Here is a 57,671-nt window from a genome sequence, read left to right on the forward strand (position 1 = left end):
GCATGGAAGGGGGTTCCTGACTGTTGTTATAGGAGCAGAACTATAGCGCGGTTTCCGGTCCTGGACCGCGTCGCCGTTATCGCAGGCAGGGCCTGCTCCCACAGGTTCTACCCCATCATGGTTGTCAGTCCGCCCGATCCTGTGCCGGGGCCCAGGCCCGGTGCAGGTTGAGCGCGGTGTTGATGATCCCCAGGTGGCTGAACGCCTGGGGAAAGTTGCCCAGCATCCGCTGGCTGTGCGGGTCGTATTGTTCGGCCAGCAGACCGACATCGTTGCACAGCCCGCTCAGGCGCTCGAACAGCACCTTGGCGTCGTCCATCCGGCCCAGCAGCACGTACACATCCGCCAGCCAGAATGAACAGACCAGGAACGTCCCCTCCTCACCGCTCAGGCCATCGTCGGCACTTTCGCTGGTGTCATAGCGCAGCAACAGGCCATCACGCAGCAGGCGCTGCTCGATCTGGGCCACCGTGGCCAATACCCGCGCATCATCGGCCGGAAGAAAACCGGTCAGGGCTATCTGCAACAGGCTGGCGTCCATGTGCGTCGACCCATAGGACTGCACAAAACACCCCAGTTCGGGGTCCACCGCATGTTCGCAGACTTGCCGATGGATCTGATCGGCGACCGCGCGGCAGTGCTCGCCGGTGCGCTGCCCTTCCTCGCTGTCGTCGGCCACCTGGGCCCAGCGGTCGAAAGCCACCCAGGCCATGACCTTGGAGTGGGTAAAGTGCTGCGGCTCGCCCCGGATTTCCCAGAGCCCGGCGTCCGGCTCGTGCCAGACCTTCTCCAGGTAGGGCTTGAGCAACGCCGAGATGGCCGCGCCGCGTTCGTGATGGGGCATGCCGCCCTTGCTGGCCTGAGTCATGGCGTCGACCACCTCGCCATAGACGTCGATCTGCAACTGCCCGGCGGCCAGGTTGCCGATGCGCACCGGGCTGGAACCTTCGTAACCACTGAGCCACGGCAATTCATACTCGGGCAGGCGGCGCTCGCCGGCCAGGCCATACATGATCTGGATCTGCTCCGGGTTGCCGGCCACCGAGCGCAGCAGCCAGTCGCGCCAGGCGCTGGCCTCTTCGTAGTAACCCAGGTTCATGAACGCCAGCAAGGTCATGGTGGCGTCGCGCAGCCAGCAATAGCGATAGTCCCAGTTGCGCTCGCCGCCGATGCGCTCGGGCAGCGAAGTGGTGACCGCCGCGACGATCCCTCCGGTGGGCCGGTAGGTCATGGCTTTGAGGGTGATCAGCGAGCGCTTGACCAGATCCGACCAGGGCCCCACGTCCGGGCAGCGCGACGCAAAGTCGCGCCAGAAACGCTCGGTCTCGCTCAAGGCCTGCTCGCCGTCGAAGCCGTCGCGCACCGGCAGATGGGATGGCTGGTGGGCCAGGGTGAAGACATGCCGTTCGCTGGCGCGCACGGTGAAATGACTGACCGTACTCTGGGCCACTGCGTGCAGGGTGGAAGAACTGCGCAGCACCAGCATTTCCGGGCCGGCCACAGCGGTCAGGGTGCGGGGTACCTTCTTTTCTACCCAAGGCACGCTGCTGCCGTAATCGAAGCGGATGGCCAGGTCCATTTCGAACAGCACCTCGCCGCTCAGACCTTCGACGATGCGCAACACCGAGCTCTCTTCGCCCATCGGCATGCAGTCGATCAGGCGCGCACTGCCATTGGCGGTATGAAAGGTGGTTTCCAGGATCAGGGTGTCGTCACGGTATTGCCGACTCTGGCTGACGATGGCTTCGCGCGGGGCGATCAGCCAGCGGCCATTGTCCTGACTGCCCAGCAAGGCGGCGAAGCAGGCGGCGGAGTCGAAACGAGGGAAGCACAACCAGTCCAGCGATCCATCGCGGGCGACCAGCGCGGCAGTCTTGCAATTGCCGAGCAACGCATAGTCTTCTATCAGAGCGGGCATGATGACAACCTTGTGCGATACAGCGTTCAGGAATGCGGACGCCCCCGGGGCAGAATCATCTTGACGATGGCGTCGGCGATGCCCTCGTCGGCGTTGCTGCCGGTCACGGCACTGGCGTGGCGTTTGACCTCGTCGCTGCTCTGGCCCATGGCCACCGAAAATCCGGCGCGCAGAAACATCGCCACATCGTTGCCGCCATCGCCCATCGCGGCCGTTTCCTCCAGGGCAATGCCCAGATGCTCAGCCAGGCTGGCGAGGGCGTCGCCTTTATTGGCAGCCAGGTCGGTAACATCGAGGTAGTAATCCTGCGAGCGCGACGCCAAGGCCTGGCCCTCGATCTGCGACAACAGCTTTTTCTCCAACTCGATCAACAGATCGAAATCGGCACTGGTGGCGACGATCTTGTCAACGCGGTCCAGATAAGGCTCGAAGTTGGGCACCACGACTTCGTCGTAGCCCAGCACATCGCGCTCTTTTTGCATGTAAGCGGCAGTCCGATCAAGCACCAGCCATTGGTCGTCGGCGAACAGCCAGACCGCGACCGGGTATTGGGCAAACAGGGCCAGCGCCGTCTCGGCGGGCTGGCGGGCCAGCGGGCTGACCTTGATATAACGCCCATCGGGGGCCATCAAGGTGCCGCCGTTGAACGCGGCTACCGGCACATCGATACCAATGGCAGCGATCTGTTTGCGCATGGCCAGCGGCGGACGTGCGCTGGCCAGACTCAAGGCAATGCCTGCCTCGCGCAACTGCGCCAGTGCCGCCTGGGTTCTGGCCCCCAGGCTATGGTCGGGGAGCAGCAAGGTGCCATCGATGTCGCTGAGGACCAGACGCACGGGATGCTGCCCCCCCGCACTCATCCGAGTGGCTGCCAGCTGCGGCCGTCGCGAGCCAGCAACTCGTCGGCTTCCTCCGGTCCTTCTTCACCCGCCGCGTAGGTGGCCACGGAGCCACCCTCCTTCCAGGCATCAAGGAAAGGTTGCACCGCACGCCAGCCGTTTTCGATGTTGTCTGCGCGCTGGAACAGGGTCTGGTCGCCGGTCATGCAGTCGTACAGCAAGGTTTCGTAACCGGTCGACGGCGTCATTTGGAAGAAGTCTTTGTAGGCAAAGCCCAGCTCGACGTTTTCCATGATCAATGCCGGCCCTGGCCGTTTGGCCTGCAGATCGAACCACATGCCTTCGTTCGGCTGGATACCGATCTTCAGGTAGTTGGGCTTGAGGCGGTCGATCTCGGTGTCACGGAACTGCGCGTAAGGCGCCTGCTTGAAGCAGATGGCAATCTCCGTGTCACGGTGGCTCAGGCGCTTGCCTGTGCGCAGGTAGAACGGCACACCCACCCAGCGCCAGTTGTCGATGAGCACCTTGAGCGCAACGTAAGTCTCGGTCTTGCTCTCGGGGTCGACCTTGGGCTCCTCGCGGTAGCCCGGCTTGCCGCCCTCGCCCGAGGTGTACTGGGCGCGGACCGAGTTCTTCAGCGCATCGGCCTTGGAGTAAGGACGAATCGCCCCCACCACCTTGGCCTTTTCGCCGCGTACCGCATCGGCACCGAAGGCCGCCGGCGGTTCCATGGCAACCATGGCCAGCAGCTGAAACAGGTGATTAGGCACCATGTCCCGCAGGGCGCCGGTGCTGTCATAGAAGCTGCCCCGGGTCTCTACGCCCACCGTTTCGGCCGCGGTGATCTGCACGTGGTCGATGTAGTGGTTGTTCCAGAACGCCTCGAAGATACCGTTGGAAAACCGGCTGATGAGGATGTTCTGCACGGTCTCCTTGCCCAGGTAATGATCGATACGGTAGATCTGCGTTTCTTTCATCACCCCCAGCAAGCAGGCGTTGAGCGCCTGCGCGGTGGCGAGGTCCGAGCCGAACGGCTTTTCGATCACCACCCGGCGAAACGCTTCGGGGGTTTCCTTGAGCAGGCCGGCCTCGCCCAGGCGCTCGGTCACTTCACTGAAAAAGCGCGGCGAAGTGGCCAGGTAGAACATGGCGTTGCCCGTACCGGTCTTGGCGATGCGCTCTTCCACGGCCTTGTAGGTCGCCGGGTCGGTGAAGTCGCCAGTGATGTAGCTGATCCGCTTGGTCAGCTTCTCCCACAGCGCCGGGTCGATGATCTGGTCTTCGTCTTCGCTGCCCTTGATCTTCGCCTGTTCAATGATGAAGTTCTTGAGCTTGGCGGCGAAGTCGGCATCACTGACTTCGTTGTGGTCGACACCGACGATGTGCAAGCCGTTGTCCACCAGACCGTCACGGCGCAGGTTGTACAGCGCCGGCATCAGCAGCCGCTTGACCAGGTCGCCGTGGGCGCCGAACAGGAACAGCGTGGTCGCGGGTGCCGCGTCGACCTTGGATTTGCCCCGGATCATTTTGGAACCTCGATATGGCCACCGAAGCCAAAGCGCATGGCCGACAGCATCTTGTCACCGTAGGTGCTTTCTTGACGCGAGCGAAAGCGCGCGAACAGGGCACTGGACAACACCGGAACCGGCACTGCCTGTTCCACTGCGGCGTCGATGGTCCAGCGACCTTCACCGCTGTCGGACACGGAGCCGGAGTACTTGGCCAAGGCCGGGTCACTGGCCAGCGCATCGGCGGTCAGGTCCAGCAGCCAGGACGAGACCACACTGCCGCGGCGCCAGACTTCGGCAATGTCGGCCATGTTCAGGTCAAAACGCTCTTTCTCCGGCAGCTCGGTGGAGTTCTTGCTTTGGAGAATGTCGAAGCCTTCGGCGTAGGCCTGCATCAAGCCGTATTCGATGCCGTTGTGGATCATCTTGACGAAGTGCCCGGCACCGGGCGGCCCGGCGTGGATGTAACCACGCTCGGCGCGGTCGTCTTCGGACTTGCGATCACGGGTACGGGGAATGTCACCCATGCCCGGTGCCAGGCAATCGAACAGCGGGTCAAGGCGATCAACCACCTCTTTCTCACCGCCGATCATCATGCAGTAGCCGCGCTGCAGGCCCCAGACGCCGCCGGAGGTGCCTACGTCGACGTAGTGCAGTTGCTTGGCCTTGAGCGTTTCAGCGCGGCGAATGTCGTCTTTGTAGAAGGTGTTGCCGCCGTCGATGATCACGTCGTCGGCGTCGAGCAGGGTGCTCAACTGCTGGATGGTTTCCTCGGTCGGTGCGCCTGCCGGCAACATGACCCAGACGGCGCGAGGCGCTTGAAGCTTGGCGACCAGGTCGGCCAGGTCACTGGCGCCGGTAGCGCCTTCTCCGGCCAGGCCCTTGACCGAGTCCTGACTGCGGTCATAGACCACGGTCGTGTGGCCGCCCTGCATCAGTCTTCTGGCGATGTTGCCGCCCATACGGCCCAATCCAATGATTCCCAGTTGCATGCCGGTGCTCCAATGTGCAAATAAAGGTGAGTGACACCTTGGTGGTCGAACCATCATCCCAGCGTTAGTCCAAGGCCCTGGCGCATAAGTTTCAGGATCTGGGGGATGACGGGATATTTCATGTTGAGCGCGGGGCAGACCGCCATTCGTCGGTCAACCTTAGTCCAGCTTTGCCCGGCCCGAAAGAAACAGCCGTGCGCGCCGATAGATTCTTCATGAGCCAGCCGCATTGAGCGGCCCGCTTTTCCTGACCATAACAACAGCAATCGAGGTGTATGATGGGTACTGTCATTCAGGCAAAAATCTCGCAAACACAGTATGTTACCGTTCGTCGCGATGAACTGCGACAAATCAAGGAAGAACGTGCGCAGTTGCAGGAGAAGGTGGCCGAACTGACAGCGTTGCTGAGCCAGGTTCAGCATTGATTTATCCAGCAACGTTATCTGAAGGAAGTGTTACCGAGGGCGCCCTAGACTGTTGCCGCCGCTTCGCCACATCCCGTGGCGAGCATGAGCGACGAGCCATCATGAAACTTCTGACACTTCCCCTGACCCTGATCGCCCTGGGCTTCGGTTCTGCTGCCATGGCCGACGCCAAGGCCGCCGCCCAATGCGTGACAGCCACCGACGCGCAGATCTCGGCCCTGTTCGAGCGCTGGAACGACTCACTGAAAACCGGCGATGCCGCCAAGGTTGTTGCCAATTACGCAAGCACCTCGGTGCTGCTGCCGACCGTCTCCAACCAGGTGCGCCTGAGTGCGGCCGAAAAAGCTGATTACTTCACCCACTTCCTGGCCAACCAGCCGGTAGGCCGCATCGACAGCCGGACCATCCTGCTGGGATGCAACAATGCGGTGGACGCCGGGCTCTATACGTTTACTTATGGTGCAAGCGGCAAGTCCGTTCAGGCCCGCTACAGCTACTCCTACGGCTGGGATGGCGAACAATGGCTGATCACCAGCCACCATTCGTCGGCCATGCCCGAGGGCTGATCCGCCGCCCGTGACTGACGAAAAATTTCACAGGGCCATTATCCGCCTCGAAAGCAGTCGATAATGGCCCTGTTCATCGATGGGCAAACCTTTCCTCACGCCCTCCCCGAGGGCCCCACCGCGTTATAAGCCAGAGCCCTTTGCACGGCTTTCGGCACCTCGGCAAAACCTCTCCTACACTGAAAATCGCGGCCTGGCACCGTTCGAGAAATTCATCACAAAAAAGTCGAACTTTCCAGAAATGTGACAGGTCAGCTTAAGGGTAGGCCAATGCACTCGGCATGTTTCTCGCAAAGGAATTGCCGGGCAAGGTTTGCCCACCCCACCTAAGTCAAACCACCACGTGACTCTTATGGTCGCGGTGTGCAGCGCTTGTGCGCCTGACAGCGGAAAGGATGAGAACCGCAAAGAGCCAGCCTATTTCACGGGAGATAACAATGATCAGTGCCGCTGTCGAGACGCATGGAGAGAGTTTTAATCGGCAGGCCAACGAGCCTGTGATCGCGGTGGTTGCGTCGACGGGCAAGGTACTTCAGGCCGAGACCCGGCCGAACCCCAACCGCAAGAAAGTCCTGTTCGTGACCTCGGAAATTGCCGACCTGGTGAAGACCGGCGGGCTGGGCGACGTGTCCGCCGCACTGCCTCGGGCCATGGGTCCGCTGCACGATGTGCGGGTCCTGATCCCGGGCTACCCGCAAGTGGTCAACAGCGAGAATCCGATCCATGTCGTGGGCGAGCTGGGTGGCCATGCCGCACTGCCCCCCTGCAAGATCGGTCGAATGGACATGCCTGACGGTCTGGTAATCTACGTACTGTTGTGCCCCGAGCTCTATGAGCGCGACGGCACGCCTTACGGCGCCAACAATGGCCGCGACTGGCCGGACAACCATATCCGCTTCGCCCGCCTGAGCATGGCGGCCGCAGAAATTGCCGGTGGCCAGGGTATGGTCCACTGGAAACCCGACCTGGTTCACGCCCATGATTGGCCCGCGGGCCTGACCCCGGCCTACATGCAATGGCGCGGCCTGTCGACGCCGACCCTGTTCACCATTCACAACCTCGCCTACCAGGGCGTGGTCAGCCGTGCCTGCTGCCCCGAACTGGGCATCCCCGACCACGCTTTGAATCAAGACGGGCTGGAGTTCTACGGCAAGCTATCGTTCCTCAAGGCCGGCATGGCCTATTCCAGCCATATCACCACCGTCAGCGCCACCTACGCCGAAGAGATCACCACGCCGGAATTCGGCTGCGGCCTGGACGGTTTTCTCAGCAGCAAGGCTCAAAACGGCCAGCTGAGCGGCATTCCCAACGGCATCGACGAAAGCTGGGAGTCGGCCACCGACCCGCACCTGGTCTGCCCTTTCAGCCTCAACGACTGGGAAGGCAAGGCCGTAAACGCCGATGCCATCCGCGAATTGTTCGGCCTCCAAGCCTCCACCGGGCCGCTGTTTGCCGTCGTCTCGCGGCTGGTGTTCCAGAAAGGCCTGGACCTGACCATCGGCGTGACCGAATTCATTGTCGAGCAAGGCGGCCAGATCATCATCATTGGCCGTGGCGAGCCGGAAGAAGAACAGGCCATGCGCGAGTTGGCGCTGCGCTACCCGGGCCAGGTCGGCGTCCGCATCGGATTTAACGAAACCGACGCACGCCGCATGTTCGCCGGCAGCGATTTCCTGTTGATGCCGTCGCGCTATGAACCCTGCGGTCTGAGCCAGATGTACGCGCAACGCTTCGGCTCGCTGCCGGTGGCGCGCAAGACTGGCGGTCTGGCCGATACCATCGAAGACGGCGTGACCGGCTTTCTGTTCGAGGAATCCTCCATCGAGAGCTACGAAGAAGCCCTGCGCCGAGCCTTCTACGTGTTTGAAAAACCCGAGCTACTCAATGCCATGCGTTGCCGGGCGATGACCCAACCCTTCAACTGGAGCCAGGCTGTGGAACCGTATGCCGAGCTGTATGAAGACCTGGTGCGTCGCGCGGTGAGCACCACTGAAAAACACTGAATAGAAGAGGTTTCATCGATGCCGGCACGGACAACTGAAACCTGGTCTCACGGTGCGGTCATGTTGGACAAGGAGCACACACGGTTCGCCCTGTGGGCTCCGGATGCAAAACAGGTCACCCTCCTGCTTTATCCACTGCAAGCAGGGCAACAGGACACGGCGCCGCTCTCGGTGCCGATGCTCGCGCAGGAACACGGCTGGTTCGTCGTCGAGACGGCCAGCCGCGCCGGCAGTACCTACCGCTACGCCATCGACAACGACCTTGAGGTCCCGGACCCCGCATCCCGCGCTCAGGAGAGCGATGTCCACTCCCCCAGCAGGGTGGTCGACCCCCAGGCCTACACCTGGCAACACCCGCATTGGCAGGGCCGCCCCTGGCATGAGGCGGTCATCTATGAACTGCACATCGGCACGTTGGGGGGGTATGAGGCCGTGGAGCGGCACCTGGCCCGTCTGGCGGGGCTGGGCATCACCGCCATCGAGCTGATGCCGATCGCCGAATTTCCCGGCGCGCGCAACTGGGGTTATGACGGCGTGCTGCCCTATGCACCCGAGGCCTCCTACGGCACCCCCGAGCAGCTCAAACACTTGATCGACACGGCCCACGGCCACGGCTTGATGGTGATTCTGGACGTGGTCTACAACCACTTCGGCCCGGACGGGAATTACCTGGGCGCCTACGCCAAGGAATTCTTCCGCGACGACAAGCACACCCCGTGGGGCGTGGCCATCGACTTTCGCCGTCCCGAAGTGCGCAGTTACTTCATCGATAACGCGCTGATGTGGATCAATGAATACCGCTTCGACGGCCTGCGCTTCGACGCAGTACACGCCATCGAGTCGCCAGACTTTCTGGGCGAAATGGCCAAGCGCATTCGCGGCTCGGTGGCTGAAGGCCGGCATGTCTACCTGACCCTGGAGAACGAACACAACCAGGCCAGCCTGATGCAGCAAGGCTATGACGCCCAGTGGAACGACGATGGCCACAACGCCTTGCACGTGCTGCTGACCGGCGAAACGGAGGCCTATTATGAAGACTACGCGCAAGACACCACCGGCAAACTGGCCCGGTGCCTGAGCGAGGGCTTCGTCTATCAGGGCCATGTCAACCGCCATGGCGAGCAACGTGGCGAACCCAGTGGACACCTGCCGCCCACCGCCTTCGTGCTGTTCCTGCAGAACCATGACCAGATCGGCAACCGCGCCTTTGGCGAACGTCTCAGCCAGCTGTGCTCTGAACCGGCCTTGCGCGCCGCCACCACCCTGCTGTTGCTGTCACCGATGATTCCCATGGTGTTCATGGGCGATGAATGGGCCAGCGACGAGCCGTTCCTGTTCTTTACCGACCACCACGGCGAACTGGCCGAAGCGGTGCGCAAAGGCCGACGGGAAGAGTTCAAGGCGTTTGCCGCGTTTCAGGACGCCACGCAGCGCGCGCAGATCCCGGACCCGAACCACAGCGACACCTTCCACGCCTCGCGCCCGCACTTCGAGGAGCTGGACTTCCAGCAGGATGGCCCCTGGGTGCAGCTCTATCGCCAACTGCTGGCTTTGCGCCGCGACGAAATCGTCCCGCGCCTGCCCGGCAGCATGGCTGAGGGCTGCACGGTGCTGGCGGAGGGCGTGGTCAGTGCGCGCTGGCGCATGGGCGACGGCAGCCTGCTGCGCATTGACCTGAACCTGAGCAGCGACGCCGTGCTCGTGGACCCAGTGGCCGCCGAACATCTGCTATTCGACAGCCGCCCCGCCGCACAGGCCACTCCCACGGATGGATCACTGGGCGCGTTGACCGCCCAGGTCAGCATGACGCCCGGCCACGGAGATCGAACATGAGTCAAACAGCCCTGCACGCATTGGCGCAACTGGCCGGTATCGCGGTCGATTGGACGGATGCCAACGGCCGCCACCAGCGGGTCACTGATGACGTCTTGCGCAAGGTGCTGGCCGGGCTCGGCCACGCGGCCGACAGCGAGCAAGACATCAGTGCCAGCCTCGACGAGCTGACCCAACTGCGCGAAGGCCATCGCCTGCCGCCCTTGCTGACCGCCGATTATGGCCAGTCAGTGGCGCTGGACCGTTACTTCAAACCCGGTACCCCTTGCCAGGTCCACCTGGAAGACGGCTCTACCCTGGACCTGCGGTTGGACGATCACGCCGGCTTGCCGGGCATGATCCCGGTGGGTTATCAGGACGTGCGCGCCGACGGCCGCCACTTCACGCTCGCCGTGGCGCCCAAGCGCTGCTACAGCGTCGCCGATGCCGTGGGCAACGATCCGGCCCGGGCCTGGGGCCTGAGCGCGCAACTCTATAGCCTGCGCCGCGAAGGCGATGGCGGCTTCGGTGACACCCAGGCCCTCGAATCCCTGGTGCGCAGCGCCGGCGAACGAGGCGCCGATGCGCTGGCCATCAGCCCGATGCACGCCATGTGCACCGCTGACAACACGCGCTACAGCCCCTATTCGCCCTCCAGCCGGCTTTTCCTCAATAGCCTGTACGCAGCCCCTGGCAGCATTCTCGGCGAGCGTGCCGTGCGCGCCGCCATCGACGCTGCCGGCTTGGGCCAGACGCTGCAGCACCTGGAAGCGTTGCCGCTGATCGACTGGCCTGCCGCGGCCACCGCCAAACAGCAGTTGCTGCGCAGCCTGTATGACGGCTTTGTCAGCGGCGAGCATCCGCTCAATAACGACTTCAGCAGCTTTCGCCACGCCGGCGGCGAAGCATTGGAAAACCACTGCCGTTTCGAAGCCCTGCAGGCCGAACGCGCTCGCACCGGCGAGAGCCTGGACTGGCGTCAGTGGCCGACCGAATGGCACGACCCGAGAAGTCCGACCATCGCCCGCTTCGCCCGTGAGCACGCTGAGGAGGTGGGCTTTCACGCCTTCTGCCAATGGCTGGTGGACCGCTGCCTGACCCGTGCCCAGGCCGCGGCCCGCAGCGCCGGCATGCGCATCGGTCTGGTGGCGGACCTGGCCGTGGGCGCCGACGGTGCCGGCAGCCAGGCCTGGAGCTTCCAGGATGAGCTGCTCAGCGAACTGACCGTGGGCGCACCGCCTGACATTCTCAACCGCTCAGGCCAGGGCTGGGGCATCTCCGCCTTCTCACCCGAGGGCCTGATCCGCAACGGCTTTCGTGCCTTCATCGAGATGCTCCGGGCTAACTTCGCGCATGCCGGCGGCTTGCGCATCGACCACGTCATGGGCCTGCAACGCCTGTGGGTGATTCCAGTGGGCGTGCCCCCCAGCGATGGCGCCTACCTGCACTACCCTATCGACGACATGTTGCGCTTGCTGACCCTCGAATCCCATCGCCACCAGGCCATCGTGCTTGGCGAAGACCTGGGCACGGTGCCGGACGGCCTGCGGGAAAAACTCGCCGCGCGGCACATGTTGGGCATGCGCGTGCTGCTGTTCGAACAAACCCATACGGGCCACTTCAAACCGATCCTGGACTGGCCCGACGACGCCTTGGCCACCAGCACCACCCATGACTTGCCTACCCTTAACGGTTGGTGGCGCGCCCGGGATATCGACTGGAACCACAAACTGGAACTGATCAATCACGATACCGAGCAGCAATGGCGCGTCACCCGCGAACAGGAGCGTCGCGGCCTCAGGCACCTGCTGGCCAACGACCCGCAGAACTTTCGCAGTGAGGGGGACGAGATCGAGCAGATGATCGACGCCAGCGTACGCTTCCTCGGCCACACGCGCGCGCCCTTGGTGCTGTTGCCTTTGGACGACGCACTGGGCATCGAGGAGCAGGCCAACCTGCCCGGCACCATCGACAGCCATCCCAACTGGCGCCGCCGCTACAGCGCGCCTGTCACCACCCTGCTGGACGACACCGACGCTGCCCGCCGCCTGGAGCTGCTGGCATGCGCCCGACAACAAGCCCAAGAGCGTGATCGATGACAGCAATGACAGCCACCCTGCGGCTGCAGTTTCACAAGGATTTCACCCTGGATGACGCGGTGCCGCTGGTGCCCTATTTCAAGCAGCTCGGCATCAGCCATCTGTACGCCTCGCCGCTGCTCAAGGCCCGCCCCGGCTCCATGCACGGCTACGACGTGGTCGACCCCACCACTATCAACCCGGAACTGGGCGGTGAAACCGCCCTGCGCCGGTTGGTGGCCGCGCTGCGTCAGCACGGCATGGGGCTGATCCTGGACATCGTCTCCAACCATATGGCGGTCGGCGGCGCCCATAACCCCTGGTGGCTGGACCTGCTGGAATGGGGCCGGCGCAGCCCGTACGCCGAGTTCTTCGACATCCAGTGGCACTCCCCCGATCCATTGCTCGAGGGCCAACTGCTGCTGCCGTTCCTGGGCACCGACTACGGCATCGCCTTGCAGGAAGGCACGCTGCCGCTGCGCTTCGATGGCGAGACCGGCGCGTTTTTCGTCGAACATTACGAACACCGATTCCCCCTCTGCCCGCTGGACTACCCGGCGCTGCTGAGCGCGGCCGAGGAGCCTGGGCTCGAGGCCTTGGCCAAGGCGTTCAGCGAGTTGCGCGACCAGCGCGACGCCTGGGCCCAGGCCAAGCCGTTGCGCGCGGAGCTGGCCAGACAGGTGCTCGAACAGGACCTGCAAGCGGCTATCGAACGGATCATCGCCCACTACGACTCATCGACCGAGAGCGGCTTCAATCGCCTGCACAAATTGCTGGAACGTCAGCACTACCGCCTGGCCAGCTGGCGCACCGCGGCCGACGACATCAACTGGCGACGCTTCTTCGATGTCAATGAACTGGGCGGCCTGCGGGTCGAACGAGCGGCGGTATTCGAAGCCACTCACGGCAAGATCTTCCAACTGGTGGCTGAAGGGCTGGTGGACGGCCTGCGCATCGACCACATCGACGGCCTGGCCGACCCACGGGGCTATTGCCGCAAGCTGCGCCGCCGCGTCAACGCTCTACTGGCCCAGCGGCCAGCGGAGGCGGCGCTGACGCGGCTGCCGATCTACGTCGAAAAGATCCTCGGCAGCGGCGAGCGCCTGCACCGAGACTGGGGCGTGGATGGCACCACCGGCTACGAGTTCATGAACCAGGTTTCGCTGCTGCAACACGACCCGGCCGGCTCCGCACCGCTGGGCTTGCTCTGGAGCGAACTGAGCGGACGCACCGCCGACTTTGGCGAGGAGGCCCTGACGGCCCGCCACCTGGTACTCAATGGCTCGCTGGCCGGCGACTTCGAGTCGGTGGCCCAGGCTTTGCTGCTGGTGGCCCGTGGTGACCTGATGAGCCGCGACCTGACCCTGGGGGCGATTCGCCGGGCGCTGCAAGCGTTGATCGTCCACTACCCGGTCTACCGCACCTACATTGGCCCATGCGGACGACCGGCCGAGGATGAAGGCTTCTTCCAGCAGGCCATGGAAGGTGCCCGCGCCACACTTGGCGAAGCGGACTGGCCGGCACTGGATTACCTGCAACGCTGGTTCGGCGATCAGACCTGGCGCCAGACCCCACCGGGTCGCACCCGCAAGTTGCTGCGCTATGCCTGCGTGCGCTTCCAGCAACTGACCTCGCCATCGGCAGCCAAAGCGGTAGAAGACACCGCGTTCTATCGTTCTGCCGTACTGCTTTCGCGCAATGACGTAGGTTTTGAAACCGAACGTTTCAGCGGCTCGCCCGAGGCCTTCAACGAGGCCTGCGAAGAGCGCTTGCGCACCTTCCCCGACAATTTGCTGGCCACCGCGACCCATGACCACAAACGCGGCGAAGATACCCGCGCACGCCTGGCGGTGCTGAGTGAACGCGGTGCGTGGTATGCCGACCAGGTGCGCCATTGGCACAACCTCGCGCAACCGTTGCAGCAGCCTTTCGGTGACGGTATCGCGCCCTCCGGCGGTGACGAACTGATGCTCTACCAGACGCTGCTGGGCAGTTGGCCGCTGGGGCTGGCCGCCGATGACCGCAGTGGTCTTGAGGCATACGCCGAGCGGCTCTACCAATGGCAGCAGAAGGCCCTGCGCGAGGCCAAGCTGGTCAGCAGCTGGAGCGCGCCCAACGAAGGCTATGAGGCGATCTGCAAAGGCTTTCTGGAGCAACTGCTGCTACAGGACAGCGGGCTGCCATTGCGCCAATCCATCGCCCAGGCCGTGGCCGCCATTGCCCCGGCCGGCGCCCTCAACAGCCTGGTCCAGACGCTGTTGCGCATGACCGTTCCGGGCATTCCAGACCTGTATCAGGGCGATGAGTTCTGGGACTTCAGCCTGGTCGACCCGGACAACCGCCGTCCCGTCGATTACCCCGCTCGGGCCCAGGCCCTTCAGGCTGACCTGTCGTGCGAACAACTACTGATCGACTGGCAGGCCGGTGCAATCAAGCAGGCACTGGTGACACGTGTTCTACACTGTCGCGAGCAGCATGCGCAGTTGTTTGCCAGGGGCAGCTATTTACCGCTGACGGTGTCCGGAGCACAGGCCGACAAGGTATTGGCTTTTGCCAGAAGGTGGGAGGACCAACTGGCGATCGTCATCGTGCCGCGCTTGGCCAGCAGTCTGTTGGCCGACGGCCACACGCCGCTGATAGTGGCGCAACAGTGGGGGGACACCCACGTCCAGTTGCCAGAGGGCGTCACGCCGGAGAAGAGAAGGCCTGCCAGTGGACAGCTGTACAACTTGAAGGGACTTTTTTCGCAATGTGCAGTCACACCAGAGAGAACATTGCGACTGGACAGTGCGTTGAGGGAGTTTCCTGTCAATCTTTTTGTCATTAGTGAGCTGTGATCAGGAGCGTGGAAATGAGTACCGAAGACAAACGTATTCGCGAATTCGCCTATCAGATCTGGGAGTCCGAAGGGCAGCCCGAAGGTCAGGGCGATCGCCATTGGGAGATGGCCCGCAAACTGGCCGAGGCCGAGGCGCTGGCACCGACCAAACCGAGCAAGGCCAAGGCGCCGGCTAAAGCCATAGCCAAGCCCGCCGCCGAAGCCAAGCCGGCGGCGCCCAAAGCGCCAGCCAAGGCCAAGCCTGCCGCTGCAGCCAGTGCGGCCAAGCCGGCGCCGGCCAAAGCCAAGCCTGTGGCCAAATCGACCGCTGTAAAAGCTGACAGCACACCTGCCGCCACAGCACCTGCCGCTCCAACGGCGGCGAAGAAACCGACCGCAGCGAAAAAGCCCGCCGCCGCGAAAAAGCCGCCAGCGAGCTGAGGCACATTTTCACCGCGGCTGGCAGTCAGCCGCGGTTGCCTCCTGCCACCTCCCTCAACGAGGCCCGCTCTGATCGATCCTCTGTCCCCAGGCCAGCAAGCTCTGCGTGCGCGCGATTCACAGCCAGGTTTTTCGCGGCCTGGGTCCCACGCTCAAGCCGAGCATCCTCGAAAAGGACTGATAATGAGTCGACCAAAGAAACCCGTGCAACGTCCTGCCAGCGAGCCGTCGCGTATCCGTGAGGGGCTGCCCTTTCCGCTCGGCGCCAGCTGGGACGGCCTGGGGGTCAACTTCGCCTTGTTTTCGGCCAACGCCACCAAAGTCGAGTTGTGCATCTTCGACGCCGCCGGTGAAACCGAACTCGAGCGCATCGAACTGCCCGAATACACCGACGAGATCTATCACGGCTACTTGCCCGACGCCCACCCCGGGCTGATCTACGGCTACCGTGTGTATGGCCCTTACGACCCGGAAAACGGCCATCGTTTCAACCACCACAAGTTGCTGATCGACCCCTACGCCAAACAGTTGGTGGGCGGCTTGAAATGGTCGGAGTCATTGTTCGGCTACACCATCGGTCACCCCGACGGCGACCTTAGTTTCGATGAGCGCGACAGCGCCCCCTATGTCCCCAAATGCAAGGTGATCGACCCCGCCTACACCTGGGGCCGGGACGAGCGCGTCAATGTGCCGTGGGACAAGACCATTCTCTACGAGACCCACGTACGTGGTTTCACCATGCGCCACCCGGCCGTGCCCGAGGCCGTACGCGGGACCTTCGCCGGGCTGGCCGTGCCGGAGGTGCTTGACCACATCAAGCGCCTGGGGGTGACCTCGGTCGAGTTGCTGCCCATCCACGGTTTCGTCAACGATCAGCACTTGCTGCAAAAAGGCCTGAACAATTACTGGGGCTACAACAGCATCGCCTTCTTCGCACCGCACGCCCGCTACCTGGCCAGCGGCAAGGTCGCCGAATTCAAGGAAATGGTCGCGCACCTGCATGACGCGGGTCTTGAGGTGATTCTCGACGTGGTCTACAACCACACTGCCGAGGGCAACGAGCAGGGCCCGACCCTGTCCATGCGCGGCATCGACAACGCCTCCTACTACCGCCTGATGCCCGAGAACAAGCGCTTTTACATCAACGACTCGGGCACCGGCAACACCCTGGACCTGAGCCACCCCTGCGTCCTGCAAATGGTCACCGACTCACTGCGCTATTGGGCCACCGAGATGCACGTGGACGGCTTTCGCTTCGACCTGGCGACCATCTTGGGGCGTTATCACGATGGCTTCTCGGAGCGGCACAGCTTCCTCGTGGCGTGCCGCCAAGACCCGGTGCTGCGCTCGGTGAAACTCATCGCCGAGCCCTGGGACTGCGGCCCCGGCGGGTATCAGGTGGGCCGCTTCGCGCCGGGCTGGGCGGAATGGAACGACCGCTTTCGCGACACCGTCCGGGCGTTCTGGAAAGGCGACGACGGGCAGCTGGCGGATTTTGCCGGGCGCATGACCGGCTCCGGGGAAATGTTCGACCAGCGCGGACGGCGGCCCTATTCATCAGTCAACTTCGTCACCGCCCATGACGGATTCACCTTGCGCGACCTGGTGTCCTACAACCACAAGCACAACGAAGAAAACGACGAGAATAATCAGGACGGCACCAACAACAATGTGTCGTGGAACCATGGCGTGGAAGGCCCCACTGGCGATCCGCAGATCAACGCTCTGCGCTTGCGTCAGATGCGCAATTTCTTCGCCACCCTGCTGTTCTCCCAGGGCACGCCCATGATGGTGGCCGGCGATGAGTTCGCCCGCACCCAGAACGGCAACAACAACGCTTATTGTCAGGACAGCGAGATCGGCTGGGTCAACTGGGCGCTGGATGCCGAAGGTGAAAGCCTGCTCAAGTTCGTCCAGCGCCTGGTCAAACTGCGCATGGCCTACCCGATCTTGCGGCGCAACCGCTTTCTGGTGGGCGAGTACAACGAGGCCATCGGTGTCAAGGACGTGACCTGGCTGGCGCCGGACGCCAACGAGATGACCACCGAGCAGTGGGAGGAAAGCCATGGCCGCTGCCTGGGCATGTTGCTGGACGGCCGCGCGCAGCCCAGCGGGATCCTGCGCCCGGGAGCCGACGCCACCCTGCTGCTGATCGTCAACGCCCACCATGACGTGGTCAACTTCACCTTGCCGGAGGTCCCCGAGGGCCAATACTGGAATTGCCTGGTAGACACCAATCGGCCGGGCTTCAAGGGCAACGAGCATCTGGCCTTCGGCAGCCACTTCATGGTCACCGGGCGTTCCCTGCTGTTGATGGAGCTGATCAGGGACGAAGACTCATGATCGACCGGCTGGCTCCTTGGCTGCGGGCCTCGACCGGCGACTATGGCGATGTCGTGGCGCTGGGCGAATGCCTGAGCGACCTGCGCCGCGACGGCCTCGACCAACTGCCCCTGCCGGGTGGCGGCCAGACCCTGGCGCGGTTTCGCGCACTGGCCGAGGTCGGCGGGCATGATCTGGCCCTGTGCAAATTGTATGAGGGCCACACCGATGCCTTGGCCATCCTGGCCGAACTTGAGCACGCGCCAGTTGCAGTGGATGCCACGTGGGGCACCTGGTGCGCGGGCGGTCCGCGGCTGGAAGCCCGGCAGGTGAACGGCGGCCTGCAACTGCATGGCCGCAAGGCCTGGTGCTCCGGCGCCGCCGTACTCTCCCATGCGCTGCTGACAGCCACCGATGTCGAGGGTCGGCAACAATTGGTGGCGGTGGCTTTGCGCCAGCCGGGCGTCGAGGTGACGGATCAAGGCTGGCAGGCCGTGGGCATGGCCCGCACCCGCAGCGTCGAGGTGGTCTTCGACGGTGCACACGCCCAAGCCGTCGGCGGGCCCGAACAATACCTCACGCGGCCGGGGTTCTGGCAGGGCGGCGTGGGCATAGCCGCCTGCTGGTTCGGCGCCGCTCGCCGTCTGGGGCAGGTCTTGCAGGAGCACTGCCAGCAACGCGAAGAACCCCACGCCCTCGCCCATCTGGGCGCTGTCGACACGGCGCTGTATGGCGCCGGCTGCGTGTTGCGCGAGGCGGCCGAGCAGATCGACCTTGAGCCTGGCGCCGACTGCCAACTGCTCGCCCGTCGGGTGCGGGCCGTGGTCGAACACGCCGTGGAACAGGTGATTCACCACACCGGCCGCGCCTTGGGCGCCGGCCCCTACTGTCAAAACCTTCCCTTTGCTCGGTTGATCGCTGACCTGCCGGTGTTCGTCCGGCAGAGCCACGCCGAGCGTGACCTGGCCGCGCTCGGGCAACTGCTGCGCGTGTCCCCGACAAGGACGTGGTCCCTATGAGATCCAATCCGATCGTTGGCAGCGGCACTTCGCTGCAAGCCTGGAATACCTCGGTGCATCTGGCCGACCTGCGCGACATCGACGCCGCCGAGCTGGTCGCCGACGACCAGCGCGCTGTGATCATTGCCCCGCATCCGGATGACGAAGTGCTGGGCTGCGGCGGCCTGCTGCAGCAATTGGCCGAACTGGGCCGGCCGATCCTGATCATCTCGGTGACTGACGGCAGCGCCAGCCACCCGGGCTCTCAGCGCTGGTCGGCGCAGCGCCTGAGCGCGGTGCGTCCTCAAGAAAGTGCCCAGGCCCTGCATCGTCTGGGCCTGCCGCTGCACAGCCTGCAATGGCTGAGGGGCGGTTTTTCCGACAGTGGCGTAGCCAGGGAAGAACCCAGGCTGCTGGCGTTTCTCAAGCGTTATCTGCGACCGAACGATGTGGTGTTCAGCACATGGCGCGAAGACGGTCACAGCGATCATGAGGCTGTCGGCCGTGCCAGCCATCAGGCCGCAGAGGCCTGCGGCTGCCAGTTCCACGAGCTGCCGATCTGGACTTGGCACTGGGCCAGCCCCGAGGACAGCCTGATCCCTTGGCATCGTGCGCGCCGGCTGGTGCTCGGCGCTGCGCAAATCGCGCGCAAGCGCCATGCTGCCCATGCCTTTGCCAGCCAGCTACAGGGCGACCCCGACATCGGCCTGGCGCCGGTATTGGCGCCCTATGTGCTTGACCGGCTGCTGCGGCCTTTCGAGGTGGTGTTCCTGTGAGTGTCGAAGACAGTTATTTCGAAGCGCTGTACCAGCTCAGCGACGACCCCTGGGCCATGCGCGAGCGCTGGTACGAACAGCGCAAGCGGGCCCTGCTGCTGGCCTGCCTGCCGCGCCGACGCTACCGCTCGGTGTTCGAACCCGGTTGTGCCACCGGTGAAACCAGCGCCGCCCTGGCCGAGCGTTGCGACGCCTTGCTGTGTAGCGACACAGCGGCCCCTGCCGTGGCGCTCAGTCGCCAGCGCCTGCATGGCCTGGCCCATGTCCAGGTGATTCAGAGCCGCCAGCCCGAGCAGTGGCCCGAAGGAACCTTCGACCTGATCGTGCTCAATGAAATCGGCTACTACCTCGACAGTGAAGCCTTGGACCGTGTGACGGTGCTGGCCCTTCAATCCTTGAGCGAAGAGGGACAACTGCTGGCCTGCCATTGGCGCCAGCCGATCACCGGCTGCGAATTCACCGGCGATCAGATTCACGGCCGTTTGCAGGCGCGTATGGGATTGACCGAGCTGCTGAATCATCAAGAGGCCGATTTCGTGATGACCCTGTGGAGCCGCGATCCGCGCTCGGTGGCCGCTCACGAAGGCCTGTCATGACGAACTCCTGCGACTGGGGCCAGTCGGAATAGACAAGGACCTGGATCAAAGAGCGCCGCCGTGAACCCTGACATCAAGCTCGACAGCCTGCCCCTCCACGCCCCGCCTGTGCATTGCCTGCGCGTGCTGACCGTGAACACCCACAAGGGTTTCACCACCTTCAACCGGCGTTTCATCCTGCCCGAGCTGCGCGAGGCGGTGCGCAGCACCTCGGCCGACCTGGTGTTTTTGCAGGAAGTGCTGGGCGGTCACGAGGGTCATGCTTCGCGCTTCAGCAACTGGCCGCAGATGTCCCAGTACGAGTTTCTTGCCGACACCATGTGGAGCGATTTCGCCTATGGGCGCAACGCGGTCTACCCCGACGGTCATCACGGCAACGCGCTGCTGTCCAAATACCCGATCCTGCGCTACCGCAACCTCGACGTGTCGATCACCGGACCAGAACGACGAGGCTTGCTGCATTGCGTTCTGCAGGTGCCGGGGCACCATGAGGTGCATGCGATCTGCGTGCACTTGTCGCTGCTGGAAAACCACCGTCAGCAGCAGCTGGTGCTCCTGCGTCAGTTACTGGATTCATTGCCGGCGGATGAGCCGGTGATCATTGCCGGGGATTTCAACGATTGGAAACTGCAGGGCAATGCCACCCTCGGACGAAGCACTGATCTGCATGAAGCCTTCGAGCGCCACCATGGCAAACTGGCCAAGACCTATCCGGCGAAGTTTCCGTTATTGAGGCTGGATCGAATCTACCTGCGCAACGCCACCAGTCATGAGCCGCGCATTCTGGGGAACAAGCCGTGGACCCACCTCTCGGACCACCTGCCGCTGGCGGTCGAGGTGCACTTGTAGGGAAAACCACCGCCCGATCACTTGACCGGACGGCAGCCAATGCTTACTGCGGCTTGAAGATCAACACCCCCAACGGCGGCAGGTTCAAGCTCAACGACAACGGCTGGCCATGCGCTGCGACGTGTTCGGTCTCCACGGCCCCACCGTTACCGAAATTAGAGCCGGCATACAGGTCCGCGTCGCTGTTGAGCACCTCGGTCCAGCGTTCAGCGAAGGGCACGCCAACGCGATAGCCCTCCCTCGGCACCGGGGTGAAGTTGCCCACCACCAGCAAGGGCTCGCCTTCACGGCTCCAGCGCAGCCAGGCATAGACGCTGTTGGTGGCGTCATCGCCGATCAGCCACTGGAAGCCTTGGGGCTGGCAATCTTGATCGTGCAGCGCCGGTTCGCTGCGGTACAGGCGGTTGAGGTCGCCCACCAGTTTCTGAACCCCCAAGTGTTCGGAGTACTGGGTGAGATACCAGTCCAGTTGATGGTCATGGTTCCACTCGCGCCACTGGCCGAATTCGCAGCCCATGAACAGCAGTTTCTTGCCCGGATGGGTCCACATGAAGGTCAGGTAGGCCCGCAGATTAGCGAACTTTTGCCAGCGATCCCCCGGCATCTTGTCGATCAGCGAGTGTTTGCCGTGCACCACTTCGTCGTGGGAAATGGGCAGCACAAAATGCTCGGAAAACGCGTACATCAGGCCGAAGCTCAGCTCATTGTGGTGATGAGCACGGTGAATCGGGTCGTTCTGGATGTAGTGCAAAGTGTCATGCATCCAGCCCATGTTCCACTTGTAGTTGAAGCCCAGGCCGCCCTGCTGGGTGGGCTGACTGACCCCTGGCCACGCGGTGGATTCTTCGGCGATCACCAGCGCGCCGGGGGCCTCGACCGCGACCACGTCATTGAGGTGACGCAGGAACTCGATGGCCTCGATGTTTTCCCGGCCGCCATATTTGTTCGGCACCCACTCGCCGGCCTTGCGCGAGTAATCGCGGTAGAGCATCGAGGCCACGGCGTCCACCCGCAGGCCGTCGACGTGGTAGTACTTGAGCCAGTGCACCGCCGAAGCAATCATGAAGCCGTGCACTTCGGTACGGCCCAGGTTGTAGATCAGCGTGTCCCAGTCCTGGTGAAAGCCTTCCAGCGGGTTGTCGTACTCGTATAGCGCAGTGCCGTCGAAACGGGCCAGCCCATGAGTGTCGGTAGGAAAGTGCGCCGGGACCCAGTCCAGGATCACGCCAATGCCCGCTTTGTGGCAGGCGTTGATGAACTCGGCAAAGTCCTCGGGGGTGCCATAGCGGGCCGAGGGCGCGAATTGCGAAAGCGGCTGATAACCCCAGGAGCCGCCAAACGGGTGTTCCATGATCGGCATCAACTCGATGTGAGTGAAACCGGTTTGCTGAATGTACGGAATGAGGCGCTCGGCCAGTTCGTGCCAGTTGTAGGAGCGCACCACCTCGCCCGCTTCGTCCAGCTCGCACATCCAGGAGCCGGCGTGCAGCTCGTAGATCGACAGCGGCGCATGCACGCTGTGGCGCTCGGCGCGGCTGTCCAGCCACTCCTGATCTTCCCAGTTGAAGTGCAGGGGCTTGGCCACCCGCGAGCCGGTGGCCGGCGGCAACTCAGTCTGCAGGGCCACAGGGTCGGCCTTGAGTGGCAGTATCCCGTGTTGGCCCAATACTTCGTACTTGTAGGCCTCGCCCGGTTGCAGGCGCGGCACGAAAATCTCCCAGACGCCGCTGGGATGACGCAGGCGCATCGGGTGACGGCGGCCGTCCCACGCATTGAAGTCACCCACCACGGACACCCGTCGGGCATTCGGTGCCCACACGGCAAAGCGTACGCCGTCCACGCCGTCAATCTGAACGAACTGGGCGCCCAACGCATGGCCCAGGTCGCGATGATTGCCCTCGGCAAACAAATACAGGTCCATTTCCCCCAGCAGCGCGCCATAGCTATAGGGGTCTTCGCTCACCTGCTCACCCCCGGCCCACTGCACTTTAAGCAGGTATGGCTGGCGGCCTGCGAAGTGGCCAGTGAAGAGCCCCGGTGTGGCGCTCTGCTCCAGTGGGCCAAGCGTATCGCCCGAGTCCCGGGCCAGCACCTGGACACTCAGGGCATTGGGCAGATAAGCACGGATGTACTGGCCCTCGGCGCCGTCCGGATGGGGGCCGAGGATCGAAAACGGGTCTTGATGCTCGGCACGAATCAGCGCTTCTATATCGGCCGGGGAAGGCAAAGTGCCGCCCTGACCCAATCCTTGTTCTTGGTGCGCACTCATGACAATTCTCCCCTTGTGCTCAGCAGCCCGAACAAGCCATGCAAAGGCACGGCCAGCCAGCTCGGGCGATTCTCGGCTTCGTAAGCAATTTCGTAAGCAGCCTTTTCAAGGCTGAACAATTCCAGTGCAGCGCGCTCGCCGTCGGTGTCCTGCCAGACGTGGGGCAGGCTCTGAGTGGCCAGGCTGTAGGCGTCGATAAACGCCTGCCGTGCCTCACGCAGGTAGCGGTCACCGACCCGTTGACGGGCCTCGGCGGCGTGTTCGGAAACATCCACGCTCTGGGCGTTGCGCACCGCCATGGCGGCCGCGTAATCAAACGAACGCAGCACGCCGCTGACGTCCTTGAACGGGCTGTACATCGCCCTGCGTTCTTCCAGCGGCCGCGCCGGCTCGCCTTCAAAGTCGATCAGGTAAGCATCGCCCTGCACCACCAGGATCTGGCCCAGGTGCAGGTCACCATGGACACGCATGATCAACCCACCGACGGCACGCTGGCTCAGTGTATCGACGTGCTTGAGCAAGGCCTTGCGCTGGCCCAGCAGCTTGTCCACCAGGCCTTGGGCCTCGGCGTCCAGATCCGGGCGGCGTTGTTCAAGCAACTGCAGGGCACGCTCCAGCTGGGCGCCGACACTCTTGCTCCACAATTGCCCATCTTTCTTGCCGCTGGCGCGAGAGCGGAAAGCCGGGTCTTCGGTCGGCGCTCCCAGTACCACATGCATTTCACCCAGACGCTGGCCCAGCAACCCGGCAAAATCGGCCAGCTCGCCCAAGGCGTTGTAGTGTTGTTCCTGCTCGGAATGGGCGGTTTCCATCTCGTCGCGAATCGCTCGCTCCAGGTTGTTCTGGGTCCACTCCCAGGCATCACCCTGGTTGGCCAGAAAGCCCTGGGCAATCATCAGCAAGCTGGGGGTGCCGTCCGCGGCGACGCGGCTGACCGAGCCCAGCAGCGGGGAAATATTGGCGTAGCCGGCCTCGGTGAGGAAGGCGCCCATTTCGAGCTCCGGGTGGACACCTGCGTTGACCCGGCGGATCATTTTCAAAACCATCGCGCCGCCGATCACCACCGAGCTGTTGGACTGCTCGGCCGACAGGTAGCGAATGGCCGACTCATCGTTCAAGGCCAGCTTGCCCAGCTGCGCGGTCGGGATAAACCGCAGTTCATCCTCACCGGCCGGCAGCCGCAGATCGCTCTGAATCCCGGCCAGCACCGCGTGAATAAAGGTTTCCAGGACAAAAGCGTCAGTGATCAGGCCGACCTGGCGGCCGCGCCGTACTCTGGACAAGGCCAGCTGCTGCGGCAACGCGCTGCTGAACTGATCCTCGCCCAGCAGACCGAACGGGAACTGGTACCGGCTCGATTGGCCGTCGCCCCCCGTGACTTCGATTTCGCTGAGCAACACGGGACTGGTGGACTTGCCGAAGCGCACGCCGTAGGCAATCCGTACCTTGGCCACACCCGCGTCCTTGCCGCCGAACCAGCGGCGCTTGGGCAGGTACTGCGGCAACGCCGTCCCTTCCAAGGTGGTGCGGGACGGGTCGTCGAGGAGTTCTTCCATGCGTTTTTTCAGAACGAGGGTGGTGAAGTCCGGCAGACTTTGTGCCGGTTCCACGTGCCAGCTGGGCATCTGAGCCTCCGGAGCGAGCAGGAACCAATAGAAACCATAAGGCGGCAAGGTCAGCAGGAAATTCAGCTGCCCTATGGGCGGGAACGCGTTGCCACCGAGCATTTCCACCGGGACCATGCCGGCAAATTGCGACAGCTCGAGCTCGGCGGCCTGGGCGGCCCGGGACACATTGGCGACGCACAGGATGATTTCGGTCTTGCCGTCCGGCCCGGTGTACTCGCGGGTATAAGCCAGGATCCGGCGATTGGCCGGGGTGAGCATGTTCAAGGTACCGCGGCCGAAGGCCTTTTGCTGCTTGCGCACCGCGAGCATGCGCCGGTGCCAGTTGAGCAGCGAATGGGGGTCGCCGGCCTGGGTTTCGGCGTTGACCGACAGGTAGCCGTACAGCGGGTCCTGGATCGGGGGCAGCACCAGACTGGCCGGGTCGGCGCGGGAAAAACCGCCGTTACGGTCGATGGACCACTGCATGGGCGTGCGCACACCATCGCGATCGCCCAGGTAGATGTTGTCGCCCATGCCGATTTCGTCGCCGTAATAAATGGTTGGCGTGCCGGGCATTGACAGCAGCAGGCTGTTGAGCAGTTCGATACGCCGGCGGTCGCGCTCCAGCAGCGGCGCCAGGCGGCGGCGAATCCCCAGGTTGATGCGCGCCCGACGGTCGGCGGCGTAGTAGTTCCAGAGGTAATCGCGCTCGCGGTCGGTGACCATTTCCAGGGTCAGCTCATCGTGATTGCGCAGAAAGATCGCCCATTGGCAGTTGGCCGGGATTTCCGGGGTCTGGCGCAGGATGTCGGTAATGGGGAAGCGGTCTTCCTGGGCCAGCGCCATGTACATGCGCGGCATCAAGGGAAAGTGGAAAGCCATGTGGCATTCGTCGCCGTCCTTGCCGTGCACGTCGCCAAAATACAGCTGGGTGTCTTCCGGCCACTGGTTGGCCTCCGCCAACAACATGCGGTCCGGGTAGTTGGCGTCGATTTCCGCGCGAATCTGCTTGAGCACCTGATGGGTCTCGGGCAGGTTCTCATTGTTGGTGCCGTCACGCTCGATCAGGTACGGGATGGCGTCCAGCCGCAAACCATCGATGCCCATGTCCAGCCAGTAGCGCATGACCCCCAGCACCGCCTTCATCACCTGCGGGTTGTCGAAATTGAGGTCCGGCTGGTGGGAGTAGAAGCGGTGCCAGAAATACTGGCCGGCCACCGGGTCCCAGGTCCAATTGGACTTTTCCGTGTCGAGGAAGATGATCCGGGTACCGTCATATTTTTGGTCGCTGTCGGACCACACATAGAAATCCCGTGCCCGCGAGCCCGGCTTGGCCCGGCGCGCGCGCTGAAACCACGGGTGCTGGTCAGACGTGTGGTTGATCACCAGCTCGGTGATCACCCGCAAGCCTCGGGCATGGGCTTCGGCGATGAAGCGGCGGACATCGGCCATGGTGCCGTAGTCGCGGTGCACGGCCTTGTATTCAGAGATGTCATAACCATCATCGCGCCGTGGCGAAGGGTAGAACGGCAGCAACCAGATGGTGTTGACCCCCAGGTCGGCAATGTAGTCAAGCTTGCCGATCAGGCCGGGGAAATCGCCAATCCCGTCGTTGTTGGAGTCTGCATAGGATTTGACGTGAACCTGATAGATCACCGCATCCTTGTACCAGAGCGGGTCACTGATGAACTCGGCAGACCGGGGTTTCTTGGCCATTATTCTTCTCTGTCAGTGAGGACGGTTCATTGGGCCTTGCTGAAGCGCCAGATACCGAATGGCGTGCGGGACGGATCAATACGCATGAACTGAGTCTTGCCGTACCAGTTCCAGCGGTGGCCGGTCATCAGGTCCTCGCCGGCGGTGGTGGCGTTGTCATCCAGGCCCAACTCCCACAGCGGCAACTCGAAGTTGGCCTCCTGCACGTTGTAGGGGTCGAGGCTGACCGCCACCAGAATAAAGTTTTCCTTGTCGGCGGTACGTTTGCCGAAGTAGAGGATGTTGTCGTTGAACGCCTGGTAAAAGGCAATGCCCAAGTGGGTCTGGAGGGCCGGGTTCTGCCGGCGGATCCGGTTGAGCTGGGCTATTTCGGCAATGATGTTGCCCGCCTGGGTGTAGTCCCGGGGACGGATCTCGTATTTCTCGGAGTCCAGGTACTCTTCCTTGCCGGGTATGGCGGCGGACTCGCACAGTTCGAAGCCCGAATACATGCCCCACAGGCCCGAGCCCATGGTCGCCAGCGCCGCACGGATGAGAAAACCGGGGCGACCGGATTCATGCAGAAACGGCGGGTTGATGTCCGGCGTATTGACGAAGAAATTTGGCCGGTAGCACCAGGCCAGCGGCGGCGTGCTCAGTTCACCCAGGTAGGTGGCCAGCTCCGCCTTGGAGTTGCGCCAGGTGAAATAGGTATAGCTCTGTGAATAGCCGACCTTGCCCAGACGCGCCATCATCGCCGGTTTGGTGAAAGCCTCGGCAAGGAACATTACCGAGGAATCCTTGCTGCGCACGTCCTCGATCAACCATTGCCAGAACGGCAATGGTTTGGTGTGAGGGTTATCCACGCGAAAGACTTTCACCCCTTCGGCCACCCAGCCCATGATCACGTCGCGCAATTCCAGCCAGAGACCGGGCACCGCATCGGCGGCATAGAAGTCGACGTTGACGATGTCCTGATACTTCTTCGGCGGGTTTTCCGCGTAGCGAATGGTGCCGTCGGGCCGCCACGAGAACCAGCCCGGGTGTTCTTTCAACCAAGGGTGGTCCTGGGAGCACTGGATGGCAAAGTCCAGCGCGATCTCCAGGCCATGGTCGGCCGCCGCTGCCACCAGCCGGCGAAAATCCTCACGGCTGCCCAGCTGCGGGTGAATGGCCTCGTGGCCACCGTCCGGGCTGCCGATGGCATAGGGGCTGCCGACGTCATCGGGGCCGGCGGTCAGCGAATTGTTAGGGCCCTTGCGGTGCGCGCGGCCGATGGGATGGATCGGCGGAAAATACAACACGTCGAAGCCCATATCGCGGATCATCGGCAGGCGGTTGTGCACATCGTTGAAGGTGCCGTGGCGGGCCTTGTCATCGGTGATGGAGCGAGGAAATAGCTCGTACCAGCTGGCGAATTGCGCCAAGGGCCGTTCCACATCCAGCGGGAACTCGGCGCTGCGGCTGAGGAAGGCGCGATGATCGGCCCGGGCCATGGTGGCGGCGGTGTCGCTGTCCAACAGCAGCTCGACCTGGCCCTCGGTGTCCAGTTCGGCAAGGCGGCCATGGAGGTAAAGCAGTTTGTCCTTGAGCTCGCCCTCGCTGCGCTCGGCGCTCTTGTGCAAGTGCTGGCGGCCTTCTTCAAGTTCCAGGGTGGTGGACACCCCGGCCCCGAATTTCTTTTCCAACTCGTAGCAATAGCTGGCGAACTGATCGATCCACGCCTCGATGATGAAGATATGCCGCCCGACGTTGTCGACATACAGTTCGCCCTGCCAGCTGTCGTTGCCCAGGTCGCGCATGTTGGCGCTCTGCCACTCGCCTCCGTTGCTCTCACGCCAGCGCAGGACGACAGCCATCTTGTCGTGTCCGTCGGCGTAGACCTTGCTGTCCACCGTCAGGCGCTGGCCGACTACCGCCTTGACCGCAAACACACCGCCCTCGATCACCGGGGTGGTGGATTCGATCACGATGCGGGGCAGCAGCAGCGCCTGAGACAGGCTCAGCGGCCAGCTCGGCGCGGCGTGTGGATCGGGGCTCTGATCGGCATTTGCAGGTGCGTCGGCAGTCATCGAGCATTGCTCCTTGCGCCCAGTGGGACGCGCATGTTCGGGGTCCAATTAGCCTTTGGGGCCACTAGCTTCGAAGCCCGGCACGGCGGGAAAGTTCATACGGATTTGGGGTTGGACGGCGGGGGGCGGATGCGGGTGGGATCTATCGTGACTTCTGTGGGTCCACTATTGGACAGGCCTGCTGAAAGGGCCTGTCAATCGCCTTTCTGCCTGCCTTGCGAGGACAGCCACATGACATTGCCGATTCCTCCCGAACCCGAAGACCCGAACATCGACGATCCGGAGCTGCCACCCCCCGAGATCGACCCTACCGAAGTCCCTCCGGTGCCCGTGAGGCCGCCCGAAGGCGACCCGGCGCCGGACGTTCCGGCGCGCCAACTGTAAAGCCGTGCACGCGGAGCATAGACGCCCGATGGCGTGTCTGCTCCGTATTTTTCCCTTCCCGCTGCATCTGTTCTGAACCGGTCTCAGGTGGCATAGTGCAACCCTTTGCGTGAGCCCTCGATGCCATGAAACGCTACGAGAAATTCGCCGATGCCATCGCCGAGCTGATCCGCACGGGCGTGCTGATGGCGGACGCTCGCGTGCCGTCGGTGCGCCACGCCAGCCAGCATTATGGCGTCAGCCCGTCCACGGTCTTTCAGGCCTACTACCTGCTGGAGCGTCAGGGCCTGATCCACGCCCGGCCGCGCTCGGGCTATTTCGTCAATCCACTGGCCAGCCGCCCGTTCACCGATCCCCCGGTGGTGGCCGCCCCCGCCGAATCGACCCCGGTGGACGTCAGCGAGCTGGTGTTTTCCATTCTCGACTCGATGAAAAACCCGCAGACCGTGGCCTTCGGCTCGGCCTTTCCACACCCCACGTTGTTCCCCTTGCAGCGCCTTGCCCGTTCGCTGGCCAGCACCAGCCGCGACATGGACCCGACCCTCACCGTAACCGACCTGTCCCCGGGCAACCCGGCGTTACGCCGGCAGGTTGCCCTGCGTTACCGGTTGGCCGGGCTGGACATGCCCATGGAGGAACTGTTGATCACCAACGGCGCCCTCGAAGCGTTGAACCTGTGCTTGCAAGCCGTCACCGAGCCGGGCGATCTGGTGGCGATCGAGGCGCCGGCCTTTTACGCCTGCCTGCAAGTGCTCGAGCGCTTGAAGCTCAAGGCCGTGGAGATCCCGGTGCACCCGCGAGACGGCATCGATCTGCAGGTGCTGGCCGAACAGCTGCAGCGCCTGCCGATCAAGGCGTGCTGGAGCATGACCAACTTTCAGAACCCCCTCGGAGCGAGCCAGTCCGAGGCGCACAAACAGGCGCTGGTGGCCTTGTTGCATCAGCACCAGGTGCCGTTGATCGAGGACGACGTCTATGCGGAACTCTATTACGGACCTCACGCACCGAAACCGGCCAAGGCCTTCGACCGCCACGGTCTGGTGATGCATTGCGGTTCGTTCGCCAAGAGCCTGGCACCGGGCTACCGGGTCGGCTGGGTGGCCGCCGGCCGCTACGCGCAGAAGGTCGAGAGGCTGAAACTGATGACCTCCCTGTGCGCGTCGATGCCCGCCCAGGCCGCCATCGCCGATTATCTGGAGCATGGCAGCTACGATAGGCACCTGCGCAAACTGCGCCAGGCGCTGGCGCAGCAGCAACGTTCCATGCTGGCCGCCGTGGCGAAGTACTTTCCAGCGTCTACGCGGGTCAGTCGGCCCAACGGTGGTTATTTCCTCTGGCTGCAACTGCCGGATGCGGTCGATTCTTTGGTGCTGTTTCGCCTGGCCATGGAATTGGGAATCAGCATTGCCCCAGGGCCGATCTTCTCGCCGACGCGGCGCTTTGCCCAATGCGTGCGCCTCAATTACGGCAAGCCTTGGGATCAAGTCTCAGAGCGCGCCATGGCGACCCTCGGGCGTTTGATCGATCAATTCGGTGCATGATTTCCATCAACCACGGTGATAGCAGTTTCACTCACATGAACGCTTAAGCGGCTATGCTGGTCTGCTGGTTTCGTCTTCCGATTTATCCATCCAAGCAAGGTGACAACACCCATGGCCAAGACTTACAGCTACGCTGCCAAGGATCCCAAGGATTCGCTCAAGCCTTTTACCTTCGAGCGCCGCGCGCCGAATGCCGACGACATCCAGATCGACATCCTGTACTGCGGCGTTTGCCACTCCGACCTGCATACCGCGCGCAACGAATGGGCCAACACCCTGTACCCCTCGGTACCTGGGCACGAGATTGTCGGCCGCGTCACCGCCGTCGGCTCTGCCGTGACGACGTTCAAAGTCGGTGACCTGGCCGGGGTCGGTTGCATGGTCGACAGCTGCCAGCACTGCGCCTCCTGCGCCGAAGGCGAAGAGCAATACTGCGAAAACGGCTTCACCGGCACCTATAACGGCCCGGTGTTCGGCGGCGAAAACACCTACGGTGGCTACTCCGACAACATCGTGGTGAAGGAGAAGTTTGCCTTGCACATCTCCCACGACGAGAAGCAACTGGCCGCGGTCGCGCCGCTATTGTGCGCCGGCATCACTACTTACTCGCCGCTGCATCATTGGAAGGTCGGCCCTGGCACCAAGGTCGGCGTGGTCGGCCTCGGCGGCCTGGGTCACATGGCCGTGAAGATCGCGCACGCGATGGGTGCCGACGTGACCTTGTTCACCACCTCGCCCGGCAAGCGTGAAGACGGTCTGCGCCTGGGCGCCAATCAGGTGGTGGTGTCCAAAAACGAAGACGAGATGGCCAAGGTGGCCAACAGCCTGGACTTCATCCTCAACACCGTTGCAGCCCCGCACAACCTGGACGCCTTCCTCAACCTGCTCAAGCGCGACGGCACCATGACCCTGGTCGGCGCCCCGGACAGCCCGCACCCTTCGCCTACTGTGTTCAACCTGATCTTCAAGCGCCGCAGCCTGGCCGGCTCGCTGATCGGCGGCATTCAGGAAACACAGGACATGCTGGATTTCTGCGCCAAACACGGGATCGTCTCGGACATCGAAATGATCGATATCCAGAACATCAACGAATCCTATGAGCGCATGGTCAAGGGCGACGTGAAATATCGCTTCGTGATCGACATGGACAGTCTGAAGAAAGAAGCCAACGCAGCTTGATGGCGAGGGCCTAAACCCTGTTGCGGCGTTCGGGTGCTCCTGCGTACGGTTTGATCCGCAGGAGCGCCCCAAGCCCGCGGCGGGCGTTACCTAGATCCCGCTCATCGCCAGATCCATTGCGAAATAGGTAAAGATCAGGTCCGCCCCGGCGCGTTTGATCGCCCCCAGGCTCTCGCGCACCACCCGGTCTTCGTCGATGGCGCCGGCCTGTGCGCCGAACTTGATCATGGCGTATTCACCACTCACCTGATACGCCGCCAAGGGCAGACGCGAAGCTTCGCGGATGTCGCGGATGATGTCCAGGTAAGCCCCGGCCGGTTTGACCATCAGCGCGTCAGCGCCTTCCTGTTCGTCCAGTAGCGACTCGCGCACCGCTTCGCGGCGGTTCATCGGGTTCATCTGATAGCTTTTGCGATCACCTTTCAGCGCGCTGCCACCGGCCTCGCGGAACGGGCCGTACAACGCCGAGGCGAACTTGGTGGAATAGGCCATGATCGAGGTGTCGGTAAAGCCGGCGCCGTCCAGCGCGCTGCGGATGGCCTGCACTTGACCGTCCATGGCCGCCGAAGGGGCGATGAAATCCGCGCCGGCCTGGGCGGCCACTACCGCCTGGCGACCCAGATTGGCCAAGGTTGCATCGTTGTCGACCTTGCCATGGTGAATCACTCCGCAGTGGCCATGGGCGGTGTATTCGCAGAAGCAGGTGTCGGACATGACGATCATTTCCGGCACGGCGTCCTTGCAGATACGCGTCATCCGCGCCACCAGGCCGTTGTCGTTCCAGGTGTCACTGCCGTCGGCATCCAGGTGGTGGGACACACCAAAGGTCATCACCGACTTGATGCCCGCCCGCGCATAGCGCTCGATTTCCTGAGCCAGACGCTTTTCAGGAATGCGCCGCACCCCGGGCATGCTGGTGATGGGCACGAAATCGTCGATTTCTTCTTCGACGAAGATCGGCAGCACCAGGTCGTCCAGGCTGAATGCTGTTTCCTGGAACAGCGAACGCATGGATTCGGAACCGCGCAAGCGGCGCGGGCGGGTGTACGGGAACTGACTGGACATCATAAAACCTTCAGTGAATGACTCATGAAAGCGTACACGGTTCAGCTGACGCGCTGATAACCGCCAATCACGCCTTTGCGCGACAGTACCCATTGCCAGAGCTGAATGTCCCGGGCGCGAAAGGCACCGGCACACGACAACAGGTAATAACGCCACATACGATAGAAACGTTCGCCCATCTGCTGGGCATAGCGGGGCCAGGCGGCCTCGAAATTGTCAAACCAGGCCATCAGGGTCTTGTCGTAGTCGGCGCCGAAGTTGTGCATGTCTTCGGCCACGAACAACCCGTCGATGGCGTCACCAATCTGGCCAATGGACGGCAGGTCGCCATTGGGGAAAATATACTTGTCGATCCAGCGGTCGGTGGTGCTGTTGCGCTGATTCTTGCCAATAGTATGCAGCAGGAACAGCCCTTCGTCCTTCAGGCAACGATGCACGGTTTCCATATAGGTGCGGTGATTTTTGCGCCCCACGTGTTCGAACATGCCAACACTGACGATGTGATCGAATGGCTCGTCGACATCACGATAGTCCTGCAGGCGAAACTCCAGCGGCAGGCCGGCATAGCGCTGGGCAGCCCAGTCGCGCTGCTCGCGGGAAATGGTCACGCCGACACATTCCACCCCGTAGTGCTCGGCGGCGTACGACATGAAACTGCCCCACCCGCAGCCGATGTCCAGCACGCGCATCCCCGGCTGCAGGTTCAGCTTGCGGCAGATCAGGTCCAGCTTGGCGTTCTGCGCCTCGTCCAGATCCTTGGCGTCGCGCCAGTAACCGCAAGTGTAGGCCATGCGTGGGTCGAGCATGCTCTCGTAGAAGTCGTTGCCCAGGTCGTAATGCTCTTCGCCCACCTGCCAGGCCCGCTGGCGGGTCTGCAGGTTCAGCAGCCGGGCCTTGAGGGCATGAAACATCAGCGCCGCGGGGTTGATCATCTCGGCGACACCCGCCCGCAGCAGCCGGGCGAAGAATTCGTCCAGTTGCTCGGCTTCCCAATCGCCATTCATATAGGCTTCGCCCAACCCCAGGTTGCCCTCGGCCAGGGCGCGCTGGGGCACGTCCGGGCTTATGAGCTTCATGTCCCAGGGGGCGGCGCCATCGAGCTGGAGACCGGCCTTGGCGAGCAGGTCCTGGGTAAAGCGCATGGCGCTGTTACCGGCAGGTCGTGCTGATGGTTCTGCGGCCGGTGGGCCAGAAAATTTGCTCTGCATGACGATTCCCTGTTCAGTTTCGTGACGCTGAAACGACAGCCTGTGCAGTCCATGAGCTTATCCCCGCTGCCAACCGCGGAACAAGGCGCTGGAGATGAAACTTCTTTGCGGGTTTCGCAACAATCCTGTGCGACTACCGAACACTGCCTCATCAACTACCATTGACAGTGCCGGGACGCTGCTGATAAATATGGACTATCCAGTTAGTTTCGCGCTGACGGGGCATAAGCTTCAAATAATAAAAACAAACGGAGACACAGCATGACCAGCCAAGTTGACACTTCGTCGCAGGGCTCCGGGCAGTCGAAAAAAGCCACCGCCAGCGGTTGGATCGGCTCAGCATTGGAGTATTACGACTTCTTTATCTACGCCCAGGCGGCGGCGTTGATATTTCCCCAGATTTTCTTCCCCAATACCGACCCCAAAGTGGCGATCGTGGCCTCGTTGGCGACCTATGGCGTGGGCTATGTAGCACGCCCTGTCGGCGCCTTCGTGCTGGGCCACTGGGGGGACACCCGCGGTCGCAAGAACGTCTTGCTGCTGTGCATGTTCATGATGGGCTTTGCCACCATGGCCGTCGGCCTGTTGCCGACCTACGGTCAGGTCGGGGTGCTGGCGCCCGCGTTGCTGGTGCTGCTGCGCCTGATCCAGGGCTTTGCCGTGGCGGGGGAAATCTCCGGGGCCAGTTCCATGATCATGGAGCATGCGCCGTTCGGGCGGCGCGGGTTCTTTGCAAGCTTCACCTTGCAAGGGGTACAGGCCGGCCAGATCTTTGCCGCCGCGATTTTCCTGCCCTTGGCTTACTTCATGCCTGACCAGGCGTTCAACGAGTGGGGTTGGAGGATTCCGTTCCTGCTCAGCGCCATCGTGCTGATCGCCGGTTACATCATCCGCAAGGAAGTTCACGAAACCCCGGCGTTCACCAAGGAAGAGCAAGCCAGTACGGTACCCCGCTCGCCCATCAAGGAAGCCTTCGTGCACAGCTGGAAGCACATGGCCCTGGTGGTGTGCATGGCGCTGATGAACGTGATTCCGGTGGTGGCCACCGTGTTCGGTGCGGCCTATGCGGTGCAACCGGCCTACGGCATCGGCTTCTCGAAGAGCGTGTACCTGTGGATACCGGTGATCGGCAACGTCATCGCGGTCATCGTGATTCCGTTCGTGGGTAACCTGTCGGACAAGATCGGCCGTCGTCCGACCATGATCTTCGGCTGCCTGAGCTCTGGCCTGCTGTCGTTCGGCTACCTGTACGCCATCAGCATCCACAGCGTACCGTTGGCCATGGCCATGTCCTTCCTGATGTGGGGCGTGTTCTACCAAGGCTACAACGCGGTGTTCCCAAGCTTCTACCCGGAGCTGTTCCAGACCCGCTATCGCGTATCGGCCATGGCCATCGCGCAGAACGTCGGCACCTTGATCACGGCGCTGCTGCCTGCCCTGTTTGCCGCTTATGCACCACCCGGTTCGACAGACATCCCGGTGATCGTCGGTGGCATGGCGTTCGGCATTACCATCATCGCAGCGGCTGCGGCCTACTTTGCACCCGAGACCTATCGCATTCCGATGAACGAGCTGGGCAAACCGGACGCCAAGGCGATGGAGAAGAAAGAGTACGAAGAAGCACGTTCACGGTCGTTGAGCGTGTCGACTTGATTCAAGCTTAGATCGCAACACCGCTAAGCCCGCGGTTCGTGCCTGGTCCTTGAGGGGGATCGGGTGCGGATCGCGGGCTTTTTGCTGACCCCGCGTTCAAGCCCGCTGCATCTGCCCGGCCTTGATCTGCAACATGAACCGGTCCGGCGGCAAGGGATGCCCCAACAAGAACCCCTGCAGCGAGTCACAGCCCAGACGGGTGAGGAAATCCTGCTGGTTGCCGGTCTCCACCCCTTCGGCCACGATGCGCAGCCCCAGGGCACGGCCCAAGGCGACGATGGCCGAGACAATGGCGGCATCATCGCTGTCCTGCTCCAGATCGCGAACAAACCCGCGGTCGATCTTCAATTCATTGGCCGGCAGCCGTTTGAGGTACATCAGGCTCGAATAGCCGGTGCCGAAGTCATCGATGGAAATGTCCACGCCCATGTCCGACAGCTGCTGCAACACCGCCATGCTGGCATCGGCGTCGCTCATGGCGGTGGTTTCGGTGATCTCCAGCGTCAGGTTGTTGGCGGCCAGGCTATGGGTTGCCAGCGCCGCCGCCACGCTCTGCACCAACCCTGCATGGCAGAACTGCAAGGCCGACAGGTTGACCGCCACGCGCCAGTGGCCGAACCCCTGCTCGATCCACAGTTGCATCTGACGGCACGCTTCATCGAGCACCCAATCACCGATGGCAATGATCAGGCCGGTCTTTTCCGCCATGTCGATGAACTTGTCAGGCAGTAACAAGCCCTGCTGCGGATGTTCCCAGCGCAGCAGGGCTTCGGCGCCCACGGGCTCGCCGCTGACGGCATCGAACTTGGGCTGGTAGAACAGGCGAAACTGCTTGCCAGGCAAGGCACCGCGCAGATCCTGAAGCAATTGCAGCTGCTTGCGCGCGTTGCTGTTCATCGAGCTATCGAAAAAGCGGTAGCCGTTCTTGCCGGCACTCTTGGCGTGGTACATCGCGGCGTCCGCATTCATCAGCAACTCATGCTGATCGACTCCGTTGCCGGGGTAGATCGCCACGCCGATGCTTGCGGACACCAACAGGGCCTGATCACCGACCTGAAACGGCGCGGCGATCAGCTCGACCTGCTGCGCCGCCACCGCCGAGGCATCCACCGGCGCGGCCAGCGGGACCAACAGCACGAACTCGTCGCCCCCGATGCGTGCCAGCGTGTGCTTGCTGGACAAGCCCTCACGCAAGCGAGCAGCGACGGCGCGCAACAGCTGATCGCCGATGTGATGACCGAAGGCATCGTTGACCGGTTTGAAACCATCCAGATCGATGAACATCAGCGCCAGGCAACCCCCCTCCTCTCCCACCGCCTCGATGGCCTGGCCGATGCGGTCGTCCAGCAGCATGCGGTTGGGCAGGCCGGTGAGGTTATCGTGCAAGGCCAACTGGGTCAGTTCCTGGTTGGCCTGGCTCAGGGAATTGGCCAGCACCGAGGTGTGCGCCTGCATACGGGCATCCAGTACCGAGGTCAGCAGCGAGATACCCAGCACGGCCAAGGTGGTCATCAGCACCATGTAGTCCAGGCCATTGCCGGTCAGACCATCGCCGGCCGCCGCGCACCAGCTGCCCGTCGGAAACCGGGCGGCGGCCATGCCCGTGTAGTGCATGCCAACGATGGCAATGCCCATCACCACCGCTGCCAAGCCGCGCAACCGGCGTACACGTGGCGCGTGTTGGCGCAGGCGAAAGGCAATTCCCAGCGCGGCGGCCGAAGCGGCGAAAGCGATCACCAGAGACAGCAGGACCAGCGGCACGTCGTAGACGATACCCGGTTGCATGTCCAGGGCGGCCATGCCGGTGTAGTGCATGGCGGAGATGCCTGAGCCCATGATCAAGGCCCCCATCACCAGTTGCACCAGGGGCAGCCGCGGCTGGCTGACCAGCCAGATGGCAAACGCCGACGACAGCACGGCAACCAGCAGCGAAAACAGCGTCAGTGGCAGGTCATAGCCCAGCTTGATCGGCAGCGTGAAAGCCAGCATGCCGATGAAGTGCATTGACCAGATGCCGATGCCCATGGCCAACGCGCCGCCGGCCATCCACAGGTAGACGGCCCGTCCGCTGGCAGTGGCGACACGCCCTACCAGGTCCAGTGCGGTATAGGACGCCAGCATTGCAACGCACAGCGAAATGGTGACCAGAGACGGCGAGTAACTTCCTGTCAGCATGGGTATCTCAAGCCAGAGGCTCGGCGCAGAGCGTGCCGGGACTGAAAAAAGCATTTAATCAGACTGTTGCGTGTCCGGCGACCGTAATTTTCCTTCATCCATACGGCCGTCCCAGCCGCCTCCCAGCGCTGCAATCAGTTGCACACTGGCCACCAGACGGCCTTGCAGAACGTTCAAGACACTGCGTTCGTTGCTCAGCGCCGTCGCCTGGACGTTGACCACATCCAGGTAGCCGATCAGGCCGGCCTTGTATTGATTGGTGGTCAAGCGCAGCGACTCGCGCGCAGCAGCCAGCGCATCGGCCCGTACCTGGGCTTCATCCGCGTAGACCTTGAGCTGACTCAAGGTGTTTTCCACCTCACGAAAGCCGTCGAGCACGGTCTGCCGGTACTGCGCCACGGTCTGGTCATACACCGCCTCGGTGCGCTCGACTTCGGCCGATCGTTGCCCGCCGTCGAACAGGGTACCGGCCAACTGCGGGCCCACTGACCAGAAACGGTTGGGCAAGCTGATCCAGTTGCTCAGGGTGCTGCTGCTGTAACCGCCGTTGAGGCTCAGGGTGAAATCGGGGTAGTAAGCCGCCTTGGCCACACCGATGTTGGCGTTGGCAGCCATCATCGAACGCTCGGCGGCGGCGATGTCCGGGCGACGTTCCAGCAAGGTGGAAGGAACCTGCAAGGGTATGCCGGGAAGCGCCGGCACGCCGTCGACCTCGGCCAGGCGAAAATCCGCCGGCGGCAGGCCCATCAATACGGCGATGGCATTCTCGTATTGCGCCCGTTGCCAGCGCAGGTCCACCAGATCGGCCTGGGTGCTTTTCAGCTGGGTCTGGGCCTGGGCCACCGCATCCTTGCCGGAAATACCGGCACGGTACTGGTTTTCAGTGAGCTTGAGCGAACGCTGGTAGGTCTCGACGGTGTTTTGCAACAGGCGCTTCTGCTCGTCGATCACTCGCAGCTGCAAGTAATTCTGTACCAGCTGCGATTGCAGGCTCAGGCGCATGTTGGCCAGGTCCGCCGCGCTGGCCTGGGCACTGGCTCGATTGGCTTCCAGCCCCCGACGCAACTTGCCCCAGAGGTCGGCTTCCCAGCTCACGCCCACCTGGGTGTCATAGGTGTCGCGGATACCGCTGATGGACTGGCTCAGGCTCGAATCGCTGCTGCCGATGCCCTGGCTGGAGCGTGTCTTGCCGGCCGTCAAGGTGCCACTGGGGAAGAACGCGCCGCGACTGCTGTGCACCAGCGCCAGGGCTTGACGGTATTGTGCGGCGTACTGAGCCACAGTCTGGTTGGAACGGTTGAGTTGCGCCACCAGGCCATCCAGCTGCGCATCGCCGTACAGCGCCCACCAGGCCCCGCGAGCCAAGGCATCACTGGGCTGCGCCTGGCGCCAACCCTCGGCCTCCTTGAAGTGGGCCGGGGTGATCACCGTCGGGCGATGGTAATCGGGGCCCACGGCGCAGCCACCCAGCCACAGGGCCAGCAGGCAACACGTTGAAGGGGTCCAGCGGCGAGGTGTCATCACGGGGCATCCAGGGCAGCGTCGGTGTGCAGACCGCGCCAGCGCAGGTAACGGTGGCGCAGGCGATCCAGGTAGAGATAGACCACCGGGGTGGTATAGAGGGTGAGTATCTGGCTGAACACCAGGCCGCCGATGATGGTCAGGCCCAGGGGATGGCGCATCTCGGCGCCCTCTGCGCTGCTCAACAACAACGGCACGGCGCCGAGGATGGCGGCCAGCGTGGTCATCAGGATCGGCCGCAGGCGCATCAGGCACGCACGGTGGATCGCCTCCAGCGTGGTCAGGCCGTGATGGCGCTCCAGGTCCAGCGCGAGGTCGATCATCAGAATCGCGTTTTTCTTCACCACACCGATCAGCAGAAACAGCCCCAGCAGCGAGATCAGACTGAACTCGCCGCCCGTGACGTAGATGCTCAACAACGCGCCGACCCCGGCCGAGGGCAGTGTCGAGAGAATGGTCAGCGGATGGATGTAGCTCTCGTACAGCACCCCCAGTACCAGGTACACCACCACCAGCGCGCCGAGGATCATCAAGGGCTGGGTCTTTTGCGCAGCGGCGAAGGCGTCGCCGGTGCCGGCCACTTTCACCACGATGTCCTCGGGCAGGCCCAGCCGCGCCAGTTCGCGCTCGATGGCAGCGCTGGCCACATTCATGGACACCCCTTCGGCGAGGTCGAAGTTGATGCTCTGAGAGGCGAACTGGCCCTCATGGGTCACCGTGTCGGGGGCCAGGCTGCTTTCGTAATGGGCCACGCTGGACAAGGGCACGCGGCTGCCGGCGGCGGTGATCACTTGCAACTGATCGAGGGTGATCGGGTCCTGGGCAAAGCGGGGGTTGATCTCCATCACCACTTTGTACTGGTTGAGGCTGTCGTAGAGGGTGGAGATCTGCCGCTGGCTGTAGGCGTTGTTGAGCAGTGCACTGATGGTGCTCATGTCGATGCCCAGACGCTTGGCCTGATCGCGGTCGACCACCAGGGTGGTCTGTGGCGCGCCCCGGCCTTCCTTGGCGTCCACGGCGGTGAGCTGCGGCAGCTTCTTGAACACCTCGGCGATCTTCGGAAACCACGCGCGCAACTGCGCCAGGTCGCCACTCTGGATGATGTACTGGTATTGCGCCGTGCTCTGCTCGCGGCCACCGCCGAACTGCAAGTCCTGGTCGGCCATCAGGAACAGCCGCGCGCCCGGCACCGGGGGCATCTCCTTGCGCAGGCGCTCGATGACCTGCTGGGCGTTGATGCCGCGCTGCTTGAGCGGCACCAGACGGATCAGCAAGGTGCCGTTGTTGATGCTGTTGAAGCCGCCGATGTAGCCGGCGACGGTGTCCACCGCAGGGTCCGCCAGCAAGGCCGTGCGCAGAATGTCCATCTTGGGCTGCATCAGCCCGAACGACAGGCCGTCATCGCCGCGCACGAAGCCCAGCAACTGGCCGGTGTCCTGCTGCGGCATGAAGGTCTTGGGCACCACCACGTACAGCACGATGTTGACGCCGATGGTAAGGAACAGGCTCAGCAACGTCAGCCGGCGGTGGCGCAGAACCCAACTCAGGCTGCGGTCGTAAGCCCCCACCAGGCGGTCGTTGACCTGCCGGCTCCAGCGTTGCAGGCGGTTCTCCTCGCTGGCCACATGAGGCGTGAGCCAACGGGCACAGAGCATCGGGGTCAGGGTGAGCGACACCACCAGGGAAATGACGATGGACACCGCCAGGGTGATGGAAAACTCGCGGAACAGGTTCTCGATGATACCGCCCACGAACAGGATCGACAGAAACACCACCACCAGCGAGGCATTCATCGCCAGCAGCGTGAAGCCCACCTCGCGGGCGCCTTGATAGGCGGCTTCGAGAGGCGGGACACCGTTATCGATGTGCCGGGAAATGTTCTCCAGCACCACGATGGCATCGTCCACCACCAGCCCCGTGGCCAGGATCAGCGCCATCAGCGAGAGGTTGTTCAGGGAGAACCCATACAGGTACATGAAGGCGAACGTGCCCACCAGCGCCACCGGCACCGCGAGGGTCGGGATCAACGCTGCGCGAACCTTGCCCAGAAACAGAAACACCACCAGGATCACCAGCGCCACGGCGATCAGCAGGGTCATCTCGGCTTCATGCAAGGTGGCCTTGATCACCGGCGAACGGTCCAGCGCCAGCTGCAGCTTGACGCCCCCGGGCAGCAGCGATTGCAGCGCCGGCAGCTGGGCCTTGATCTGATTCACGGTCTCGATGATGTTGGCACCGGCCTGACGGTTGATCACCATCAGCACCGCCGACTCGTCGTTGAAAAAACCGGCGTTGTAACGGTCCTCCACCCCATCGCTGATCCGCGCCACATCGCTCAGGCGCAGCACCGCGCCATCCTGGTAGCGGATGATCAGCGGGCGGTAGTCCTTGGCTTTTTCCAGTTGGTCGTTGGCCTGGATCTGCCAGCTGTGCTGGTCGTTCTCGACGAACCCCTTGGGCCGACGGTCGTTGGCATTGGCGATGGTGGTGCGCACATCGTCCAACGCCACCTTGTACTGGTCCAACAGCTGCGGCTCCAACTCTACCCGAACCGCTGGCAGCGAGCTGCCGCCAATGGCCACCTCCCCGACTCCCGGCACCTGTGACAGGCTTTGTCCCAGAATCGTCGAGGCCAGGTCATAGAGCTGGCCTTTGGGCACGGTGTTGGAGGTCAGGGTCAGCACCATCACCGGTGCCTGTGACGGGTTGACCTTGCTGTAGGAGGGCATGCTGCGCATGCCGCTGGGCAGCAGGTTGCGCGACGCGTTGATGGCGGCCTGTACCTCACGCGCCGCGCCGTTGATGTCACGCCCCAGGTCGAACTGCAGGATGATCCGCGTGGTGCCCTGGCTGGAGCGGCTGCTCATGGTGGTGATGCCGGCAATGCTGCCGAACGAACGCTCCAGGGGCGTCGCCACCGTGGACGCCATCACCTCCGGGCTGGCCCCGGCGAGGTTGGCCGAAACCACAATGACCGGAAAATCCATGTTCGGCAGCGGCGACACCGGCAGCAGGCCGAAGCTGACGCCGCCCAGCAGCATGATCGCCAGGCTCAGCAGCACGGTGGCCACCGGTCGACGGATAAACGGGCCGGACAGGTTCATGGTTGCGCCTGGGCCGGGGCCTGAGCATCAGGGTGCTTGCCCCAGCGCCGGCCCAGGCGATCGAAATACAGATAGATCACCGGGGTGGTGAATAGCGTCAGCACTTGGCTGACCAGCAAACCACCCACCATCACCAACCCCAGGGGTTGGCGCAATTCGGCGCCGGAACCACTGGCCAGCATCAAGGGAACGGCGCCGAACAGCGCCGCCAGCGTCGTCATCAGAATGGGTCTGAAGCGCATCAGCGCGGCCTGATAGATCGCGGTCTGCGGGTCCAGGCCCTGATTGCGCTCGGCCTCCAGGGCGAAGTCGATCATCATGATCGCGTTCTTCTTGACGATACCGATCAACAGGATGATGCCGATGATGGCGATCATGCCCAGATCATTGCCGGTCAGCAGCAGGCCGAGCAAGGCCCCCACCGCCGCCGAGGGCAAGGTGGAGAGAATGGTGATCGGGTGGATGTAGCTCTCATAGAGCACGCCGAGGACAATGTACATGGTGACGACCGCCGCCAGGATCAACCAGAGGGTACTGGACAACGACGCTTGAAACGCCTCGGCGGCGCCCTGAAAGCGCGTCTGCACGCCCACAGGCATGCCGATCTGCTGCTGTGCCTGGTTGATCAGGTCAACCGCCTGCCCCAGCGCCACGCCGGGCGCCAGGTTGAACGACATCATCACCGCCGGAAACTGGCCGATGTGGGCAATTGCCAACGGCGCCTGGCGCTGTTCGATATGGGCCAGACTGGACAGCCGCACCTGACCGCCGCTGGCCGTCTTGACGTGGATCTGCTCGAGCGCCTGAGGCCCGATGACATTGGCGTCCTGGCTCTGCAGCACCACCCGGTACTGGCTGGACTGGGTGTAGATGGTCGAGATCTGCCGCTGGCCGAAGGCGTCGTACAAGGCGTTGGTGATGTCAGCCATATTGACCCCGACGCGCTTGGCCGCGTCGCGATCGATCACCAGATAGACCTGCAGGCCTTTGTCCTGCAGGTCGGTGGCCACATCGGTGAGCTGCGGCAAGCGGTGCAGGGCGTCGGCCAGCCTGCTGCTCCACAAGGCGAGCAGGTCGGCATCCGGCGAGGACAGGCTGAACTGGTATTGGGTGCGGCTGATGCGGTCTTCAATGGTCAGGTCCTGCACCGGCTGCATGAACAGGCGCATGCCCACCAACCCGTCAACCTTGGGTTGCAGCCTGGCAATCACCTGACTGGCGCTCAGGTCGCGCTCGGCATGGGGCTTGAGGTTGATCAGCAGGCGACCACTGTTGAGGGTGGCGTTGTCGCCGTCCACGCCGATGTAGGAGGACAGGCTGGCCACCGCCGGGTCCTCCAGGATGATCTCGGCCAACGCTTGCTGGCGCTCGCTCATGGCCTTGAAGGAGATCGACTGCGGCGCCTGGGAGATTCCCTGGATCACCCCGGTGTCCTGCACCGGGAAAAAACCCTTGGGCACCATCAAGTACAACACCACCGTGAGCACCAAAGTGGCCACCGCCACCAGCAGGGTCAGCGGTTGATGGCGCAGGACCCATTGCAGCGCACTGCCGTAACGGGCCACCAGCCAGTCGAGGGTAGCGCCGCTGGCCTTGTAGAAACGGCCTTGCTCGTGCAGCTCTGGCTCGCGCTTGAGCAGGCGCGCGCACATCATCGGGGTCAGGGTCAGCGACACCACCAGCGAGATCAGGATCGCCACCGCGAGGGTGATGGCGAACTCGCGGAACAGGCGCCCGACCACATCGGCCATGAACAACAGCGGGATCAACACCGCAATCAGCGAGAAGGTCAGGGACAACAAGGTGAATCCGATCTGCCGCGAACCCTTGAGCGCTGCTTGCAGGGGGGTCTCGCCTTCCTCGATGTGCCGGGAAATGTTCTCCAGCATGACGATCGCGTCGTCCACCACGAAACCGGTAGCCACCGTCAGCGCCATCAGGGTCAGGTTATTGATGGAGAACCCGGCCAGATACATCACCCCGAAGGTCCCTACCAGCGACAGCGGCACCGCCACCGAGGGGATCAGCGTGGCGCTGAAGCGGCGCAGGAAGACGAAGGTCACCATCACCACCAGGGCGATAGCGAGCAGCAGCTCGTGCTGCACGTCGGTCACCGAGGCCCGAATGGTCTGGGTACGGTCGGTGAGCACGGTGACCTCGATGCCCGCCGGCAGGTTGTCGGTAATCGCGGGCAGCAGCGCCTTGATGCGGTCCACCGTCTCGATGACATTGGCACCGGGCTGGCGCTGGATATTGAGCAGCACGGCCTGATTGCGGTTGGCCCAGGCGGCGAGACGATCGTTCTCGGCGCCGTCGGCAATCTCGGCCACGTCCTTGAGCCGCAAGGGTGCGCCGTTGTTGTAGGCCAGGATGAGGTTGGCGTATTCCTCGGGCGAGGTCAGCTGGTCGTTGGCATCGAGCATGGAGATGCGCGTCGGACCGTCGAAGTTGCCTTTGGGCTGGTTGACGTTGGAGGCGCCGATCAGGGTCCGCACATCGGCCAGATTCAGGCCGTTGGCCGCCAGGGCTTCGGGGTTGACACTAATGCGCACCGCCTGGCGCTGGCCACCGGCGATGCTGACCATGCCCACCCCACTGAGCTGGGCGATCTTCTGCGCCATGCGGGTGTCGACCAGGTCGTTGAGCCGGGGCAGCAGCATGGTTTTCGAGGTGATTGCCAAGGTCAATATCGGCGTGTCGGCGGGGTTGACCTTGTTGTAGACCGGCGGCGCCGGGAGGTCCGTGGGCAGTAGATTGGTGGCGCGGTTGATCGCCGCCTGCACCTGCTGTTCGGCGACGTCCATGTTGATGTCCAGGCTGAACCGCAAGGTCAGCACCGACGCCCCCCCGGAACTGGTGGAGGCCATCTGGGTCAGGCCGGGCATCTGCCCGAACTGGCGCTCCAGCGGCGCGGTGACCGAGCTGGTCATCACCTGCGGGCTGGCACCCGGGTACAGCGTCATCACCCGGATGGTGGGGTAATCGACCTGGGGCAACGCCGACACCGGCAACAGGCGGTAGGCAATCAATCCGGCCAGCACCAAGGCCAGCATGGTCAGGGTGGTCGCCACCGGCCGCAGGATGAACAGCCGCGAGATATTCATGGTGCCGACGCGCCCTTGGCCGGCTGCGCCGGGGCACCTGTCTTGCCTTGCAGGTGAGCGGCCGGCGTGACCGGCACCTCGTCGGCGGCATTGACCACCTCCACCGTGCTGCCGTCGCGCAAACGATCGGTGCCTTCGAGCACCACCCGATCACCGGCCTCCAGCCCCTCCTCCACCACGGTGCGCACACCGTCGGTGGGACCGAGCCTGAGGCTGCGGATGCTGACCTTGTCGTCGCCTTCCAGGCGGTACACGTAGGTGCCGTTAGTGCCGAACTGCACCGCCGCGCTGGGCACCACCACGACCTGGCGCAAGGTGTCGGACAGCAACCGCACGCTGACAAACTGGTTGGGGAACAGGGCGTCATCCCGGTTATCGAAGCGAGCCTTGAACTTCAACGTGCCTGTGGCGGTGTCGATCTGGTTGTCCAGACTGGCCAGTACACCGGTGGCCTGCAACTGGCGGTCACCCCGGTCCCACGCCTCGACCGGCAATTGTGCACCGCTGCGATAGCGTGCCAGGACCGGGATCAACTCGGTTTCCGGCAAGGTGAAGCTCACCGTGATGGGCTGGATCTGGGTGATCACTACCAGTGCGGTGGTGTCGTTGGCCGCCACCAGGTTGCCGACGTCGAGCTGACGCAGGCCGACGCGACCACTGATGGGAGCACGGATGTGGGTGAATTCGAGGTTCAGACGAGCATCGTTGACGGCGGCCTCGTCGGTTTTCAGGGTGCCTTCGTACTGGTCCACCAACGCCTGCTGGGTGTCCAGCGTCTGCCGGGCGATGCTGTCTTCGGCGAAAAGGCCTTTGTAACGCTGCAGGTCGATACGCGCGTTCTTCAACTGCGCCTGATTCTGCGCCAGTGTCCCCTGAGCCTGTTGCAAGGCGATCTCGTAGCTGCGCGGGTCGATCTGGGCCAGCAGGTCGCCGGCCTTGACCCTCTGTCCTTCCTCGAAAGCCACCTTGACCAGCTCGCCGGCCACGCGGCTGCGCACATTGATGGTATTGGTCGCGGTGACCGTGCCCAGCGCCTTGTTGTACACCGCGAAATCTTCCCGGGTGGTGGCGGCCACCCGCACGGGTGTGGGTGCGGTGGAGTTGCCGAAGCCGGGCCGAGCCGTATTACCGGTCGCGGGTTGCGGCTGCGCGCTGCTGGCGGTCCCGTGGGCTTGCCAATAACGCCAGCCGAGTGCCGCGAGGATCAACAGGGCAAGCAGAATGAACAACCCGCGGAACGGGCGAGAAGCGGTGAATTGCATGCGGTGGGCAGCCTTTGGGCAAATAGCATCAAGCCAGAACCATAATCAGTACGAAGCCATCTGCAAAGCGCTTTGCCGGCGCTCCATGCCTCGAACAGGGCCGCCTATGAAACAAGAACGGCCTGGACTAAGCCAGACCGTTGAACAAACAACTCGTACAAATTATTTCAATACCGCCAGGGCCGCCTCGTAGTTTGGCTCCTGACCGATTTCAGGCACCAGTTCGCTGTGCAGGACTTTGTCGTGTTCGTCCAGCACCACCACGGCGCGAGCGGTCAGACCTTTCAAGGGGCCATCAGCCAGAGCAACGCCGTAGGCGGTGGCGAATTCCGGTGCGCGGAAAGTGGACAGGTTGTTGACGTTTTCCAGGCCTTCGGCACCGCAGAAGCGATCCTGGGCGAAGGGCAGGTCGGCAGAAATGCACAACACCACGGCGTTGTTCAGCTCGCTGGCCTGGGCATTGAATTTGCGCACAGAGGTGGCGCAGGTCGGCGTGTCGACGCTTGGGAAAATGTTCAGAACCTTGCGCTTGCCGGCGTAATCTTTCAGGGCAACTTCGGCCAGGCCTTTGCCGACCAGAAGAAACGCTGGCGCCTGGGCGCCAGCAGTGGGCAGTTGGCCATTAACGTTGACGGGGTTGCCGCGCAGTGTGACTTGGGTCATCGACTTAGTCCTTCTTGAGGTGGGATGGAAAACCAGAAGTTAACCACGAACCGCGACAAAAAGCTCACCTGCAAAAACGACAGACGGTTCAGCCGAACCGCGCCTGTCGGACCGGATGGATCACCGGTTCCAGCTGCTGCGCCTTTTCGGCGGACAACTCGGTACGCATCTCGGCGATCAAGTTGGAAATGCCACGGCTGCTGGCCAGCCGGTCTGGCGATATCCCGCGCTTGTCCAGATGCACCTGCCCGCTCTCAAGATCGCTGATCTGCACAGAGAGCGATTGGTCGTCGGCAACCGAACAGGTGCAGTGCAAGGGCAAGAAGGCGCACTCGATGATATTGCGAAGTTCCAGTGATGAAAGTCCAATTGGCAGCATGATCTATACCTCGGCGGTGGTGTCTCCCGGGGGACTGCACAGGCGCTTTGTTGACACGCCCGTTACGCAGTCCGGTTCATCGAATAATGCCCAAGGTATATACCCGACCGGCCGGATTGGCAATGCGCCGAGGGCGGATAGCAGAGGGCAATCAAGGTGTATTGATTCAGCGCAGCCCCCGCCGACGAAGAACAAACCATTAGGCAATTAGAATGACTTTTGTTTATCGCCGTGGGCGCTAATGGTCAGGTGCCATGACGTGACGACGCCCCTAAAGATAATAAAAAACCCCGGTAGCTACACCGGGGTTTATTGTGACGCTGACGGTTCGAATCACCAGGAAAAGGACAAACCCTCGGCCACGCCTTTGATGCCGTAACGGATGTTCTTCGGGCTCTTGCGGTTCTGCAAGATGGTAATGGCGGTAAGGGTCAACGCCGACATCAGCCAGACGGGCGTGGAGTGGAACTTCTTGTTGTACATGATCGCCGCACGGTTACGATAATAATGGAACATGTGGCTGCGGCCCTTGCTGCTGCCACTGTCACCGTGACGGGCGAAACTGTGCTCGGACACCTTGAAGCTGAACCCGGCCTTGGCGCCGCGGTACTGCCAATCCAGTTCTTCGGAATACATGAAGTAACGGTCTTCCATCAAGCCGACCGTTTCCAGCACGGCGCGGCTGATCAACATCGAGGCGCCCATGACGTAGTCAGGCTTGGGGAACGTCGGCAGGCCCGGGGTCAACTCGGAGCGGTTGGCGTTCTTGCCGATCAGCTTGGTCTTGCCCAGCCACGGATAGATGGTCCCGCCGCCCACGCATTGAATGATGTTCGGGTTGTTTTCATACACCAGTACCGACGCCGCGAAGCCGCACTTGGGGTCTTCTTCCATGGTCGTCAGCAAGGCTTCCAACGCGCCGTCCTCGAGGACGATGTCGTTGTTGAGAATCCAGAAATATTCGTAACCGGCGCGCAGGGCGTATTCCAGGCCGATGTTGTTGCCGCCGGCATAGCCGTAGTTGCCGTTGTTGCTGATCAGTGTGCGCTTGTGCTTCTGACTGATCGACTTGATCTGATCTTCCGATGCCACCAGCACGTCTTCGCCCGATTCGGCGTTGAGGTAGGCGGTCAGGCGCGCGACGCTGTCATCCTTCGAGCCGTTGTCGATGATGACCACTGGAATATCACAGTGCAGCTTCAGCGAGTCCATACAGGCGATGGTCTGGTCGGCGCCATTCCAGTTCAACACGAAAGCACACACTTTATCGTGACTAATCATATGTTTCTCCACAGTCCAAGCATGGGGTACTGCCCCACCAATTCAAGACAAGGTCGGGCTGGGCGCCGAACCGGAAATCTGGCGTCCATACCAGCGTTTGGACGCGATTAGCACGATCAAGATCGCCAGCAGGTTCACTGCAATGTTGGCGAGCGCAAAGGCCTTGACCACCGCCATGGCATCCTTGAACACAAAGGCCCCCAGCAATACCCCGCCTACACGCAGGCTGGTGCTGAACACCTCGAAGATCAAGAAGGTTTTCTGCAGCGACAACGCCGGTGCTGCCGCCAGGCATGGCAGGTTCATGAACCCTGTCAGCTCGGCAATCGCCAACCAGCGTGCGTATTCACCGGCATTGGTCCAATGCTCACCAAAGGCCAGATGAAACAACCACGGCCCGGCAATCGCCAGGGTCGCAAACGGAATCAGACCGACCCCGCCCAGGGCTGCAACGCCCTTGAGCAGCAGGCCGGTGACCGATTCCTGGGCATGGATCGCACGAGCGATGCGCGGGTAGAACACACTGCTCACGGCCTTGCCGATAAAGTTGCTGGGCATGCTCAACACTTGCAGGCACAGGGCAAAGTAGCCCGCCGGGATAGCGCCGAACGCCGAAGCCAGCACCAAGGTGGGCATGTGCACCGACAGCGCATTGATCAGCACCTGCGGCGCGCGGTACAGCGGAAAGTCACGGTACTCGCGGGCCAGTTCCCAGAACGGCTTGGCCGGCGGCTCGTTGGGGTCAGGTACGTGGGGCACACGTTTGTAACCCATGCCGATCAACAGCATCAGGGTATTGATCACGTAGTACAGGGAACTGGTGATCACCAACATCGGCGCCGAGTTGTGCAACCAGCCGCCGACGGTCCGCAAGGTGTTGTAGCACAGGGCGTGGGCGGTGGTGGCACGGGCCGTCAGGGTGTACCGATGGTTGCGGTAAAGCCACTGCTGGGTGATTTCCAGGGCCGCCGAGCTGAACATGACCATGGGCAGCAGCATCAGGTAAGGCGAAAGCAACTGCAGATTCAGGCGGTCGGCAATGCGCTCGCCGAAGAAAAAGAAAATCAGCCCGGTGAGCACCGCGACGATGGCGGCCATGACCAGTGACACCTTGATCAGCCCCCGGGAATCGGCATCGGACTTGGGCAGCACGATAGCGATGGGGTAAGTCAGGGCGCAAGCAGGAATAAGGATGATGCTGAGACTTTGAAAAGCACCCACCACACCGAACGCGTCGGGGCCATAGATGCGCATGATGACCGGGATCAAGGCCAGGTTGATCAACTGCGCACCGGCACTGCCGGAAATGGCGGTCAAAATGTGACGAAACAGCGTGGCCTGGCGCAGTTGGGCCACCAGCCCCCGCCATCCACCACTGCCTTTCAACGCGTCAGAGGACAAATTCCTCTCCATTTGCAGTTCTCCGAGATAAACGAATGACGCCTCTAACCACGTCATCTTGAACAGATGCTGAGAGAGAACAGCGCAAAAAGAGGCCCAGGCTGGAAAACGGATGCCGGATTCCAAGGCTGCCTGACCTATGTGACACACATCGTATCAATTAATCGGCCAAGGAGCTCAATAGTTGAGCCATCATTTTGGCTATTTTTTTTCATGTTCCGGAAGATACATGAGGCCTGCTGAACTCTTCGTCGGCCGAGCGGTCAATTTCGGGTTTTAGGTACTAAAGCCTGCAACTGCAATGCCAATAAATCAGCACTCAAAACAGCCACTTCCGGCTCTTTCGCACCCCGCTCCTTGCGCCACAGCCAATCGGCTGACGGGGGCGAGTTGACCAGAGAGAGACTGCCATGACGATCAGACGTCAGGCCTTGCACTGCAATATGAATGCTGCCTTTGGCGCCCATGACTTCCGGCACCAGCTCCACCACCCGACCGGCGAGGGTGACCACCAACTTTTCGCTGTTGAAGGGCGATTCGGCAGCGGGATAGTGCGCATTGCTGGCCTGCCAGGATTCACGCGCCAGGCTCAACTGCCCGCTGCTCGTCAATGGTGCAAACCAGTGTTCGATGCGCTCGAATAAATCAGCAATGGACTGGTGCCAATGGGCGCACTGTTCGCTGAACTGCTGCTGTTTGAAGGTTTCGCTGGCGGCGTATTGTGTCAGCAAATCGCCCAGTTGCCGTACTTCGTCCATCGGTTGCTCCTGTGATGGCCGAAAACCGTCGGTGGCAACAGCGCCCGCGACGGTTCGGCTCAAGCACTCTACGCCTTCAAGCCTGAAGGCGCGGTAAAACTTCTACCAGAGCGGTACTACGTAGCTGATATACAGACGGTTTTCGTCCTGGTGGGTCTGGCCGGTCATGCTCGGGTTGGCCTGGGCGTTTTTCCAGGTCACGCCAAAACCCTTGAGCTTGCCGTCCGGGACCACGTAGGACAGCCACAGATCACGTTCCCACTCGGAGTTGCCACCGCTGGCCACGCGAATCTGGTCACCGTAGGCGTACATGGCGGTGAAGCTCAGGCCGTTCAGCCCGATGTGGCCAAAATCATACTTGTAAAGACCTTCCCAGGTACGCTCGCCGGCGTGCTGGAACTTGTTCAACTGCAGGTTGGTCATGGCCGGGGTGTCCGCACCCGAGCCTGGGCCTTGCAGGGACGAGCCGCTGTTCAAGCCCGAGTCCAGGTACGGGAAGTCGCTGTCACCGCTGTTCTTCTGATAGCCCAGGCCCAGGGTGTGACCCCACAGGCTGTAGCTTTCCATCAGGCTGAAGGTCGACTCATTGATACGACCTTTTTTGGCATTGCCAGAGTACAGACCAGCACCGGCATAGTCGCTGTCGCCGTCCGCGTTGCCGCCGACACCCAGGCTGCGGTACGCACGAAAATCGGTGAAGAGGCTACCCAGCGGCAACGCGTCGGTACGCTTGGCGCCCAGGTAGAACTGTTGGTAGTAGTCTTGCAGATTCGAATACCAGGCACTCAGGGTGGTGTCTTTGAACCCCATGTAATCGGCGCCGCCATACAGGAAGCGGTCACTGGTCTTGGTACCGCCGGCGGTGATCATGCCGTTATCGCTGCTTTCGTTACGGATCTTGACCTGAGAAATATCGCCCAGGGTGAAAACCGTGTTGTCCAGGTCACGGGACACCAACTGCGTGCCGGTGTCGGTCTGTTGCAGCAGGCGCCCGTCGGTGTTGGCCAGGATCGGGTTGTTGCCGAACAAGGTGCCGTAGCGCAACTCGTCTTTCAGGAAGCGAATCTTCAGCGTCGGGCTGAGCACGGCAAAGTCGTCGGCCGACTTGCCGTCGTCCAGCGGGAACATGCTGCCTGGGTACCGGCTCTGGTGCGCGCTATCGTTCAAGTCACCGCCCGAATCCAGTTTCAGGCCGTAAAAGGCTTGCAAGTCGAGGCCGACGCCGATGGTGCCCGGGGTATAACCGGACTTGAAGTTGAATTCAAAGCCCTGGCCCCAATCGCGGTAACTTTTGGCTTTGGCATTGCTTCCCACCACATCGCTGCCCTGCTGGTTCAGGTACCGGTTGAGCAGTGTGAGGTCACCGTGGCTGTCGTCGAAAAAGTCGGCGTGGGCGCTGACGGCCACCGGCGCCATCAAGGCGCTCAGCAGCGGTGGGAGATACTTCTTTATCATCATGGCTCTCATCTGGCAGGTGATTGATTTCCTGAGCGCCATTAAGGAGAGAGCACATGACAGTTCTGAGACAATTGGCCACTATGCCCATGAAATGAAATTCAGTTCATGAGCTAATGTTCATCTTTTACATTTCTTTCATATAGGCAGCGAGACGCTGTACGGCTCGCTCGGCATTGGCACTGCAACCGACCCAGCTGCAGGCCAACATCAGATTGCGTGGCAAACCGAAGTCTTCGACGGTGAAACCCTGGCAATCCACACCCGGCCGGTGGCTGCCGTGCTGCGCGCGCAAGTCACCGCTGGCGCTGAAATAGGCCCACACCGGTTTGCCCAGTGCCACGGCCATGCCCACTTCGAACGCGGTGCCGGAGTCAGGTTCCATGCCCCTGAATGAATTCAGATTGGCCAGCACGGCATCGCAGCGGCGAATCATCTGCACGTTGTCGGCGTAGATGCGCTGCGCCGCCTGTGTGCCGGTCAGGTCAACCGGCAGTTGGTTGTCCATCGGGTACAGCCCCGACAACCCGTGGGCGGCGCACAGCTGCTTGAGCCAGGCGCCATGCTCGATGGCATCACTGCGAAACACATCAAAACCGGCAAGGTAGATCTGCGGGGCCATGCAAGGAACATCCGTCGAAGCCAGGAGAGGCCGGCATTCTACGCCGAAAGCGACCAGATCAAGGCCGAGATCGACACCAGGCCCACCACCACCACGAACAGATTGGACCACTGCCCCGCATACTTGGCCATGGCCGGCACGCGGCGCACGGCAATCATCGGCATGAGGAACAGCAACGCGGCAATGACCGGGCCGCCGAGGGTTTCGATCATCCCCAGGATACTCGGGTTGAGCGTCGCCACCAGCCAGCACATCACCAGCATGAAGGCGGCCACGCCACGGTCCAGCCGTTTGTTCGAGGGCTGGCGACCCGTCTTGCGCACCAGGCCCTTGAGGCCTTCACGAGCGCCTATGTAATGGCCCAGGAACGACTTGGCAATGGCCACGAAGGCAATCAGCGGCGCAGCGAAAGCGATGGTCGGGTTGCTGAAGTGGTTGGCCAGGTACGAGAGGATCGACAGGTTCTGCGCCTTCGCCTCGGCCAGTTGCGCGGGGGCCAGGGTCAGCACACAGCTGAACACGAAGAACAGCACCATCAGCACCATCAAGCCATGGGCGCGGCACAGTATGCGCGCGCTGCGCACGTCGGCCTCGACCCCATAACGCCGCTTCTGGTCCACCGCAAAGGCGGAAATGATCGGTGAATGGTTGAACGAGAACACCATCACCGGGATTGCCAGCCACAAGGTGCGGATGAAGGCCATGGGTTCAGGGGCCACATGGGCGGTGGCGAGGATGCCGCCGGTCCAGTGCGGGACCAGGAACAGCGCCAGCAGCATCAGCGCGACGATGAACGGATAAACCATCAGGCTCATGGCCTTGACGATGAAACGCTCGCCGCAGCGCACCACGGCCAGCAGGCCAAGGATCAGCACCAGCGCCAGCAGCGCCCGTGGCGGTGGCTGCAGGCCCAGTTGGTGTTCGATGAAACTGCCCACGGTGTTGGTCAGCGCCACGCTATAGATCAGCAGAATGGGAAAGATTGCGCAGAAATACAGCAACGTGATCAGGGTGCCGACCTTGTGCCCGAAGTGCTCTTCGACCACGTCGGTGATGTCGGCGCCCTCACGCCCGGACAGGACAAAGCGGGTCAGACCGCGGTGCGCGTAATAGGTCATGGGAAAGGCCAGCACCGCCAGCACCAGCAGCGGCCAGAAGCCACCCAGGCCGGCGTTGATAGGTAGAAACAGGGTGCCGGCGCCAATGGCGGTGCCGAACAGGCCCAGCATCCACGTAGTGTCGTGGCGGTTCCAGCCTACGGCCGTCGCTTGTGGCGCGACCTGCGTGGCATCAAGGCTTTTGGCCTGGTCAATCATCCGGAGGTGCTCCCTAGCCGGTTACTCGAGAATGGCCGGAAGCAGGAAAATCGTGCAGCGGGCAGTGCCCCGGCCCTGAAAAAGGGTCGGCATTGTCCCGGATTGTGCTTGAGAAGCAAAGACTTGGCGTCGCCGCCGGGCCGATCATGGTGTGGCGAAAGGTCCCAGCTCGCCCGGCACCACCGACAGGTCGGCGTCGGCACCGAGCCCTTCGAGCAGGCGCCTGGCGTTATAGGGGGCGTGTACCTTGACGTCGTTGTCGAAATAGCAGAAGACCTGTCGGGCCTTGCCCACCCTGCCTTTGCGCGGCTCGATGAGTGTCGCATCGGCCACCTGGCCGCCTTCGCTCCAGCGCTGGAGGCGGCGCTGCCAATAGTCGATGGCCGCGTCGCTGTAGCCACTCTCATAAAGGGCCTCGGCGCCGTGCAGCCGGACGTAGACAAAGTCGGCGGTCAGGTCGTCGGCGTACAACCACTTGCCGGCGGTGTCCGCCTTGACCAGTGCGACATGATAGCGACGCAGCAACTGGATGAATTCAGGCACGGCAAAACTGTCATGACGAACTTCCACGGCATGCTGCAACTTGCCCCGCTTCGGCACCTCCAAATAACCCGGTTTGCGCAGCCGCTCATCACAATTTTCCGCACAGTTGCGCGCTTGTTGCATCGAGGTGGGGAGCAACATCAGGAAGTGCTCGAAACGTTCAGGGTCAAACTTGAAGTTGGGCGGAAACTGCCAAAGGAATGCCCCCAGTTTTTCCTTTAACTGGAACACACCCGAAGCAAAGAAGTTCGCCAAGGGTGTTTCAATGTCCTTGAGCCGTCGCAGATGGGTGATGTAACGCGGCGCCTTGACACTGAACACGAACCCCTTGGGCGTGGCCGCATACCACTCGGCGTAGCGATCCGGGGTTTGCAGCGAATAGAACGAGCCGTTGATCTCGATGCTGGTGACGGCACGGGAGGCAAACGCCAGTTCGTTCTTCTGGGTCAGGCCCTTGGGGTAGAAGTCGCCACGCCAGGGCACATAGCGCCACCCGGAAATACCCACATGGAAGAGATTCATCGGCGCTCCCGCGTGCTCAAGCCTGGCGATAGCGCAACCAGACCGCCCCGCCCTCCTGCACCTCGGCGGACGCCAGGCGCAGGTAGGTCGGCTGCTGCCAGGCGGCCTGCGACACCTCGAACGAGGCGGGATGGGCACCGCGCCCATCCACCAACGGCAAGATCAGCACACTGATTTCATCCACCAGCCCGGCGTTGACGAACCCGCCGCTGACGTGGGGGCCACCCTCGACGCACAGGCGCTCGATACCCAACTCCTCGGCCAGGACCTGCACCACCTGATGCAGGTCGATGTCGGTCTTGCCGCCGAACAGGTAGGACACCTGGATCGATTGCAGGTAGGCCAGGTAATCATCGGCCACGCCTTCGGTGAGCACTTCCACCACATGGCAACCCAATGCCTGATTGCTCCTCCAGGCCACCTTGCCATGAGGGTCGATGGAGATGGCAAATTTGTCGGCCTGGGGATCGGCGAACCAGGACGTACGCGGTATCGGTGCACTGGCCAACCCCTTGGGGTAACCCTCGCCGTGGGCGATCTCCTCCATGGTCACCCGGCCACAAAGCCAGGCGTCGAAGGCGAACTGCTCGGCCAGCTTTTCATACAGCGCCCCGGCGCTGTTCTTGAACGGGCGATCCCAGCCATCGGTGAGGGCGTGGCCGTCGAGGGAGGACATCATGTGGCAGATAATGTAGGGCTTCATTCAGGGTGCTCCGTGGCAGAAGGATCGATGCCGTCAAATGCTGACCCGCAAAAAGGCTGGACAGTTCACCCCGATCGCGCATGAACCACCTGAGCTTTTTGTCATGGGGCTGTTCAGCAAATGGCCATTCGCTATATATTCAATTACATAACGAAATCCCCTCGGAGCAACCCAATGAAAATAACAGCACCGCTGGCCGCCCTGTTTGCTGCCCTGACCTTCAACACGGCCTGGGCGGACGACGTGCAGGTCGCCGTGGCCGCCAACTTCAGCGCGCCGGTCCAGGCCATCGCCCAGCAGTTCGAAAAGGACACCGGCCATAAACTGCTGGCCTCCTTTGGGGCCACCGGGCAGTTCTACACCCAGATCAAGAACGGCGCGCCGTTCGAAGTGTTCCTCGCCGCCGATGACGCCACCCCGGCCAAGCTCGAAGCCGAAGGCGATACCGTCAAGGGTTCGCGCTTCACCTACGCGGTAGGCACCCTGGCCCTGTGGTCGGCCAAGGAAGGCTACGTCGATGCCAAGGGCGAAGTGCTGGCCAAGAACCAATACCAGCATTTATCCATCGCCAACCCCAAGGCGGCCCCCTATGGCCTGGCCGCCACTCAGGTGCTGAGCAAACTTGATTTGACCGAAGCGACCCGGCCCAAAATCGTCGAGGGGCAGAACATTACCCAGGCGTTCCAGTTCGTCTCCACCGGCAATGCCGAGCTGGGTTTTGTTGCCCTCTCGCAGATCTACAAAGACGGCACACTGACCAGTGGCTCGGCCTGGATCGTACCGGCCAGCCTGCATGACCCGATTCGCCAGGATGCGGTGATGCTCATCAAGGGCCAGGGCAACCCGGCCGCCCAGGCGCTGATGGACTACCTCAAGGGACCGAAGGCGGTCGCCATCATCAAATCCTACGGCTACGAAATCTGATGCCATTGAGCGAAGGCGATTGGGCAGCTATCTGGCTGACGGTCAAGCTGGCCACGCTCACCACCGCCCTCCTCCTGGTGATCGGCACGCCGATTGCCTGGTGGCTGGCGCGCACCCACTCTTGGTGGCGCGGGCCGATCGGCGCCGTGGTGGCGCTGCCATTGGTGCTGCCACCCACGGTGATTGGCTTCTATCTGTTGCTGCTGCTCGGCCCCAACGGCCCTGTCGGCCAGCTGACCCAGGCCCTCGGGTTGGGCACGGTTACCTTCAGTTTCAGCGGGCTGGTGATCGGCTCGGTGATCTACTCGATGCCCTTCGTGGTTC

Annotated in this window: 43 protein-coding genes (2 of these 43 cut by a window edge); 18 read left to right on the top strand and 25 right to left on the bottom strand. The window is 62.6% G+C overall.

The genetic code is table 11. The features are described 5' to 3' along the window. The 5 genes from HB675_RS18325 to gnd form a co-directional block, all read right to left on the bottom strand. Positions 1 to 4, bottom strand: the 5' portion of a protein-coding gene (locus HB675_RS18325) for a crotonase/enoyl-CoA hydratase family protein (RefSeq protein WP_213880107.1). It extends 809 nt beyond the left edge of the window; 4 of the gene's 813 nt are visible here — the first part of the coding sequence; the start codon lies at positions 2 to 4; its stop codon lies off the left edge, out of view. 120 nt (positions 5 to 124) lie between these two features. Further along, complete coding sequence (locus tag HB675_RS18330; RefSeq protein WP_213880109.1) at positions 125 to 1,918, bottom strand: glycoside hydrolase family 15 protein; 1,794 nt, start codon at positions 1,916 to 1,918, stop codon at positions 125 to 127. A gap of 26 nt (positions 1,919 to 1,944) precedes the next feature. Continuing rightward, on the bottom strand, positions 1,945 to 2,778 hold the full coding sequence (locus HB675_RS18335; protein WP_213880111.1) for an HAD family hydrolase: 834 nt from the start codon (positions 2,776 to 2,778) through the stop codon (positions 1,945 to 1,947). Beyond that, positions 2,775 to 4,283 (bottom strand): glucose-6-phosphate dehydrogenase, encoded by a 1,509-nt coding sequence (zwf, locus tag HB675_RS18340; protein WP_213880113.1) that lies wholly within the window; start codon positions 4,281 to 4,283, stop codon positions 2,775 to 2,777. The genes HB675_RS18335 and zwf overlap by 4 nt, the downstream gene beginning before the upstream one ends. Beyond that, entirely contained in the window at positions 4,280 to 5,257 is a 978-nt protein-coding gene (gene gnd / locus HB675_RS18345; RefSeq protein WP_213880115.1) for a phosphogluconate dehydrogenase (NAD(+)-dependent, decarboxylating), read from the bottom strand. Before gnd ends, zwf begins: the two co-directional genes overlap by 4 nt. A gap of 278 nt (positions 5,258 to 5,535) precedes the next feature. Between gnd and HB675_RS25970 the strand changes: the two genes are divergently transcribed. The 12 genes from HB675_RS25970 (at position 5,536) to HB675_RS18405 (ending at position 20,941) form a co-directional block, all read left to right on the top strand. Continuing rightward, on the top strand, positions 5,536 to 5,682 hold the full coding sequence (locus HB675_RS25970; RefSeq protein WP_256737599.1) for a DUF6026 family protein: 147 nt from the start codon (positions 5,536 to 5,538) through the stop codon (positions 5,680 to 5,682). A 101-nt stretch (positions 5,683 to 5,783) separates the two neighbouring features. Further along, positions 5,784 to 6,248: a DUF4440 domain-containing protein gene (locus HB675_RS18355; RefSeq protein WP_213880119.1), complete on the top strand. Its 465-nt coding sequence runs from the start codon at positions 5,784 to 5,786 to the stop codon at positions 6,246 to 6,248. 437 nt (positions 6,249 to 6,685) lie between these two features. Next, entirely contained in the window at positions 6,686 to 8,251 is a 1,566-nt protein-coding gene (gene glgA / locus HB675_RS18360; RefSeq protein ID WP_213880121.1) for a glycogen synthase GlgA, read from the top strand. Between the two features lie 18 nt (positions 8,252 to 8,269). Then, positions 8,270 to 10,084, top strand: coding sequence for a malto-oligosyltrehalose trehalohydrolase (gene treZ, locus HB675_RS18365; protein ID WP_213880123.1), 1,815 nt, complete (start codon positions 8,270 to 8,272; stop codon positions 10,082 to 10,084). Further along, on the top strand, positions 10,081 to 12,162 hold the full coding sequence (gene malQ, locus HB675_RS18370) for a 4-alpha-glucanotransferase (RefSeq protein WP_213880125.1): 2,082 nt from the start codon (positions 10,081 to 10,083) through the stop codon (positions 12,160 to 12,162). Before treZ ends, malQ begins: the two co-directional genes overlap by 4 nt. Further along, positions 12,159 to 14,978: a malto-oligosyltrehalose synthase gene (locus HB675_RS18375; protein WP_213880127.1), complete on the top strand. Its 2,820-nt coding sequence runs from the start codon at positions 12,159 to 12,161 to the stop codon at positions 14,976 to 14,978. Before malQ ends, HB675_RS18375 begins: the two co-directional genes overlap by 4 nt. A gap of 14 nt (positions 14,979 to 14,992) precedes the next feature. Continuing rightward, positions 14,993 to 15,400 (top strand): DUF2934 domain-containing protein, encoded by a 408-nt coding sequence (locus HB675_RS18380; RefSeq protein WP_213880129.1) that lies wholly within the window; start codon positions 14,993 to 14,995, stop codon positions 15,398 to 15,400. A 183-nt stretch (positions 15,401 to 15,583) separates the two neighbouring features. Then, on the top strand, positions 15,584 to 17,743 hold the full coding sequence (glgX, locus tag HB675_RS18385) for a glycogen debranching protein GlgX (protein WP_213880131.1): 2,160 nt from the start codon (positions 15,584 to 15,586) through the stop codon (positions 17,741 to 17,743). Further along, complete coding sequence (locus HB675_RS18390) at positions 17,740 to 18,741, top strand: acyl-CoA dehydrogenase family protein (RefSeq protein WP_213880133.1); 1,002 nt, start codon at positions 17,740 to 17,742, stop codon at positions 18,739 to 18,741. The genes glgX and HB675_RS18390 overlap by 4 nt, the downstream gene beginning before the upstream one ends. Further along, on the top strand, positions 18,738 to 19,496 hold the full coding sequence (locus HB675_RS18395; RefSeq protein ID WP_213880135.1) for a PIG-L family deacetylase: 759 nt from the start codon (positions 18,738 to 18,740) through the stop codon (positions 19,494 to 19,496). Before HB675_RS18390 ends, HB675_RS18395 begins: the two co-directional genes overlap by 4 nt. After that, positions 19,493 to 20,092, top strand: a complete 600-nt coding sequence (locus tag HB675_RS18400; protein WP_213880137.1) for an SAM-dependent methyltransferase — start codon at positions 19,493 to 19,495, stop codon at positions 20,090 to 20,092. Before HB675_RS18395 ends, HB675_RS18400 begins: the two co-directional genes overlap by 4 nt. Positions 20,093 to 20,152: 60 nt before the next feature. Continuing rightward, on the top strand, positions 20,153 to 20,941 hold the full coding sequence (locus tag HB675_RS18405) for an endonuclease/exonuclease/phosphatase family protein (RefSeq protein WP_345945778.1): 789 nt from the start codon (positions 20,153 to 20,155) through the stop codon (positions 20,939 to 20,941). Positions 20,942 to 20,984: 43 nt separating this feature from the next. Here HB675_RS18405 and glgB read toward each other — a convergent pair whose 3' ends face one another. The 3 genes from glgB to HB675_RS18420 are packed head-to-tail and all read right to left on the bottom strand — an operon-like array spanning position 20,985 to position 28,584. After that, complete coding sequence (glgB, locus tag HB675_RS18410) at positions 20,985 to 23,210, bottom strand: 1,4-alpha-glucan branching protein GlgB (RefSeq protein WP_213880139.1); 2,226 nt, start codon at positions 23,208 to 23,210, stop codon at positions 20,985 to 20,987. Further along, positions 23,207 to 26,533 carry a maltose alpha-D-glucosyltransferase gene (gene treS, locus HB675_RS18415; RefSeq protein ID WP_213880141.1) on the bottom strand — a complete coding sequence of 1,109 codons (3,327 nt, stop codon included), beginning with the start codon at positions 26,531 to 26,533 and terminating at the stop codon, positions 23,207 to 23,209. The genes glgB and treS overlap by 4 nt, the downstream gene beginning before the upstream one ends. 26 nt (positions 26,534 to 26,559) lie before the next feature. Continuing rightward, the gene (locus HB675_RS18420; protein ID WP_213880143.1) at positions 26,560 to 28,584 is read right to left on the bottom strand and encodes an alpha-1,4-glucan--maltose-1-phosphate maltosyltransferase; all 2,025 of its coding nucleotides are present in this window, start codon (positions 28,582 to 28,584) and stop codon (positions 26,560 to 26,562) included. Positions 28,585 to 28,815: 231 nt separating this feature from the next. Here HB675_RS18420 and HB675_RS18425 point away from each other — a divergent pair, with 231 nt between their 5' ends. The 3 genes from HB675_RS18425 (at position 28,816) to HB675_RS18435 (ending at position 31,688) form a co-directional block, all read left to right on the top strand. Further along, positions 28,816 to 28,968 carry a hypothetical protein gene (locus HB675_RS18425; protein ID WP_213880145.1) on the top strand — a complete coding sequence of 51 codons (153 nt, stop codon included), beginning with the start codon at positions 28,816 to 28,818 and terminating at the stop codon, positions 28,966 to 28,968. Between the two features lie 125 nt (positions 28,969 to 29,093). Next, entirely contained in the window at positions 29,094 to 30,509 is a 1,416-nt protein-coding gene (gene mapR / locus HB675_RS18430) for a GntR family transcriptional regulator MpaR (RefSeq protein ID WP_213880147.1), read from the top strand. Positions 30,510 to 30,620: 111 nt separating this feature from the next. Then, on the top strand, positions 30,621 to 31,688 hold the full coding sequence (locus HB675_RS18435) for an NAD(P)-dependent alcohol dehydrogenase (RefSeq protein ID WP_213880149.1): 1,068 nt from the start codon (positions 30,621 to 30,623) through the stop codon (positions 31,686 to 31,688). Between the two features lie 90 nt (positions 31,689 to 31,778). On the opposite strand, the gene hemB is transcribed toward HB675_RS18435, so the two are convergent. Both hemB and cfa read right to left on the bottom strand, forming a co-directional pair. Then, positions 31,779 to 32,753 carry a porphobilinogen synthase gene (gene hemB, locus HB675_RS18440; RefSeq protein WP_213880151.1) on the bottom strand — a complete coding sequence of 325 codons (975 nt, stop codon included), beginning with the start codon at positions 32,751 to 32,753 and terminating at the stop codon, positions 31,779 to 31,781. A 41-nt stretch (positions 32,754 to 32,794) separates the two neighbouring features. Beyond that, positions 32,795 to 33,961, bottom strand: a complete 1,167-nt coding sequence (cfa, locus tag HB675_RS18445) for a cyclopropane fatty acyl phospholipid synthase (RefSeq protein WP_213880152.1) — start codon at positions 33,959 to 33,961, stop codon at positions 32,795 to 32,797. A gap of 261 nt (positions 33,962 to 34,222) precedes the next feature. Between cfa and HB675_RS18450 the strand changes: the two genes are divergently transcribed. Continuing rightward, on the top strand, positions 34,223 to 35,614 hold the full coding sequence (locus HB675_RS18450) for an MFS transporter (protein ID WP_213880154.1): 1,392 nt from the start codon (positions 34,223 to 34,225) through the stop codon (positions 35,612 to 35,614). 96 nt (positions 35,615 to 35,710) lie between these two features. On the opposite strand, the gene HB675_RS18455 is transcribed toward HB675_RS18450, so the two are convergent. The 15 genes from HB675_RS18455 to HB675_RS18525 form a co-directional block, all read right to left on the bottom strand. Beyond that, positions 35,711 to 37,789 (bottom strand): bifunctional diguanylate cyclase/phosphodiesterase, encoded by a 2,079-nt coding sequence (locus HB675_RS18455; protein ID WP_213880156.1) that lies wholly within the window; start codon positions 37,787 to 37,789, stop codon positions 35,711 to 35,713. Between the two features lie 54 nt (positions 37,790 to 37,843). Further along, the gene (locus tag HB675_RS18460) at positions 37,844 to 39,310 is read right to left on the bottom strand and encodes an efflux transporter outer membrane subunit (RefSeq protein WP_213880267.1); all 1,467 of its coding nucleotides are present in this window, start codon (positions 39,308 to 39,310) and stop codon (positions 37,844 to 37,846) included. Further along, a complete protein-coding gene (locus tag HB675_RS18465; RefSeq protein ID WP_213880158.1) occupies positions 39,310 to 42,414 on the bottom strand; it encodes an efflux RND transporter permease subunit in 3,105 nt (1,034 codons plus the stop codon). Before HB675_RS18465 ends, HB675_RS18460 begins: the two co-directional genes overlap by 1 nt. Beyond that, positions 42,411 to 45,518 (bottom strand): MdtB/MuxB family multidrug efflux RND transporter permease subunit, encoded by a 3,108-nt coding sequence (locus HB675_RS18470; RefSeq protein ID WP_213880160.1) that lies wholly within the window; start codon positions 45,516 to 45,518, stop codon positions 42,411 to 42,413. Before HB675_RS18470 ends, HB675_RS18465 begins: the two co-directional genes overlap by 4 nt. Beyond that, the gene (locus HB675_RS18475; protein ID WP_213880162.1) at positions 45,515 to 46,780 is read right to left on the bottom strand and encodes an MdtA/MuxA family multidrug efflux RND transporter periplasmic adaptor subunit; all 1,266 of its coding nucleotides are present in this window, start codon (positions 46,778 to 46,780) and stop codon (positions 45,515 to 45,517) included. Before HB675_RS18475 ends, HB675_RS18470 begins: the two co-directional genes overlap by 4 nt. 162 nt (positions 46,781 to 46,942) lie before the next feature. After that, the gene (gene tpx / locus HB675_RS18480) at positions 46,943 to 47,443 is read right to left on the bottom strand and encodes a thiol peroxidase (RefSeq protein ID WP_213880164.1); all 501 of its coding nucleotides are present in this window, start codon (positions 47,441 to 47,443) and stop codon (positions 46,943 to 46,945) included. Between the two features lie 88 nt (positions 47,444 to 47,531). Beyond that, on the bottom strand, positions 47,532 to 47,822 hold the full coding sequence (locus HB675_RS18485) for a DUF1652 domain-containing protein (protein WP_213880166.1): 291 nt from the start codon (positions 47,820 to 47,822) through the stop codon (positions 47,532 to 47,534). 333 nt (positions 47,823 to 48,155) lie between these two features. Further along, on the bottom strand, positions 48,156 to 49,103 hold the full coding sequence (locus HB675_RS18490) for a glycosyltransferase family 2 protein (protein WP_213880168.1): 948 nt from the start codon (positions 49,101 to 49,103) through the stop codon (positions 48,156 to 48,158). 42 nt (positions 49,104 to 49,145) lie between these two features. After that, on the bottom strand, positions 49,146 to 50,504 hold the full coding sequence (locus tag HB675_RS18495) for an oligosaccharide flippase family protein (protein ID WP_256737600.1): 1,359 nt from the start codon (positions 50,502 to 50,504) through the stop codon (positions 49,146 to 49,148). 263 nt (positions 50,505 to 50,767) lie between these two features. Further along, entirely contained in the window at positions 50,768 to 51,262 is a 495-nt protein-coding gene (locus tag HB675_RS18500; RefSeq protein WP_213880172.1) for a hypothetical protein, read from the bottom strand. Positions 51,263 to 51,364: 102 nt separating this feature from the next. After that, positions 51,365 to 52,717, bottom strand: coding sequence for an OprD family outer membrane porin (locus HB675_RS18505; protein WP_213880174.1), 1,353 nt, complete (start codon positions 52,715 to 52,717; stop codon positions 51,365 to 51,367). Between the two features lie 127 nt (positions 52,718 to 52,844). Then, a complete protein-coding gene (locus tag HB675_RS18510) occupies positions 52,845 to 53,339 on the bottom strand; it encodes a nucleoside 2-deoxyribosyltransferase (RefSeq protein ID WP_213880176.1) in 495 nt (164 codons plus the stop codon). A gap of 38 nt (positions 53,340 to 53,377) precedes the next feature. Next, positions 53,378 to 54,655: an aromatic amino acid transport family protein gene (locus HB675_RS18515; protein WP_213880178.1), complete on the bottom strand. Its 1,278-nt coding sequence runs from the start codon at positions 54,653 to 54,655 to the stop codon at positions 53,378 to 53,380. A gap of 144 nt (positions 54,656 to 54,799) precedes the next feature. After that, a complete protein-coding gene (locus tag HB675_RS18520; RefSeq protein WP_213880180.1) occupies positions 54,800 to 55,720 on the bottom strand; it encodes a DUF72 domain-containing protein in 921 nt (306 codons plus the stop codon). A 16-nt stretch (positions 55,721 to 55,736) separates the two neighbouring features. Next, positions 55,737 to 56,423, bottom strand: a complete 687-nt coding sequence (locus tag HB675_RS18525) for a dihydrofolate reductase family protein (RefSeq protein WP_213880182.1) — start codon at positions 56,421 to 56,423, stop codon at positions 55,737 to 55,739. Positions 56,424 to 56,597: 174 nt separating this feature from the next. Between HB675_RS18525 and modA the strand changes: the two genes are divergently transcribed. After that, positions 56,598 to 57,347 carry a molybdate ABC transporter substrate-binding protein gene (modA, locus tag HB675_RS18530; RefSeq protein WP_213880184.1) on the top strand — a complete coding sequence of 250 codons (750 nt, stop codon included), beginning with the start codon at positions 56,598 to 56,600 and terminating at the stop codon, positions 57,345 to 57,347. Then, on the top strand, positions 57,347 to 57,671 hold the start of the coding sequence (gene modB, locus HB675_RS18535; RefSeq protein WP_213880186.1) for a molybdate ABC transporter permease subunit. 356 nt of this gene lie beyond the right edge of the window; the window shows 325 of its 681 coding nt (coding positions 1-325); its start codon is at positions 57,347 to 57,349; its stop codon lies off the right edge, out of view. The genes modA and modB overlap by 1 nt, the downstream gene beginning before the upstream one ends.

The sequence above is a fragment of the Pseudomonas sp. dw_358 genome, from assembly GCF_018449655.1.
Lineage (GTDB): Bacteria > Pseudomonadota > Gammaproteobacteria > Pseudomonadales > Pseudomonadaceae > Aquipseudomonas.

Coding starts and splice junctions, on each gene's coding strand:
- HB675_RS18330 (WP_213880109.1), bottom strand. CDS start 1,918: ATGCCCGCTCTGATAGAAGACTATGCGTTGCTCGGCAATTGCAAGACT.
- HB675_RS18335 (WP_213880111.1), bottom strand. CDS start 2,778: ATGAGTGCGGGGGGGCAGCATCCCGTGCGTCTGGTCCTCAGCGACATC.
- zwf (WP_213880113.1), bottom strand. CDS start 4,283: ATGATCCGGGGCAAATCCAAGGTCGACGCGGCACCCGCGACCACGCTG.
- gnd (WP_213880115.1), bottom strand. CDS start 5,257: ATGCAACTGGGAATCATTGGATTGGGCCGTATGGGCGGCAACATCGCC.
- HB675_RS25970 (WP_256737599.1), top strand. CDS start 5,536: ATGGGTACTGTCATTCAGGCAAAAATCTCGCAAACACAGTATGTTACC.
- HB675_RS18355 (WP_213880119.1), top strand. CDS start 5,784: ATGAAACTTCTGACACTTCCCCTGACCCTGATCGCCCTGGGCTTCGGT.
- glgA (WP_213880121.1), top strand. CDS start 6,686: ATGATCAGTGCCGCTGTCGAGACGCATGGAGAGAGTTTTAATCGGCAG.
- treZ (WP_213880123.1), top strand. CDS start 8,270: ATGCCGGCACGGACAACTGAAACCTGGTCTCACGGTGCGGTCATGTTG.
- malQ (WP_213880125.1), top strand. CDS start 10,081: ATGAGTCAAACAGCCCTGCACGCATTGGCGCAACTGGCCGGTATCGCG.
- HB675_RS18375 (WP_213880127.1), top strand. CDS start 12,159: ATGACAGCAATGACAGCCACCCTGCGGCTGCAGTTTCACAAGGATTTC.
- HB675_RS18380 (WP_213880129.1), top strand. CDS start 14,993: ATGAGTACCGAAGACAAACGTATTCGCGAATTCGCCTATCAGATCTGG.
- glgX (WP_213880131.1), top strand. CDS start 15,584: ATGAGTCGACCAAAGAAACCCGTGCAACGTCCTGCCAGCGAGCCGTCG.
- HB675_RS18390 (WP_213880133.1), top strand. CDS start 17,740: ATGATCGACCGGCTGGCTCCTTGGCTGCGGGCCTCGACCGGCGACTAT.
- HB675_RS18395 (WP_213880135.1), top strand. CDS start 18,738: ATGAGATCCAATCCGATCGTTGGCAGCGGCACTTCGCTGCAAGCCTGG.
- glgB (WP_213880139.1), bottom strand. CDS start 23,210: ATGAGTGCGCACCAAGAACAAGGATTGGGTCAGGGCGGCACTTTGCCT.
- treS (WP_213880141.1), bottom strand. CDS start 26,533: ATGGCCAAGAAACCCCGGTCTGCCGAGTTCATCAGTGACCCGCTCTGG.
- HB675_RS18420 (WP_213880143.1), bottom strand. CDS start 28,584: ATGACTGCCGACGCACCTGCAAATGCCGATCAGAGCCCCGATCCACAC.
- HB675_RS18425 (WP_213880145.1), top strand. CDS start 28,816: ATGACATTGCCGATTCCTCCCGAACCCGAAGACCCGAACATCGACGAT.
- mapR (WP_213880147.1), top strand. CDS start 29,094: ATGAAACGCTACGAGAAATTCGCCGATGCCATCGCCGAGCTGATCCGC.
- HB675_RS18435 (WP_213880149.1), top strand. CDS start 30,621: ATGGCCAAGACTTACAGCTACGCTGCCAAGGATCCCAAGGATTCGCTC.
- hemB (WP_213880151.1), bottom strand. CDS start 32,753: ATGTCCAGTCAGTTCCCGTACACCCGCCCGCGCCGCTTGCGCGGTTCC.
- cfa (WP_213880152.1), bottom strand. CDS start 33,961: ATGCAGAGCAAATTTTCTGGCCCACCGGCCGCAGAACCATCAGCACGA.
- HB675_RS18450 (WP_213880154.1), top strand. CDS start 34,223: ATGACCAGCCAAGTTGACACTTCGTCGCAGGGCTCCGGGCAGTCGAAA.
- HB675_RS18455 (WP_213880156.1), bottom strand. CDS start 37,789: ATGCTGACAGGAAGTTACTCGCCGTCTCTGGTCACCATTTCGCTGTGC.
- HB675_RS18460 (WP_213880267.1), bottom strand. CDS start 39,310: ATGACACCTCGCCGCTGGACCCCTTCAACGTGTTGCCTGCTGGCCCTG.
- HB675_RS18465 (WP_213880158.1), bottom strand. CDS start 42,414: ATGAACCTGTCCGGCCCGTTTATCCGTCGACCGGTGGCCACCGTGCTG.
- HB675_RS18470 (WP_213880160.1), bottom strand. CDS start 45,518: ATGAATATCTCGCGGCTGTTCATCCTGCGGCCGGTGGCGACCACCCTG.
- HB675_RS18475 (WP_213880162.1), bottom strand. CDS start 46,780: ATGCAATTCACCGCTTCTCGCCCGTTCCGCGGGTTGTTCATTCTGCTT.
- tpx (WP_213880164.1), bottom strand. CDS start 47,443: ATGACCCAAGTCACACTGCGCGGCAACCCCGTCAACGTTAATGGCCAA.
- HB675_RS18485 (WP_213880166.1), bottom strand. CDS start 47,822: ATGCTGCCAATTGGACTTTCATCACTGGAACTTCGCAATATCATCGAG.
- HB675_RS18490 (WP_213880168.1), bottom strand. CDS start 49,103: ATGATTAGTCACGATAAAGTGTGTGCTTTCGTGTTGAACTGGAATGGC.
- HB675_RS18500 (WP_213880172.1), bottom strand. CDS start 51,262: ATGGACGAAGTACGGCAACTGGGCGATTTGCTGACACAATACGCCGCC.
- HB675_RS18505 (WP_213880174.1), bottom strand. CDS start 52,717: ATGATAAAGAAGTATCTCCCACCGCTGCTGAGCGCCTTGATGGCGCCG.
- HB675_RS18510 (WP_213880176.1), bottom strand. CDS start 53,339: ATGGCCCCGCAGATCTACCTTGCCGGTTTTGATGTGTTTCGCAGTGAT.
- HB675_RS18515 (WP_213880178.1), bottom strand. CDS start 54,655: ATGATTGACCAGGCCAAAAGCCTTGATGCCACGCAGGTCGCGCCACAA.
- HB675_RS18520 (WP_213880180.1), bottom strand. CDS start 55,720: ATGAATCTCTTCCATGTGGGTATTTCCGGGTGGCGCTATGTGCCCTGG.
- HB675_RS18525 (WP_213880182.1), bottom strand. CDS start 56,423: ATGAAGCCCTACATTATCTGCCACATGATGTCCTCCCTCGACGGCCAC.
- modA (WP_213880184.1), top strand. CDS start 56,598: ATGAAAATAACAGCACCGCTGGCCGCCCTGTTTGCTGCCCTGACCTTC.